Origin of the sequence: Bradyrhizobium sp. SZCCT0231 (genome assembly GCF_018130245.1) — a bacterium.
GTDB lineage: Bacteria > Pseudomonadota > Alphaproteobacteria > Rhizobiales > Xanthobacteraceae > Bradyrhizobium > Bradyrhizobium japonicum_F.
Genome location: NZ_JAFCKP010000007.1, coordinates 222823 through 280493, shown reverse-complemented (window position 1 = coordinate 280493; position 57671 = coordinate 222823). Strand labels below are relative to the sequence as shown.

Here is a 57671-nt window from a genome sequence, read left to right as displayed (position 1 = left end):
GGGGGCGCCCCCTGCCACGGGCAGAATGAGGGTGATCTCGATCCAGCCGAGAACGAGCGGCCCGTTAGTGTCGACGAAATCTCGCGGGAGGTGCTGATGGCCTGCTCGCAGGAGCCACAGAACGACACAGGCAACGGTCAACGGTTGTTGCACCATTTTGGCGCGGATCTCTTGCAGGTTCGTAATCTTGGGTGGCACGTGTGGGCAGGAACCCATTGGGAACGCGAAGGCGGCAATGAAATGGCGACGCGCCTCGCGCATTGCACAGCCTCGCGCATCGCGCTCGAGGCTGATGTGATGGCAGCAACGCCGAAGGAACAAGCCGCGATCGACGCAGCGGGGCAGGCCCGCGGCACGATGCTTTGGATCGAAAAGGCGAAAGGGCAGATTGACGCGCGCAAGGATCAACAATGGCAAATGCTTTCACGCATCGTCGCGGCCGGCGCCGAGGCACAGACGGCGTTGGAAAGCCGCCAGACAACGAGACGAAAATACTCCGTGTCGAGCGGCAATGCTGGCAAGATTCGCGGAATGCTCGACCAAGCATTGCCCTATCGCACCGTGACCGTCGACGGGCTCGACGCCGACGCACTCGCCTTCAACGTCAAGAACGGTACCATCCGTTTTGTGTACGATGAAGTGCCCGATCCTGATGCGTCAGATCACTCTGGCAAAATGCTCAAGCGATGGCGCGCGGTTCTGACGCCGCACAATCGGAAGGACAACATCACGAAGGTGGCACCCGTCGAGTACATCAAGGAGGCGCACGCGCCGCATTTCGAGGAGGCCGTCAAGCGGTTCCTGCCGATCAAGCCGGTGCGTGACTTCGTTCAGCGCTTCCATGGCTACGCTTTGACCGGAATGGTGGGCGAGCAGTGTTTCGTTTTCAGCTACGGTACCGGCGCGAATTGGAAATCGACATTTGTCGAGATCGTCTCACGAATTATGGGACCGTACTGCGCAACCATCAACTTTGAGTCGCTGTCGGGCGATCAGCAAAGGTCGGGATCGGGGCCATCGCCCGATCTTGCGCGCTTGCCGGGTGCACGCCTCGTGCGAGCGTCCGAACCCGAGCGTGGCGTGCAGTTCAAGGAGGCGTTGATTAAGTCGCTCACAGGTGGCGAGCCGATGCTCGTGCGGTCGCTCAACAAAGAATTCTTTGAGATGAGGCCGACGTTCAAGATGGTGTTGTCAGGCAACCATAAGCCCGAGATCGGCGGAGTTGATCATGGAATTTGGAGACGAGTTAAATTTGTGCCGTGGCCAGTGACAATTACGGATCACGAACGACGGCCAATGGACGAGGTGATGGATGAAATTTGGCCCGAACGCTCGGGTATCCTCAATTGGCTGATCGCTGGCGCACTCGACTATCTCAACGGCGGCTTGCGAACGCCGGCCGAGGTTGCCGACGCTACGGCACAATACCGTGACGAAATGGACCCAGTTGGGACGTTTGTCGGAGCGTGTGTCGAAAGCGTGCCGTCAAAGCCCAACGGCTCGCCGGCAGCCGTCGTGACCGCACGTGCAATGTATGACGCGTTTGCATCATGGGCAGTCGCAAACGCCGTGCGACCGTGGAAGGAGAAGAGCTTCGCAACAGCCATGTCGCAGAAAGGATTCATCAAGAATCGCGTCGCGGCTGGCGTTCGCTACCTGCATGTTGCGCTCAAGAATGTGCCCGAGGCACCGCGCCGGCGTTCCGAAGAGTCCCCGCACTCCGACGACGACATCGCGCCGGTGTGAAGGATGCTCGATCATCATAGCTCGATGCAGAGCCAATTACATCCTTGCATCGAGCGAATATTGAAGACGTTTCAATGGACTAAGTCGGGCACAGGATGAGCGATGCACGGTTTCGGCGGGCGCCGCCTCTCTCTGACTCTTAGGGAGAGCAGGCGAGGCCAATGAACCTCTCTCATGTGTGCGTATAGGTTTCTCCCTACATCTCTACACACGACAGACTAAAGCAATGAAATAGCTTAAGAAAAACCAGATGCAGTATCGAAACCAACCCAACAAAGTAGCCACAACTCAACATCTCTCGATGAACGCGGGCGCGGTCGGGATTGGTCTAGCGACCCGGCACCTCGGACGCACGGCCGCCAGCCAAGCGCGGGTCCCTCCTGGGCCCTCCCCCATACGGCACAAGCGCGCCCCAAGAAGTCTCTAGCCAGATTGTCCGAAAGCTGGGTTGACATGGTTGACATGGTTGACACGTTGACAGGCCGGAGGAGATCTCTAGTCGGTCAGTATCAACCTCCTTCAATGCCGAGCGCGGATTTGCACGAATTACTTATCAGTGACTACCCGCCTTAGCTTCCACGCTCGATGATCGTTCACCGGCGCAGCGCCCCATTCGACACAAGGGGTGTCGCGGCGTCATAGATCCGCTCCGAGCGCACGGTAGTCGAGGCCAGATAACCGGCTGCATCATGGGACTTTCTTCAACCCATGGATCAAGCGATGGGTCGCGGCCCAATGGTGCAGCGGAACGCCTTGCCCCCCTTTGACCGGCCAGCCGGTCCAGAACGTGGTGTTGAAGGGCATGATTCTCGGCGATTGCACCAGCGGAATGAACGGCATCTCCTCGTCGAGGATCTTGTAGGCCTGCTTCACCAAGTCAGGCACGGTGCCATGGCCGACAGGCCGCTTGCCGATCTCGTTGAAGATAACAGCGGCGTAGGCGTCGTATTTCGGCCCATCCCAGCGGCCGGTGTTGTCGAATCCCGGGCTGCGTTTGCCCAACGGCGCCGCGGGCGTCGCATATCGGGCCATTGACGCATAGGGTTCAGCGACCGAACCGCAGGACAACCAGCCATATACGATCTCATAGCCACCCTCGGGAATGGCTTTGCCCGCATAGTCGTCATTTCTCATTGACACTGCCTTGGCATCAACGCCGGCATTCTTGAGCTGCTTTACCAACTCGTCGCCCGCCTCGACGTCTTTCGCGATATCGGCATTGACTAGAATTGTCGCCGCGATGGCTTTCGAATCCTTCTTGAAGAGCCCGTCGGCAGTGTCCTTGGCGTAGCCGGCGTCGGTCAGCACCTTTTGTCCCGCGGTAATATCGGCTTTCGGCGGCAGTCCAAAATTCGCCGCCACCACAGCGTCAATGAACGGCTTCATGGCGCCGTATTCGGGGAACATGGTCCGCGACGGCACTACCGCATCGCCATAGACCTTGTTTGCGAGCGTGCTGCGGTCGATCAGCAGCGACAGCGCCTTGCGAAATTTCGGATCACTCCACGGCGTTGGCTTGCCGTCGACAACATATTTGGTGTTGATGTCAAGCTGGCGCCCGCAGGGATCGTTCCAAGCGAGCGGGCTTGCCGGGTCCCAGCCGATTACTTTCGGGTTCTGGGTCTTGGCATCGGCGAAATCGGCCGGCGTGAATTCACGAGCAGCATCAATATTGTTGGCGATCAGCCCGGCCTTGCTCTTGGTCTCACTGTCGAATACCTGCCATTCGAGCTGTTGGGGGTCCGGCAGCTTCTTCTTGAACGCATCGCTGCCGAAGCCGGGGGGCTTCTTGATCCCCCACCAATTCGGATCGCGAACCCATGTCATCTTGTTCTTGGACGCGTCCTTTAGCTTGTAAGGACCAGTCCCAATCGGATTAGAGAACTTGAAGTCGGCCGGATCCTTCTTCTTGCCAACGGCGTCGACGCCGATGGCGTCCTTCCAGATATGCTGGGGCATGATCAAAAACGAGCCGAACAGACCGGCACCGAAATTATCGATCGCAAAGCGCGGGTTGGCCTTGTGCAGCTTGAAGACTACTTTCAGATTGTTGGGATCGGCCGGAGTCGGCTTTGCCACGCTCTCCACCTGCGACCGCAGGGTCGCAGCCTCCGATGCATTCAAGCTGAGATTATCGAGCACCATGTTGACGGTGAAAATGACATCGTCGGCGTCGAACGGCTGCTTGTTCGCCATCGTGCTGTCGGACCATTCAATGCCCCTGCGCAGGGTCAGCGTCCACTCAACGGGATTGTTCGCATCCTTGGGCGTCAGGCTGAGGCCGAGCCAGGGCTCCAGCTTGCCGGTGTCGTAATCGAGCAGAAACAGCGGCTCCCACATCGCCTGATGGCCGCCGCTGACGGCGTCGTCGCCCCTGGTGCGACGCGTGTACCAATTGAAGTTCTTGAAGTCGTGGACGGGCTTGACGAGATCGAAGATGACGGTGTCGGCGCGGGCCGGCGGCGCCTGGGCGACGGCAGGCGATTGATACACAGTTGCGGCAATCAGTACTCCAGATATCAGCCACGCAACGCCGATTGCCCCCTGCCGATCTCTAGGCCTCCGTCCGGCATCTTTCATGAGATAGTTGCTCCCCAATAGCATTAGCTCATTCTGATAGAAGCACCGACCAACAGTAGCTGGCATTTATAGAATGTAGTTTGGAGATCACTTCCGCCGAGAGTTCTCCATTGATCTGTTGATGGCGCTCCAACAAAGCCCAAATCTCAGTCTGCTCAATATTTAGATGGTCTTTTCCAATCGTCAGGTTCTCGATCGAGACCAGAAAATCGAGCAGGTTGTCATCGTTCGCGTCGAACTCAACAAATGAGCACTCAAATCCTTCCTTGGAGCTCCTTCTCTTTCTTATTTGCCCCTCTAGTTCAAACTCTGCACTACCCTTCCGCTGAATGCTGCGGACCTTGAATGAAGTGAATAGCTTCAACAGGCCTTCCACTTCGAGGTCAACCCCAACGAACTTTGCTGAGTATTGATCCATGTCTATTTTTCTCCGAAGGATGAGAGAGGGACTTCCGTTGACAGAATTACTTTCTTTGTTCGAGGATCCCTAAAGATAATGTTCCCAGCCTCGTTCACCCCGATGTCGGGGTTCGTTACGCCCGTCTTGCGAAGCTCGGGGCCGAAATCGGTGAGAATTTCTTTCTTCGTTCCATGAAAAGCCTTCTCCTCTATGCCTAGCGCGTCAAGAAGCTTCCTAAGGTTGAAACAATCATTGTGTACCCAAATCAGCGGAGAAGAGGCGCTGCCAGCGACAAAGTAAGTACTGAACTCCTCAACGCTAAGATTATAGGCAACAAGCGGCACTTGCTCGATTGCAACCGACGTGACCTCGACCCGTTTCCCACCAGCAGCAAGCAACTGATTTCCGGGTTCTAGGTGCTGCGCCTCCACCCATTTTCCGTCCGCTGCTTGATTGGAGTCATGCAAAGGAGGCACTTGAACGAAGAACGGATGGATGCGATTTGAGACGATGCTTTGTTCTAGCCCGGTCTCGGCATCGCGAATCCTGATTGTCACCCTCTCGTCGTATGTGTTGCGATAGTGATCAAGCACACGCTTCCAGCCAACTTCACCCGTATCCTCACTTCGAGCTAAGACTTTCTGTCCCGATACCAGCGCGCTTATCGGTTGAGGTCCTTGTTCGGTTGCCACCAAGGTATTCGCATCGAATGAACATGTGCCGTGAAAGCGCTTGATAGCCTTCCCAGCCAGATCGGTAACCTTTCCAGCGGCGGCACCGATGAGATGTCCTCCTGCTACGTTCAATGCAGCACTGGTGACACTGATTTCCTCTCCCTTAAGTGCTTGTTCGCCTACTCCGATTGCGGTTTCGCCAATAAACGTAGCTCCGAATGCCATCAACTTGGAAGCACCATAACGTGCAGCGCTCTTCGTAATCACGGACGAGAGACCAACCCCAGTTGCTCCGGCTGCGGCGGAAACTACCACACTTGTCCAACTAATGCTTTGCTGGTGACCGGTATAGACAAGGAGACCTTGCACAGCCAGATCCACGCCGGCGCCAACGAGTGCGCCTGCAACGCCAAACTCGCCGTTTGGATCCTGGATTGCGATGGGGTTTTGATGCACGAATGCGTAGCCTGACAGGTGCGCCGGACTGAACACACCTCCGTTCGGCACACCATTCAGGTAAGTGGGCATAGCAGGATCAGGCTTCAGCCAAATCCCCAGATCTCGACTGTAGTATCGCGCGCCGAACGAGGAGAATTTCGTGTGGCGATCAAGCTCCTTACCATGGAACACTGACACCGGCGGGGCGTCTTCGCGTCCGGTTTGCGCCAGCCCGTCCACGGTGAGTTCGAGCCCGTAGGGGCTGTATTCGCGCCGTGCGATCAGGGTGGCGTTGGCGTCGGTCGCCTCGCCGTAGGTCGTGACGGCAGCGGTCATCGAGCCGACCGGCAGGTCGGAATACAGGAAGGTGGCGCGCGGGTACTCGCTCGGGTCCGCCGGCGCCGCAAGGCTCACGGCCGGCAAGGTGCCGAGCGACAGCTGCACCATGCCGCGGCCATCATACGGCCGCGCATAATAAGGCGTCATGTAGATGGTCACGGCTTCGCGATTGCCGGGCGGCGCGTTCTCGGTCTGTGGGTCCGGATGGATGGCCAGCGTGCGGTTGCCGCCGGCATCATAGACATAATCCTCACGCATCAGCTCCGCATTCGACGGCAGCGCAGGATCCTTCACCCCACGCACGCGGATCAGTCGGCCCTCGGCGTCCCAGGTCATCGCACGGTTGGACAGCAATCCGGCTCGCTGATCCCCGCCGGCGTCGCCCACCGAACAGATTCGACTATCGTTGTCGTCGGTGTTGGGGCGGGTACAAATCCGCGTCATACGACCGACGTCGTCATAGTCGAAAGATGTCACGCGCGTGAAATCGTCAAGATTGAAGTCGATCTTGCGCGGTGCGTGCAGCGGACCGGTGGTCGGATCGCTGCGGTAGTGATAGGTCCATTGCCGCTCGAGCAGTCTGCCTGGCTCGCCAATGATCTTCAGGCTTCGCGACTTGAATCGATGACCAGTGTCGTACTTGTAAGTGCCGCTGCTGGTAAGGCTCCCGGCAAACTTGTTGTCATGGTTGTCCTTGTCGTTGCTCACTCTGGCGTCAAACCCGGTCAGGCGGTTGACCGCGTCATATCCGAACACAAAGGCGCTGGTGTACTTCTGGATCGGGTCGGCATTGTTTGAATAGGCTACGATGTTGCCACCGCCGTCGTACTGATAGCCGTTTATCTGCACCGGCATGAAGCTGCCGTTACCACCGGGCTGCGCCGCGGTCAGCGTCGACATCTGATTTAGCCGCAGGTCTCGCGGGTCGTAACGATAGCCGGTCGCGATTCCGTTCGAGGTCCAGCGCACGGCCGGGCGTCCCAGCGCATCCTGCGCCGCATTGACCACCGCTTTGCCGTTGAACAGAAGCTGGGCAACTGCGCCGTCGGGCGCGTATTTGCGGCCGATCGTGAATCGCGCCAGACAAGTGTTGACGCCCGCACTGATGCACGCCGTCGCGGGGTTCATCGGCGCACTCTCGGTGAACTTCTCCTGAACGGAATCGCCGAATGCGGTGTAGCCGTTTTCAACCTCGTAGAAGGCGATCTCGGGCAGGAAGGTCTCGCTTCCCCCCGCGCTCGGCGCGACCTTGCTGACCGGCGCAACGATCGAGCGTACCTCGCGGCGCGCCAATCCAAGCTCGTTGAAGGAGAAACTGCGCGCGCCCGAGCGATCGCTCACCACAGCGGCCTGTCCGATGCAGTTGTCGCATTTGCGGCCCGCGACGTCGACAAAACGCTGATTGGCCTGGTCGTTGGGCACGAAACGCGTCGTCTCGAGGGCGTGCCCGAACCGGATCGCATAGGGCGATCGATCATAGAAGATTTGCACGGCGTCGCGCTCATCGGGCGCGCCGCCCTGATCTTCGAGCGAGCGGTATGACATGCGGACCAGCCGGCCGGCCGCATATTCATACGCCTTTTCGTTCCTGACCTTCGAGCGGCTGCCGCAGGGCTTCCCGATGTCGGCAAACCGGTAGCCTTTTTCGCTGATCAGCGAGTTGAGCCCATCATAGCTTTAGCTCGTGCAGCCTGAATTGGGCTCTTGCAGCTCGAGGGTGCGCCCGAGAAGATCGAAGCGGGTGGCGATCGCTGCGCGATCGGTGCCTTCGACGTTATCAGGATGGCCGAGCGGATAGTCGACGCCGGTCAGCTGCTGCAGCGGATCATAAGCGTAGGACACGCGCGCGGGCTGCCCGCCCAGATTCACGTCACTGGCGCCAGCCGCCCATTGTGCCACAATGGTATCTACAGGCGCACAAAACCCGCGGGTCTTTGCGTCATCGCGCTGATAAGGCGCAGGAACCGGTGCACTAAGCGCCGCCCCGGATGTCCCTCGATAGAAATGCTCCTGGTTCTCCAGCACCGTGCGCTTCAAACCGCGTGCGTCTGACCAGACAGCAGAGGCGGTACAGCGCGGCGAAAGCGCAAGGGCCTCGAAGCGCGCGAGCCGAGATCCCTGCTCCGGTACGATACGGTAATTGAATTGCGCCGTGCCTTGAACAGTGCCGGCGGCCTTCGGTTCGCTCAATCGCGATTCGACGAGCAGCGGACGCCCTGCCCCGTCGTAGCTGCTGCTGACCAGCGGCGGCAACGACGACGGTGGCGGGACCAGATCGGTGAAGCGCCGTAGCGTCTTCTCGCGGATGGTACCCGGCGGAATCGCGTAAGGCTCGAATGTCTGCAGGTCGCGCCCGAGTGCATCGATGCTGGTTGAAGGGTTGACAATGCCGCTCGCGGTGTCTTTGCAGCGCTCCTTGAGGCCGGCCGAAGGGGCCTTGTTCTGGTTGCCGTCTATGAAGTCGTCCCTGATTTCCAGACACACGTCGGCCTCGCGGATGGTCTGGATTGGACGGCCAAGCCCGTCGGCGAAAATCGCCGTCTCGCGGGTGCTCTGGTCCTGTCCGAGCAATCCGGAGTAACTGTCCGAACTTTCGAAGCGTCGCAAATTGCTGCGCAGCAGCCCGGCGGACATACTCATGTAGTCGGCGACCGCAAGTACGTGCCAGTTCTTCACCTCCGGCAGCGTTTCAGGCGTGAACGGCGCGCCGTCCGGCTTTCGTTCCCGCGTCTCGTTCTTTGCGACGGCGCGCTTGAGCCTACCCTGGAACGTCAAGTTCTCGCGCGGTGCATTACCCCAGGATCGTGCCAGCAGGTTCAACCGTCCCCAACGGTCGAGATCGTGCAAAATCCTGTTGTCATTGATATCGTTCGTCTCGACGACTACGCCGAAATGGGTGTCGATACGGCTGGTTGACGCATGCGTGATCGCCCTGCGCAGCACCGGCTGCGGCAACTCGGGGAGACCAAAAGTACAGCGTGGCTTCTCGTCGGCCTTCAAACTCGGCGTATCGGCGCCGGCACCGGGAATGTCATTCACACAACGGGTGAGCATCGTTGACGTTGCGGTGCGCCGGATCGGGTCTTTCTCATAGTTGAACCGACGCTCGATCCACTCCTTGTTGTACGATAGCGGTGAAATTGAATGCAGGAGGTTGCCGAACTTATCGTACTGGGCAAGCCGATGATGAATCACCGCATCGAAGCTGGCGCCCCCCTTCGGCAGCCCGGGGGTGTCCTCATAGGCGGCTCGGAGCGCCGACTGCATGCTGGAATAGCCGTCCGCCAGCGCTAGCCGCATGTTGTTCTTGAACCTGCTGCACATGCCGGAGAAAAAGCGGAATCCGTCTCCTCCAGGGTAAAGACAGACGTCAGTGAGGTTGACCGCTGTCCAATCTTTGGTCTGCTCTCCGCCGCTGTCGGAATAGATGGCTTCCCGCACCCGCAGCGGCGTGCCGCTTTGGTTCGGGTCCTTCCACGGACCGGAGAATATCTGGATCTCCTGCGCGAGGCCGAGCAAGGGATAGCCGACGGCGCTGCCCGATCCATAGATATTCAAGGCCTGCTTCGGCACGTATTTGATCGCGGCATTGACCGAGGACTCAGTCGAGGGATTCCACTGCGAATCGGCTTCGCCGATTCGATCGAATGCAAGGACCTGTCCCCATTGATCGTGATCGAAACCAACGGCCGAAACCAGGCGGGGTACGGCCGGATCTGCCGGCTTGGTGAACTCCTCCGCCGGGACACCACCTCCGAACGATTCTAGCGAGATTAAGCGCTGACGCACGGAGCCGCTCTGCTGGGCCCAGAACGCGCGCTGCTCGCGCACAAAGCCCGCTTCGCAAGCATCCTGGCGCAGCTGAGCGGTGCAGCCTCTGACATCGCCGCGGCAGATGCTGTCGGTGCCGAACAGGCTCTTTTCCCGATTGAACTGCGAGCCATCCGCAGTCGACGGAAGCTTCGAGCCGCCGATCGTAAAGAAATTCGCGCCCCACGAATCGGCCAAGCGGTCGAATTGCAAGGCCTGACACTGCGGCGACAAGGGCGCCGCCAGGGTCTGCAGGTCATCGATCGAATAGGCGTATTCGGTGCGCGAAACGGCCTGCAACGGCGGTTCGCCGGGGCCGTCCTGGTTAGCGGACGAGTTTGCGCCGGCGACGGTCTTGATAAGCTCCATCCCCTGGGTCAGGAAATCCCGGTTGGAAAAGGCCTGCTCGATGACCTGCAGCTTGCGATACCCCGCTGCGCTCACCGTGGCCCAATCGAGCCGCACCGGATCGTCCAGGACGTTCAGACAGGACGTGCCGGCCTTGCCGACGTCGCATCCGTAGACGGTGCTGATGCGCCTGGCAAAACCATAGAACTGCCGCTCCGCCCGATCGAAATAGCCTTGCGCGTAGTCGAACACCGTCAACTGCACGTCGTGACCATCGGGAGCAAGATTGGGCAAATCTGCCCGTTGGTTTGGATCGAAACCGTCGTAGCGGGCGGTTGCCGTCAGCGCCCAAACCGGGCGTCCATTTTCCGGACCCGAGTTGCCAAACAGGCCATGCTGAAGCGCCCATTTGGATCCCGAGGGATTGGTAATGCCGACAAGGAGATGTGTTTTTGCGTCCGGATTGTAATGGACCTGAGTGGTCAAGTTTGATGCACCCAGCATGGCGTTTCCGCCCGCGAGCGGCGGGAGGAAGCCGCCGCTCACTGCGACCACGTCCGGCATCCCGTCGCCGTTGACGTCGCGGATCTGCAGCAACTCACGCGTTTGATTGCGCGCCCACTTGACGCCGGGCGTAAAGACCATCCTGCAGCACGGCGGTATGTTGAATCCGAAAGTGAACAAGACGCCGGCATCCAGCAAAGTCGTCTCCGAAAGGGATGTTCCGGACCTCTCCTTGGCCTGCGGGCTTGTCTGCCAATCCTTCAGCTTGTGAATCTTGCCGGGGCCGAACCCGTTGCCAAGGTTTGGAAACACCAGCAGGCGGCCGTCTTCCTGTGGCAGCACCACGTCGGGCCGGCCGTCGCCCGTGAAGTCCAGCAAGGCGGCCTGCGATCCGGAGTCGCGGTGTGCGAGGCCCAGACCAGCCAGAAAACTTCCGGCCCCATAGGAGTAGCCAAGCCTGACGCCGAAGCCGGCTGAATGGCTCGTATTGAACGGCACTCCTTTCAGGCGCTCCGAGAAGACCTTGGTCTCATTCCGCCGCAGACTGCTGCCCGCGTTCAGGTACAGACTGAGGTTGTCACTTTTGATGTCGGCAGTGAACTTGTCGGCGAGGCCGTCACCGTTGAAATCCTGCAGCTGGGTGAACAACTCGTCCCTCCCCTTCTCCAGGCTGAAGCTGAAGCCCGGATCGACGTTGGCGTCGGGAGAGCCGGTCTTGTCATTCTTTTTCGTTCCGTTGGCGCGGAACAGCGCCGCCGTTGAAGCCGACAGCCCGATACCTGTGCCCTCGCTGTTCGACGTGGCGTTCTGCTCCATGCCTGACGCCCTCAGTTCGGAATTGAGGTCCGGCGTATTGTCGGTAGCGCGGAAATAGGTCCACCAGTCGCGGCGGGTGAGCCCGACCGGCGACGTCAATTCGACGGAGCCGCCGCTCACCACGTCCGGATAGCCATCGCCGTTAACATCGCGAAACTGACGTATCGTATCGACGACGGTATGGATGTGATCCTTATTCACGTAGGACGTTCCGCCATTGATCGAGACCGAGCGCGAACTCCTGCTTTGCACCGGCGCGAACACTTCGATGGTGCGGTTTTCGGCCGGCGGCACTGGCCGGTTCGGCAGCGCTGCCGACCCGGGGGCCGGTGTGGTGCCGAAGCCCGGGCAGTTGACTGCGGGGCTTTGCGGATCGATGCACGCGAGCTTCTTGTAGGACTCAAACAGGAACAGAAACTGGACGATCGGCGGACGTTCGAATCCTGTGAGGGCCGAGACCGAGTGGACCGCCGGAACCGGTCCGGTCGACGGCGATACGGCACTCTCCAGGAAGACCGTGTCGTCCGCACCCATCCAGCAGCTCGCAACGAAGCTTGGATGCTCCGCCGCGCAGACCGAAGTTGCCGGCCGGTTCTGTTCGTCCTGTTGCGGCAGCGCTGCGCTGACCGGTCCGACAAAGCGGTGCAGCAGCGCGAAGTAGTCGACCTGCTTAAGGCTGAGGTTGTCGTCAGGACGCGAGCCGAGGTGATTTTCGCAGCCGTCCGGATTGGCGTGCGTCTCGTCGCCGCAGGCATCCTGCGCGTCCTTTAGCGCAGTGTTGCCGAGCGGCGGAGTCGCCGGCAAAATGCGCGTACTAAAGCGCAGCGACCCGTCGGACAGTTGGTTGGTGGTCGGTGGAGCCACGAACGGCAACGGGACCTGCAGTTTCCCGTCGGCTGCGGTCTTGCCGGCAAACAGTGACCAATCGCCGCCAGTCTTCGTGACGTTGGGGTCGCGGCTGAAAAAGGCCCGGGACTGACCGGCGGCCGCAATCGGCTGGCTCGGCTGCGGTTGAGGCTCAAGCATGAACTTGTCAGCCTCGATCTCGATCTCCGGATGCAGGCGCAGAATTTCCCGGCGCCGCAGCACCGAGAATCGGTTGTCGTCGTTGCCCAGTCGCTGCGCATCGCTGTAGGTGCGGTATTGTGCGCCGAGCAGGACCTCGGTCCAGCCGAGCCGGGTCCAGGGTCTGCAGCTCGGCGGCAGCGCATTCACCGCCGGCGGGTTGGGAGCCGCAGGGAGTTGCGGACACGACAGCGCGACATTGCCTTCGTCCGGCTTTTCCGTGCGCGACAGAATCTGCGACGGGGAACGCGGGATCAAATATCGACCCGGACTGATCCCGACCAAACCGCCATCAAAGATCGAGAAGTTGCCGGTGACCTTGTCATTCGGAGTGGCCGGCTGGATCGCGACCGTCTGCTCGGCGGGAGCGAGGCGGAAGTGCAGCTCCAGAACATCAAGCGGACTGGCCCTGAACTCCAGAACCCGGTTGCGTCCGACAAACTCGTTGTTTTCTCCGATTGTGAAGGAGATCTCGTAGGACTCCGGTCCTTCATATTTCTGCGCGTCGGGCAGTTCGCAGTCCTGCTTCGCTTCCATCGCGGCAGAATTGTTGAACACCGGGAATCCGCGCTCGCAAACGGGCTTAAAACCCGGAATCATGATGCTGTTGGTGAACGCCGCAGCGCGTCCCGCGCGCTTGTTCACGGTGATGCGCTGGAGGACGTCACCGTGCGGGCCACCCGCAGTTTTGCGCCTCGGATAGAAATGGTCGTCGATCGGCTGGCCCGGTATTTCCCGCGTGCCGTATTGTCCCATGCAGGTATTCGGCGCCAGCGGATTGCACGGATCGTTGCCAGTGCGTTGGCCCGACAACTGACGAAAGCTGATCGGCTTGCCGTTCACCGTCGCGGAGAGCTTGATGGTAAAGGCGGCGTTTGAGCTGCTTTCGAACCGCTCCAGGACCTTACGCATGTTTTTCGCGACCGGATCGGGGACCAACTCCTCGAATTCCTGCATGGAGAAATTGGCCGACAGGCGATAGACGCAATCGTCTTCGAGAACCACGATCGGCTTCGCGACCGGCTTGCCGGCAGCGACGATCTTGCAGCCGAGCGGATTGACATTGACGGGCAACCGGTACCCGCGCCGGGTCAGGCGCGGCGCGTCCGTCAGCAGCGCCTCGCCGAGGGCAAGATTCGCCAGCACACGCTGTAGCAGCGTCTCGGCGCTGGTGATTTGCTCGGCAACGGACAGATAGCGCAGGAAGAAGGGCAGGCGCAGAGTGTCGGGCGCGGAAGCTTCGGGTTTTGCGGTGAACGACTTGGCGTCGAAGCGCAACTTCGCCTCGGCGCAGCGCTTATTGTAACGATCGATCTTGACCTGCCAGTAATTCAGGTAGTCGTCCTGGTAGGGTTGTCCGTACGCTGGATACACTGCCCGCAGGAAGTCGAGGATCTCGGTGCGGTAGCCACAGAGTACCAGCGTCTGCCGGGTACGTGCGAGCGCAACGTTGACGGGCTCCGCCTTCAGGGTTTCGGCGAAGTCGATCTCTGCCGGCTCCGGATCGCCATCGTCGAGGCCGGTGTCGGGGTTGGCAAATGTACCCTGTTCAACCCGTGCATATTCCAGGTCCGGTTCGCCCATGCCGACCGGAAGGTAAACCACCATGGTCCTGTTGAGGCCGTCGGTGGCCTTCAAGACGATGCCCGGCGTCACGTTCGCAGGCGGCTTTTCCGTGAAGATCGACTTCACCTGCGGCGCGACGCGCCAGACCAGATCGCTCATCCGCGCGCTAATGTTGCGCACCGGCAGCACGGCACCCGCGACCTTGTGTAGTACGGTCAGGCGTGCCGCCAGCACATACGCCATGTTCGGATCGGCAAGAAACGCGTCGCAGTCCGCCTGCGGCCGTGAGGCATCGCACGCGGGGGCGATGTTGACCGTACAAGTCCCGCTCACTGCGGCGCACTGCGCCGAAACGTCCTGGCGGAACATGCGCCGCAACAACGATACCGGCGGAGTTGGCGGGGTGGGCGGCGGCGCGGCGATACCGGGGTCAGGCTCTGGTCGGGGCTCGGCGATGACGTCGAAAAAGACCTGATAATCCCTCGTCAGTTCGGCCGGAACCTCAAAGCGGCCGTCGAATGCCCGGCCAGTTCCGGCTGGAAGCTGCACCGTCGTGCCTGGAGCCGACGCGATGGTGCCGGTGCGCAGATCGAACTCGTACCGTGTCTGTTTCGACAGAAGACACTCGCTCGGGCCGCCGTCTGCGATCTCATCCTTCCATCGACACGGTAGAGCCTCGGTCGTCTTGTCCGGATCACCCGACTTGAAGAGGTTGAACACGGCATCGCCCTCGACGCGTGCATAGGCAATCTTCGCTTTCGGCTTCAGCCATGCCCGCAGATGCGGATGAACGCTATATCCGAGGTAGATGACGTCGCCGGTCCTGACGTCGATCTGCTGTCCTGACCCGCCGTTCGGCCGACATGCCGTCGCAAAATTCAGCGCCGACAAATCGAAGGTGGCAGAACCAAGCGTCGTGTCGGCGCAGGGCGTGATTGTCCGGGTGTCGCGCTTGTACAGCCAGATACCCAGGCGTGGATCCGGCGGTTTGATGAATTCGATGTTTGCCGGAACAGGCACAGCGTGTGGTCCCAGCGGATCGGAATAGACGGCGTGACAGCTCTCATCGGTTTGCCAAATCTCGCAACTGGCTCGCCTGTTGATGTATTTCTGATACTCCGCAACTTCCGGGCCGAGGTCATCAAATTGCTTCGGACCGAACTTCACACCGTATGCGCCGGGATTGACCGGGTCCGGCGCAGATTCACCACGCTCCAGCTGCCCAGCCAGGGTGATCACGCCGGTGAGGGGCGCCTCCCAGGCAATCATCGTCTGACTGAATTCGAGTTCGCGCAGACGGCGGGACGTTGCCTCCAGGCGGCGTTCGATGCTTTGTATTTCGTCCCGCATGTCGAGCGGGAAGCGGGTCGCCAGCGTGTTGTCCGCGACCTTGCCGGGAATCGGCGGCGTCAGCGCGCTGCCGCGGTTGAACCTGACGACGTTTTTCCCCGCAACCTGCGTCTCGCCCTGGTTGTAGAAGATCTGGCCGTAGCTCACAAGGTCGACGAGACCGTCGGCATCGCGATCCGTGAAATAAACGAAAGAGTCGCTGCTTGAGCTATTGAAGGCCACGCCAAGAAAACTGGTGGCCGGGCCATAGCCCTCGATGCCGATGCTGCGGGTCGACGAGCTGGAGACCGACAGATCGGAGATGCCCTCGATGGTCCCGCAACGACCCATTGGATAGGTGATCGTATAGGAGCCATTGACGGGATACTGGGAGCGCTGGCCCGCGCAATAGGTCAACGTATCGCCGTCCCGATAGACAATGTCGTCGATGCCATCGCCGGTGATGTCGAGGAAAGTGGAATTGCCCTCGGACTTGGAGAATTGCAGGCCGCCCTTCACGCCAACGGTGAATTCCTTCAGCGAGGTATTTCCGATTACTCCGAAACCGACAAAAAGCGAGCCGCCAGTTTCTTCCGTACGCCCGGTCCCAAGCAGGGAACGCTCGGACATCAGGCCAAACCCCAGCCCTTCCAGCATCGCGCGTGGGAATTCCAGCCTACCGTCTACCTTTTGCCAGTTGCCGAGGTCGGTGATCGGCTGTGGGTCGGGCCAGACGGCCCTGCAGGAGTCAGCGTCGAGCCCGGCGTCGTGCGATTTCTGTGCCTCAAGCTTTTCGCCCTCGTACGAAAACGAGAACGTCTGCGTCGTCAGCGGTATCGGCGCGTCTTCGCCCGGCACAGCGATCGGTCCGCGGTCGTAGAACGGATTTGGCTCGACCTCGTAGGTCTTCAGCACCCGGTCGAAGTTCATGCATGCGTCGTTGGCTGCATTGGGCAGGAACCGATGTTGGGCGAAGTAGGCCCATCCCGGCGGCGGCGCGGCATCGTTGATGGAAGCGGTGGTGAGCCAGGCGTTGTTTGGATCCGGCTGGTACAGCACGTCTATCTTGAGCAGCCAATATTCGTGCGCGCGGAACAAACCCAGCCGCCCATCGCTGTTGTGCCGGTTGCTATCGCGGGGCCCCCAGGTGAATGCCACCCGCGTAACGCCCGTACCGAGGATAGGTTGGGCTGTCTGGCCAAAGGCACGATTGTACTCGACCGCCTCGAGGCGCAATGCGGCAGAGCACTCGCTGCCCCAATATGGGAGGCAGTCACCGCCCCCTCGCCGCCCTTGCGCATAGAAATAGATCGCGCCATTGCGAGCTGGCTGGCGATCATATTCCTGCGTCAATCCCCATTGCGCGATGACGTTCCTTCGCACACCATCGCCGAAAGGCACCGTCCCGCGCAGCAGACCATTGTTGTCTCCCGCGATGCCAGGTGCGGCGCCGTTCTCCTTGAACGTGCCGCCATATAGCTTGGTGACATGTGAGTTCGGATCCCACACTTCCCAGAAATAACTGTTGGGTCGATCGCCGTAACGACGAACGATCAGCCCGCTCGAATTGTTGCGCAAGCGGAAGAAACGCGTTCCCTCCACGCGGGGCAGGATGGGACCGCCCTTGTAAAGTGACGGAATGTCCTTTCCCTTGGAATCGAGCGCGATCAGGTCCATGCCGTCGAGCAGATAGTCCTCGGTTTCATAACCTGGATGGAAAATTGGCGCCGGCCCGCGAACCTCGATTGTGCTGATGAACAGGTCCCAACCTCTTCCGAGCACGCCTGGAGTGCCTTGCGGACTGTATCGGATGGCAAAGCTTGGTCCCGGGCCGCGCGACGGACGCAGCAACATCGGCAGGTTGACCCCATAACCTCCCTTGCTGTCGGGCTCAATGCGATCGACTGCGAGGAAGCCGCTGGCCGGGCTCACCTGATCGACAGGCTTGGCAAGGGCCGATGGCCCGTTTATCGCGGGGTCGGATTGCGCCGCATCCGGCAACACGATCACGCCGCCGATGATGCGCTGCTGCTGCTCCGAAAGCGTGGCATAGAGTCGTTGAGGCTCCGGCGTTGCCGGCGCGAACGATTTGGCCTCGGTCCAATTGCCATGGACGGAGTTGAACACAAATACCGAAGGCTCCTTGGTTTGAGCGTCGGCCGGGATCGGTCCCGAATAATGCACGCCGACAGCTATCCCTTCTGGAATTGCTGCCTGTCCCGCCGCGATTACACCTCCCCCTACTTGCGCTACCCGAAGGGGCACCACGCTGACCTGATATGAACTACACCCAAGTTCTGGTCGCTGCGTCAAGTTCAGCAGACGAGCATCAGCGCCGTATGTAGCTGCATCGATGGCGAGCGAGGGCGTTTCGGAACCGCTAAGACAGCTTGCCCGCACCGCAACCGGCAACGGCCCAATGTAGTTGTCAGAGAGAAAGATATCGAGCCCAGCTAGTGACGTTCGGCGATCGCCCGCATCGAGTATGGCCATCTTTTCAACTAGCGGCGTCGCAATACTTCCGCTTGTCGATCTTGATTGCCGGACCGGGATCACCTCCGACCTAGCAGGAAAAGTCGAAATGATCGTTTGAAGGACGACGAGAGCTGCCGTCGCCGCCGAAAACGATTTCCGAAGCATTCTTCCCCCCAAAACACAACGGCGCAGCGTCGGTTAGTCGAACGACGTTCGCGGGGGGCGCGGCGCATGCGGATATAACGAGCTGGTATCAGCTCCGCTTGCGGCCAAATAGACTAATAAAATAGCGTGCCCCCTGAACGCTCGGAAGCGATCTAGGATAAAATATGTGTGGCATGATAGTGCATGAGATTGGCGGTTGTCCACTTCAAAAACGCAATCTCAGTCTGCAACGACTTGGAGTGTCAATTGGCCCAATCGAACACGCTACTCCCAACCGCATGCTCTTCGGCCGACACTAATTCGGTCCTATTTCCCAATGGGTATGACGCACTGCAAAACAACAAGGTGGCATCGCCGAAGCGAACGCATGTCGTAGAACGCTTGAACTAACCGCCCAGCGTTGCTCGTGCTGACCGCGTGCGTTCGAAAAGTTCACGTAGTTGTTCATATGCGGTGTCGGAGTTGCCTAGATCCATCAGCATGGCGCCACTTCCGAAAGTACTCGAACCGCCGACAGTCGCCGAAGTACTCCACCAAAATCCTTGACCCGTAGCCGCGGTGGCGAGGTAGACGGATCCGAGTCCAATCAATCGCTGGAGGATTCCGCGCCTAAGATTGATTTCCCGAACGGACACTAGAGGGATCTCCTTACGGTGAAGCGTAAGAAAACCCTCCTCAATTTCGATCCTATCGGAATAGACGCGATAAACAGTGTTCCTGTAGTTCAGCCATTTCGCCGCCAACGTCACTGTTGGGAACAAAAACAATACGACGATTCCGATTATCAGAAATTGGCTTCCGATGTAAGCTCTTGCGATAGCGACGCCGGACGGAAACAGCATGCTTAACAGACCGCCGAAGAACCCCCCGGCCCAAACTGCAAAGAAAAGCTGCAGCGGAAGTTGCGCCAAGAAAGACGTCCAAAGCACAAAGGTGGGCCGATATTCCGCTAACATCGTAGCTCGACCGCAATTGGGGTTCACTGACTGAGTTTACAGCAACACTACTGTCGCGTCCAAATCGAATCAGCGCAGTAGTGACCTCCTCGTCAAAGGCGCGGCATCTTTCAATCCCCCGTTCAAATCTGATCATGGGGACACTCGGATTCACGCTACATCCGCTCCGGTCCTGAACGACCAGCCGATCATGTCGCTCAGCGACGATTTGAGTGAAGCATTTGTGGATTTAGCAAGACGTCTAATGCAAGCCACAAGGCATGCTATGGCCGAGCGCCAAGCGGTAAAGCAAGACCGAGTCTCGCATCCGACGATACGCTGCGGCCTCGCGCGAAAATGGATGACAAAAACTCCACCGATGAATCCGCGCGAATTCTCCGTGTCGTTGCGTTGAGGTTTTCTCTCTCAGCCCTGTAGCACTGCCCGCTATGCCAATCGACGCCAAGATTGCGACCACACTTCTTGATTGAGACTTCTTGGCTGATAGCTCGGCAATAGTCTTTGTGAAAAAGTCTTTGAAAATGTGGTTGACCGCCTAACAGGCAACACTCCGGTGCTCAATGCTATGGTCCTCTGAACCCAGCAGGCTTTCTCCATTTCATACCAGACTTCGCGACCCTCCCCGGAAATGTCCCAGGGCCTACTTCAATGTAACCGAGGTGGCGCATCAAGGCGGCTGTTATTACGCCTGCGTTGATCGTCCCAGCATTGTGAGGGTGGTAGCGTTCGCCCAAAGAGGCATGGATCAGTGGATCGACACCGGCTAACGCAGGGAGGCCCTCCTCGACAGCCCTTATGGCTGCCTCGCGTCCCTGAGGACTCCAGATTATTCGCTCCATTTCCATATAGTCAGGGTCCGACGAAAGCATATCGCCGTCGCTGAGCGACAGTCCACTTGCGTTAATGAAATCGATGATCTCCTGACCGCCTTCGTCGGCGCGACGCTTAGCGTTCTCATAAAGGACGGCGCGCTGCTGGGACGTCATCGCCCGGATCTGATCCTGTGTAGGGGCCTTGTAAGCCATATCATCTACTCCTTTCGTTCACTCATCTTTTATCTTGCCGCGGGCGCGAGCTCTCGTGCGATGGCTCACGAGGCGACGGTGATGCTCGACAGTCAGAGAGAGTGGTGATTCCCACCGCAATTCGGCGCGCGCGCGCTCGCTAATGCTATCTGAAAATTCCGGCCTTCCTTCTTCATCAAAGGTCACGAGCGCGCGGTCAAACGCAGCGTCCCACAAGGCCGACAACAGCAAACCGTTGTGCACGTCGAGCCGCTCTGCGTCACTTTCACATTCGCTCCAAGGGATGATGTGCGAGGCTCGCAGCAGAGCTGGATCCGAGATGCCGGTGAGTGGACACCGGCCTTGCCAATAGTCCATCAAGCGCGCGCGAAAGATGTCCTGACCAATCCGCTGTACAACTAACCGCTCGGCCTCGGTAGAATTAGGCAAAGCCGCCGTGCGAGCCTCGAACTCGCGTAGCGGTGCATCCGGAAGACTGACGCCAAGTTGGTAGACACGGTGCAGCACCGTATAGAGCTCGCCTAGGTTATCGAAGGCGTAGCGACTTCGTCCCGCGCCAAGTATATTGGTTGCGGGCAGCCCCATTTCAGCGATCACCCCTGGGTGATCCAATGCAAGAAACCAGGGTCCCTGCGGACTGGCCGCGGCAATATAGATCGTACCGAGCGCGGTAGTTGAGCCAAAAGCCAACCATCCTTCCTGTTCGCCCAAAACGCGGCGAAAGCCATGCTGCCAAGCCGCCTTTTCGCATTCCTGCCGAACGACGAAAGATTGAGGCGCTTCTAGCACAATAGCATCCCCTTAAAGATCGCGGCTTAATAAACGCGCCGCGCCAGGAGCACCGCGCAGAGTCAATCGCAGCCACGGGTCACGACGAACATCATCAGGAGGACGAGTCGTCGTTGTGATGATGTACTGGAAAGCTGCCGTCTCTGTGAGAGACTCGAGCTCATACATCAAGCGAAACAGCTCGTCGTAGATACTCAGGCCGAGATCCGCTTCACGGGGGCTGTCATGAACTAGGAATGCGGGAACACGCGTTGAACCCTCGACGCTCAGGCAAAGACAAGCGACATCGAAAGCCAGAACCTTTAGGGATTCGATGGCGGCCGTGCGACGGTCGCCGTCAACATCGACAACGATTTCCACTCCCCTGCCGGTCAGCGTAACCGCTCCTTTTGCATTCTCATCAACTAGGCAACGAATGATAGCGGAGAACTTCTGCGATATCCTGCCGAATGTCAGCCCCTGCTTATCGCGGAAAGAATCAAGTCTCTCTCGTTCGCTGGACAGCCTGTCCTCGAGGCTCCGCAGCCGTATTCTCGCCTCGTCGAGCTCGGTCGAAATCTCGGCAAACCGCTCGACCTCTTCTTTGAGTTGTATTGCTGCCTGCCAAGCCAATGCACGCGTGTCCCGGACGCTCTCGATGGCCTGAACCCGTTTCTCGGCCCGTTGGACTTGCTGCCGTCCAAGAGCGATGGTGGGTTGAAGGGCTCTGAACCGCGCATTCAAACCGTCGATCTTTTGCCTTTGATCGTCGATTGCTTGGCGCTTCGAAGTGAGCCTGGCCCGGCATTCCGCTTCATCGTGGAGCTTGTGGGATAGACTGCACTTCTCGGCCAGCGCCTTATCGATCGGCACCTCACAAATCGGGCATACCTGACTGGCCGCGTTTTCTGCAGCGAATGACAGCGCCGGTATCTCGCTGGAGAGCAGTGTGAGAACCTGATTCTCAACTGGGGTTTGAGCCTCTATTGCGATGCGCTCTTCGTCGGCACGTCGCAGTTCTTCGCGGACCTCCTGCAACGCCTTCCGCGCCTGCCCCAGTTCGGCCATGTCCCCGGTTGGGAGCTGGGCCACGGCGGCGAGCTGCTCGTCGGCAGCTTTCCGAAACAGCTCCAGGAGCAGAGGCATTTCCGGCAACGTCTTCGCGGCAAGGCCGAGGTGATCCACCAGTCGTTTGTGGCGCCGGTCACGGTCCCAATTCAGATAGGATATTTCGCGCTCCGCGTTTGCGACGTCGGTCCGCAGAGCCTCTTCAGTACGTCGGGTTTGCTGCTCCGCCTCGGTGATGGCTGTCAGGAACGCCCGAAGCGCTTCGCGCCTCGGCCCCGTTTCGCGTCCGCTGGCCGGCAGCGGCGCATCAGAGCCGGATGCAGGAGAGCGCCAGTCGAGAACATCGTCGAACCGGCACTCCTGATCGCGCGTCAACCAGGCGAGTGCAATCGGCCATGCCTTTTGGCCAGACTGAAGGCGGGCCAAACCCGCGACGCCCGGCGTCACAATGCTGTGTTCAATGGCCTCGATCAGCGGATCGATGCTCGTTGTTCCGCCGTCCCCCGCGGCAATCTCATCGAGATTGCCGTCGGCGATCGCGACATGCCGGCGCCGGATACCCAGTGGCCGCACGATGGCCCAGCAGAGGCCGTCGAGCATCACTTCGGCGCCGACGATGCCATTCGGAAATGCGAATGCGATACGCTCTCGCTGGGTTTCGTCGGCGAAGCGCTGCTCGCCGAGACAGTACCGCAGCAGGCGACAAAACAGAGTCTTGCCGCTTCCGTGACCGATGGCGCGTAAACCCTCGGCGCCCCTGTCGTCATCCAAACCGTCAGGCGACCAGACAATGTTGAGCCCTGGTCGAAGCGGGATGTCGCGGATCTTCTGGCCACCCGGCGCTTCCGAGCGCGGCCGAGACCAGAAGGGTCGTAGCTGAGCTGCGCCCCTCACCCGACAGCCCCGCAAGCTTGGTGCGTTCCCGCATGCCGGGGTGCGGCTGGTTGAGGCAGTAGGGGCAGAATCCAAACTTGCCGGGAATAAACCAACAGCTCTTACCCGTTGAACCGTAGCGCCCGTCCGGTGCCACAGTGACCATCTGGGGCACCCTGGGTTTCCTGTTGGCCCGGAGCCGCTCGATACCACCGCGCTCCTCACGCCAATCTTCCGGATAGCTTTCAATGTCGCCAGTGAAGGCATATTCGGGATCGCCGTCATCCGTCGGAGTCAGATAGCCCGCTTTGTCTCCTTCCTGATCATCGAGCGGCGCATCATCGATATCTCTGGGAATAAACCTGGTACCGTCCGCATCCTCGACCTTGGTGACGACGTGGACCTCATGTCCACATTCCCGGCAGAAGCGGGTGGGATAGAGACGATGGCCGGGTGCACTGGGATCTTCGAGCTGTCCCTCAAACAGCACATTCCTGGGCTTCTCGGTCAGCGTGGTGAAAACTTCGCCTGCGCCGGAGATAAACTGATGGAGCTTGAACGCAAGGAATGCTCCATCTCCTGTGCCTCCTCGTTCCTTTTCCGGAAGGCTGATGCGGGTCAGGAACGTCTCAAAGGCACTCCGACAGGTTTTCGGTCCGACCCCACTGTCCTTCGAAAGCAGCTCGATGGCCGCTTCGAACGGGATGGGCTTCTTGCGTTTGAGCTCCTGGGCATCATCCAGCCCGATCGCCAGTTCGGCCCAGACCGCCAAGGGATGTTGCTTCAGTGCCTCGTCGGTCAGCACATCCGGAATCGGTGCGTTCAGCACCGCGTCGAGCTTCGGCTTTACATCCCCGAGTTTCAGCCGGTCATCGGTCGCTCGCTGGAGCGATTCGTCGATGACGGATTCTGTTCCGATGGCAGTTCCAAAAAGTCGCGATGCGACATCGGCTACTGCCTTAGCACGACCAACGTCTGACCCCTCGCTCGCCATCGTCGCCGAGGTGCCGATGCAGATAGGTGCTTTGTCCGGAGCACAGCGGTTTCGAAGTCGGCGCACGAGAATGGCAACGTCGGCACCCTGCCGACCGCGATAAGTGTGCAATTCGTCGAGAACGATGAAGTTCAGGCCCTTTGCATTCTCAATGACCTTGGTATCGAGCTCATCCTGTCGGGTGAGCAGCAACTCGGCCATCATGAAGTTGGTCAATAGGATATCCGGCGGATTGCTAGCAATCCGCTGTCTCTCTTCCTGGCTCTCCTGTCCGGTATATCGACGAACGATTGGCCGGAGGTCATTCGGCAGATCGGATTGCGAGATGAACTTATCGATTTCCTTGATCTGGCTGTTAGCCAGAGCATTCATCGGATAAACAATGATCGCGCTTGTCTTACGGAGCTTTCCTGCCTTTCGCGCCCGGACGATCGCGTCAACAACGGGGACGAAGAAGCACATGGACTTGCCGGATCCCGTTCCAGTCGTGACCACATAACTCTGCCCGGCACGCGCCTTCGCGATGGATTGCGCTTGGTGACGATGAAACTGCAACGGGTTAGATCCGAAGCGGAAGATCTTGCCGGTCGCCTCGTCTAAATCACCAGAGGCCACCAGTTCATCGACGGCCGGACCCTTCAGGTACCGCGGATTCAGGGACAGCAATGCATCCGGCCAGAAGCGTCGCTTGTCGTATTCCCGCTTTATCGCCGAGTCCAGATCTTCCGAGCGGATCTTGCTGAACGAGCGCGAGAAGCGCGCATAGGAATCGATGAGCCGGTGTTCGAACTCAAATGCCTTCATTGGCCTCTCGCTGACATTTTTAATCCTGACGGGCCGTCTTGCCGCTCTTCACAACCAACAAATCCGCCCGATTCCGCTGACGCCCTCACACGTAGGCGCAGTGATAGGCCAATTCTGGCGCGTCCACCTCAAAAGCATCAAAACTGGAGCAGCGCATGTATTGCTCTTGCGGTCTTATCGATGAAGGCGACATCACGAATCTGTTGCTCGGTACTCGTAAACAGGTTCTTTCCCTCCGTGAAGCCGTTCTGGGCATACCACTGCCGCTTCCATTCCCAGCCCTCACGGTATTTCGGCTGATCCAGCCGACCGAGGTGCTCCCAAATGAAGACTTCGCCGGCATCATCAATGAAGGAGAAGTCCGGTCGCAGTCGCCCCGACCTAGTCGTTCCTTCCAAAGGACGTTCATATTGATAATGGATGCCAAGCGATTTCAGCTTCTCCGCTATTAAGAGCTCCGATTTGCTTCGCACCAGCTCGCCGCGACTCGTTCGATATATAAGATGTGCGGCGTACCGGTCCTTTGAGGACTTGCCGGTTTTTTCCTCTCGAGGGTCTTCAGAACGGATGCCCACCGTAAAAAGATTGGTGCTTCGCCGCGCGGTTTCAGATGTTCGTATTAACTCATATAGAAAGCTTGGATTGTCGCCTTCCATGAGCAACACCAAGCGATCCTTGGATCGAGTGAGAGCAGTGTAGATCAGCTCGCGGGTCAATAGACGCGACCGCTGTGGAATGACGACGAACACCTTTCTAAAGTCGCTGCCCTGCGCTTTGTGCACGGTCAACGCGTAGGCAAGCTCAAGAGGCGCGCTTTCGGGACCAAAGCTCTCGGGACCAAATCCGAACTGGACATCCGGGCGTCCCACTAAGGCAACATTGAGGAGCTTGTTCCTTGCAGCTCCATGTCCCAAACCTGCCATGCCGATCTCGCCATTCGCGAGGTATTCTTTTATTTTTTTCTTATCCTTACCATTCCAGCCGCCTCGGCTACCGTTCCGCGTTAGAATGACCTTATCGCCCCAAACAATTTCCTCGTCGCCAAGACTAAGCCCCCAAGGCTGTCGCGAAGCCTTCAATTGAGGTGCACGAAACCTGCGCTGGATCCAGCGATTGAGCTCATACACACCATGAACATTCTTCCGCACCGGGCAGAGCAGCTGAAAGTTTTCCGCACCATCATGATCATTGAAGGGAACCCAACCTTCCTCAGTGAGGCCAAGTGCCAGATTGAATCCTTTGATGTCGTCACCGCTCTCTAAGTTAAGATGTTTTTGGAACAGGTCGGAAAGCTGGTGATGCAAGTCTTTAGGAGATCTCCAATAATGCACCTCGAGATCGTTGAAGGCTTCTCCCGCCTCTAGGTCATTAAGCACCCGATCTGCGTCGACCGGCTGGGGCTCCCTCGTGAACCACGAAGCGAGGCGCAGGCTATCCGACGGGGCGCCGGCACTGGTCCTCACCTCCACCGAGAGGCGGGCAAGCGCCTTGCCCGCCTCGTTCTGCTTTTCAGACGCTTCATTAAGGTAGGCAACCAGGTCTGCAAACGGCCGCCCCATCCCAATAGGTGGAAGCTGATTTGGGTCACCCACAAGTATGATGCGCTGGACGTGCCCGAGATCGAGGCCGAGCAGAACGGCAAGCAGATCATCCATCGTGAGCATCGAGCATTCGTCGATGACAATGGTTTTTTCTTTCGCGTAGGCTGGGTCGCCTTCGAACAATGGCCGTTGTCTCAACGCATCGTACCTGCCGCGCTGGTACAGAAACTGCGCGACCGTCATGGAAGCGTCGCCCGTCTTCTGCCCAAGTCTGACGCGAGCCTTGCCGGTCGGCGCAAGGAACAAGATGCCCTGCTTGGAAAGAACCTTCGATTTCTTGAGAGCTCCCAAAACAGTCGTTTTACCGGTTCCGGCGCCGCCGACCAGGACGCTAAGTTTTCGGGTCGTGACCGTTTCAAGCATTTGGCTCTGTTCGGAGAGAGCGTCAGCGTACCGCTTCTCTTTGAAATCAACCTTCACGCCCTGTTCGTCGATGCTTTCGCGGAGAAGACCTGCCCAGTCCTCGCCCAAGCTTTCCAGTTTCGATTCGGCTCGCTTCAGCAAAAGTCTGGATAGCCGCTGCTCTCGCTTCATGACATCGGCGAGTTGGATGCACTTAACTGGTCCCGAGTCCTTGTCCCGAACAAGCTCGAAGCGCGCGATCTCGCCTTCCATTTGCTTGAGGTTTCCGTTGATCCAGTCCGAAGTGACATTGCAGGGCTGGCTCAAATCCAGCGAGGCAAGAGCTTCGAGTGCTTCGTCCTCGGACAAAAGCGAATCGCCTTGCTGACCTACATTCCGAAGGACAGACACAAATGCAGCGCGCACTCGCCTCCAGTCCAATGGCGACTCGATTACTGAAGGCGCAGGAACAGGATGCGCGGCCGCGACTGTGGCATTAGGCAGCATCCCACGATCAATCATCCCAAGCGCGACGGGGCGCTCCTCCGAGTCTCCGAGGTCGGATTCCACAATGCGATAGGGATTGGCGAGAATTGCGGCATCATCGACCTCACCGCGCGTCGCCTTATTTCGTTCATTCTGGACGAACCATCGTCGTGCTTGTGCGGGACTAAGCTCGAATCTCGACAAAAGCTTGAGCAACGCCCGCCGCTCCTCGGACAGGGCATTCCATGTGGCGGCGATCGCATCGACATCGCCTCTGTAGGCTCTTTGCGGCGGCGGACGCTTCCCTCGCAATATGGCATCGAGAACAGGCCAGGGATCTTCGCTTGGCTTGATGTCTCCTCGTCCGCTCAATTCCAGCACCATGCTCGTACCTAGGCGCATGCCGAGCGCCTCAAGAGCGGCCCCCGCGCCGGGGAACGCCCCACGGTCCTGCCATACGCAGTGGATTTGCTCGTTGAGCCACTCCTCCCGCTGCTCCCACGGCCCCATGGCTACACCGTGCGCGCGGATCTTGCGGACGGCCTCGAGGCTCCGAACCAGCGAGGAAAGCGCCACATCGTTCGCAGCATGCTCGCCGACATGCGTAAACGATCTGAGCTGACTACGTTCTGGAACGACAGCAATGTCTTCGAGGAGCTCCCGCCGGCGCTGATTTTCATCAGCATCGCCTGTGTCCTCGAGATAGTCGTGGTACGGCAGCAACATTCCATTCGCTCCGTCGAGACGAATTGAATGCGTCAGCAGCCGATCCCAAAGCGGGTAACGAGGACCATCCGACGACTCGTAGCGTTGCAACCCACTGATCCAATCGATCTTGCCGACTCCGACAATCAGCCGGTTGATCGATTCATCCAGGGGATGCCCGCTTTTGGTGTAGAAAAAGATCAATGAGCGTTTGGCGACGATACGATTGAAAAAAAGCTCGCAAAGAGCTTCCTGTCGCTCCCTCGAGAACACCCAGGCGCTGGCGAATGGTGGCTCCTCGTCCGGCGGCAACCCAGACGGAAGGCGTTCTTCGATCTCCTCCTGGTTTTGGCGAAGCATCCAGAAGAAGGGTACCGCAAACGTCGAATAGGGCGGGACCCTTATAGGCGTGCGAACGAGTTTGCCGTGCGTTTTCTGCGCCTTCTCAATATTTTGATACGGATGATTGAAGAATCGCCACCACGGCTTGTCGTTCATGAAGGCGCCGGAGTCTGCCTGGCAGGGCGGGAACTCGTCCTCCTTCAGCGCCGAAAAGTCTCGTCCGCTGAGCTCTTCTTCCTTCGCGTCATTCCTCTCCGCCCGAACGCGATCGAGGTCGATACAAAATGCATTCTTCGAGGGCGCGCTGCAAACCTTCCCGTTCCAGCGACTATCGTGCCAAGCAACGCGTAAATTGAGGTGACTAACAACCTTGGAATCCATTTTGCCCCCAAAATGCTTATAGTTTTTTTAGATGAGAACTAGGCTCGCGACGGGCCAAACCATGTGACGCACTCGCTCTGCAATATCGGCATCAGAGGGCCGCTTTAGCTGGAGACTCAGCTCCCGCTCGAGCCGGATCATCACGTCCTCGAGTTCAGACATGATAGGATTTTGAACCCGACTTGCGTCGACCAGCCGCCTCAGCAAGTCCGCTTGTTCTCTTGGGTTAAGCTCAACCGTGTCAGTCAGCCGCACCACGTAGGAAGTCAACGACAATCTCTCCTCGGCCGCTCGATCGCTCTCGTAGCGGACGGTCTGACGAAGAAAGCTTAGCACTCCAAAAGGATCTGTCCCGTACTGATCAAGGCCGCTAGGTCGATTCAAATACCCCGCACCACAAATCCGCTCAGCATGGAACAGGCGCCTGATGTTGGTTGCAACCTCTGGCAAATTTAGACCGAGTTGTCGGACTCTCTGCCCCTCAACCGGATCAGGCGCCAGCCCACCGGCGTCGCCACAAAGAAACAGCTCTCCATTCAGCCGCAATGTCGGAAGCTGTTCGTCTACATCGATGATTTCGTCCTCGACGAACGTAAAGCTGGTCAGATTCGCTCCCGGTCCGTGCTCTGCTCCGCAATAGCGACGGAGGAAATTGTCCACGTCGCTCCAATCGGCCTCGCCGGCCGAGGCGGACTGTATTCGATCGGCGTTGGCCTTATATTCTTCGTCAAACGTTCGCCAGGTCTCGTAACCTCTTTTGACCAAAATGCCGATCTCATCCGAGACGGACGGCGGCACGAGGCCAGCTCGCATGCTGTCCATGACCCCTTCGAGTTCTTCGGGCGCGACCAATGACATCACGCGACTGAACAACTGTTCGAATTGGTCAGGATCAATTTGCCTAGCAATCAGACGCAGCTTCTCACGAGCGATGCGATACATGTCGACCTCGCGGCTGCCACCCGCAACGACGGTATCTACGATGATGGTCTTACGAGATCCAAACCGATGCACTCGCCCAATGCGTTGTTCAAGCTCCATCGGGTTCCAAGGTACATCGAGGTGCACGAGACGACGTGCGCGCTGCATGTTAAGCCCTTCGCCACCGGCGCGAGACGAAACTAAAAACCTGGGGCCGCCATCCGCCTGGAAGCGATCGACCTGCGCCCGACGTTCATGCTCACTCTGATTTCCAATGATGATGCTCGGACGCTGTCCATACCTCCGTTCCAGAAAATCAGCCACGACACCGACGGTTTCGACAGGCTGTGCGAAAAAGACGATGCGCTCACCTTCAGAGGCGTCAATAATCGATGAGAGTGCCTCCCACTTGGCGTTGGCCGCAGGACTTTGAAGAAGGGAAATGCCTTGGCGTAATAGCTCAGTGAGTGCATCCGGATCGGGCACCCACTCGTCCTCCTCCGCATCTTCGTCATCCCCGAGAGAGCTTTCATACTGCAGGTGTGCACCGATCTGGCGTCGCAAGCGCTCGTATAGCTCGGGGATCGGCTCTGCGACGGCCCCGCCCCGGTACGGACGGAGCGCCGCCAGCGCCGCAGTCAAGGCCTCGTTCTGAGGCGTCCAGGCCAGCCGGCGAATAGCTAAGCGCGTAAGAAATCCTAAACCGGCCTGTACACTAGAGGCGGCCCATTGCAGAGCCTGCCCTTTGGCCCAGCCACTTGCTCTGCCCTTGGCACTCTCGTTGACAGAACCATCATAAAGGTCACCGACGCGATTGTACCAAGCCTCGTAAGCAGCACCCAGCTGAACAATCGTAGGCGATCGTACATCGCGGCGAGGAAAGAGCGGACGCCCCCCCCAATCTCGTACACGATCTTTCGTCCTAAAGATCACTCGACCTGCAGCAGTGTCTAGCCGATTACCGTCGCTGACAAGACGGAGCAGATTTTTGAACCTGGTCTCGCTCCCCTGGTGGGGCGTGCCGCTCATCAAGATCAGACGACCGTCCGGTGCGAGGCTTTGCGCAAGCTGATTCACCAGTCGATAGGACTGGTTTGGCTTAGCCGATCCTTCGCCCCAATCCGAGAGGTGATGACACTCGTCGACGACTAAGACGTCCCAGGGCCCACTCTCGACGATCTCCTCCGCGTTCTTACCGAAGACTGCTTTGTGTATGCTCGCAATAATAATCCTATCGGAGGCAATCCGAGCGTCCTTTGAGGGGCCCGCGACCCAGGTCCGCGCGTCCAAATCGAGCTTCTCACGGAACTCGTACGCGACGTTGCTCACCAACCGCGCTGGCGCAAGGTAGAGAACCCTGAGCGAGGGATTGTCGTCGGTGAGCCTCTTGATGATGAACCCAGCTTCGAGTGTTTTGCCCAGCCCGACCTCATCCGCAATGAGAAGTCGACGCAAGTTGCCGCTTTGCAGAACATGCTGAACCAAGCTTGCCTGATGGCTCAGTGTTGCTGCTTTCCGTGCATCGAGCCGCCGTTGCGGATCTTCAGCGATTAAGAAAGTGCCATATAGACGCGCCAAGCTCCGCTGCGTCAGCCCAATCCAGCTTTCATCTTGCGGACCCGATTTAAGCAGAGAAGCGGGGGTTGGCACCGGCTCGACACGTCGAAAATCGACACTCGCTTCAACTAATGGCGTGACACTTTCTGAAGCTGAAAGTCGGCGGGGCGGCGCGATGAGATCGTAAGTCATCATTCCGAAGTCGTCGACCGCGCGAAGCACCCCGCGGAATGAACCATTGTAGCTGACCAACAGCGGTGTGGATCTATCCATGAGCTTGCATCGGTTCGGCACCCTTCACCACGCCCGCGTCTAACAGTTGCTTTATGGCGGTGAGAATTCCTTCACGCTCGGCTTCCGATCGATTTTCGATCTCATGCAAATTTTGCTGGAGTATCACTCCAGCCGTGCGCTCGAGCGGATCTCCCCATTGCTCGTAAACAACTTTTATCTCGGATCGGACAACGTCGAACTTGCCCTCTAGAATCCTGGTCGCCGGAGCCTGTGCCGCCTTGGTTGACTGACGGGCCAGATCTCCGAACAGCTCGAGGATGCGCTGCTTAGTGCCGGGCCCGGAATGGCCTCCTTTGGCAACGAACTCATCGCAAGCTCTGCGAATCGGTTTCTTGATCGACTCCGAAATCTTTGTTTTGACAGTCTGACGCAACTCGCCGACGGCCTCTTTGCCGACTTGCTTCATTTGCTCAGCCAGGCGCTTTATTCGCTTACGCTCTTCTTCGATGAGATCCGATTGCGAATTGCTGTGGGTCTTGTCGCGTGCCCAGTCACACAGCTCCTCGACCATAGCGATGTGATCCGAGGCGAATTCACCGGTGCGCTTTCGCACATCTACGAGCAGCTTTGTGCTCCAGATGCTCGCCATCGGCTCCTGAAAACGCGTCGCAACATCATCGGGAATATTGATCTGCCGTTTGCCGTAATAAGATCCTCCACGGGTAACGGCTGCCTTGAGCGTCGCCCAATGGGCGCCCTGAAGGTCCGTGAGATACTCTCTCACTTCGTCTTCAGCGATCTCGCGAGCTTCGCTCACGAGCAGCTTTATTCTGTCTTGCGCGGTCGAGTCGAGAAATTCGCGAAAGGCTCCCCTCCGTGAATCTCGTTCCACTCTCTTCTCGGAGATAAATAGATCGAGCTCACGTTTGAGAGCTTCTTCAATTTCCTTCTCGCGAGCCCGAGTGCGCCAAAGAGTCTCAAGCCGCCTCAGTTCAGAACTAGCAGCTTCCCTAAGGCGGCCAGATACTTCAACGAGATCTCTCTCGAGCTTTGCGAGCTCCGCTTCAGCGATGTTCGCAAGTGCAATTGAAAGCTGCGGAATTCCCGTCTCGGCGTCGTCCCGCAAGAACGGCTGATCATCGTCGTCGTCGAGCAATATCTTGCGGTACTCCGGCGCAGAGACTGGATGGACCTGCAGATCCTGAAGAATTGTTTCGCGTGCCTTGGCCCTCGAACTGACCAGTTCAGCGTTGGTGGATACGCCAATACTGCCAAGCTGATCCGCAATTTGCGACCGCATACGGGCTTTAAAGGCTGCCCGTGTATCGGCAAAAAAGTCGCGGCGTTTGGGCCTGCCCTCAGGAGGTAGGTTGCGCCACTCTTCGCTTGCGACATCATCAACCTTCGTAATCGCAACGAAGAGGCTGCATGGATCGCTGCTCGGATCATCGACAGCCCCCACGAGACGGTCCCAATAGCCACTATTGCGCAATAGCTCGATGGTTTCGCTCGTCAGCCCCGCGCGATCTACCGTGAGAATGACGGCCCGCGCGGCGCCGCGGATATAGGCTTGCGTCGCGCTGCGATACGCATCGCCAGCAACACCGACCCCAGGAAGATCCACCAAATCAAGCCCAGCCTCGAGCAATGTTGAGGGCCAGCCGACGTGTATCTTGCGGATGATAGGGGCGAGGAACCCGGTTGTGTGGGCCTTCAGCTCAGTCGCGAACCAAGCCTGCCCGTCGCTTTCGAGCTCGAAATGAGCCTCCCTTTCAGCGAGCCCGAGCGCTTGCCGAACCCGCTCTAGGCGGGCCCGGTCCTCGGGCAGAATGTCGCTTCGGCTTTCGTAGCCGCAGGCGAAGCGGAGCGCATCCACGAGGTAGCCCAGCGCGCGCTCGCCAAATTGATCGCCGGTTACAATCTGCTGGGCCTGCTTCCGATAGGAGGCGATGGGTGAATTTTGCTCACCGGCTTCGGAAGATCCTGCCGAAATCTCAGTCTCTACTTTCCGCACGCTGCTCGGCGTCCAACTCTTGGAAAGATGCCTCGATCTCGTGGGCCTGCCCGGCCCTCTTTGCGGCTTGTTCCAACGCAAAGCCAACTCTCCAGAGGAGGGACCGCTTGTGGTAGGAAGCGCGGAACCATGGTTTTTCACGATATGAGACCTCTGTCGCGAGAGCCGTCAGCGGCCCCATCCCTCCCGCCGGCAGAACGTGATCCCTACCACCGGCGAGGGCATTCAACAGTGTACTCTTGCCGACCCCGGAATGGCCGAGAAAGCAAACGGTGACGCGCTCGGGCCGAGTGAGAACACGCTCAAGACGTTCGGCGTCGTTATCGAGCGGTGGAAGAACGTCGGGCGCGTTTGCTTGCAAAAACGGTCTTGCTTGATCTTTAAACCATCGAACCAACGAATTGGCTTCTGACCGGGCCTCCGCGAGCGGTGCGACAGGCGTCCGCCGAAGTGATCTTTGTTCCATTCTTTATATGCCCCCCGCGACTGCCACCAATGCGCGATTGTGCGCGCAGCGCGGGCAGACACAATAATTTTCTCGAATTTGTCCTTTGGAGAAAAGTAGAAGCGCGTGGCGATTCTGGACAAACAAAAAGCCGTTCTGACGAGCGGATTTCTTAATTTATGGCGATATCACAGCACCTTATTGCGGGATTGGATTTGAACCTCTGACCCTCAGGTTAGGAGCTATCCCTCCATCTGAGTTTTTTAAAAATGGGCTAAACATCACCGTCCATTTGAGCTTTGCTCAAATGAGGAGATTCCCTTGCCAACCCCAGCCGATATCATCGACGTTATTTCTACGAGATTGTCCTTCCCGAAAAAGACGGTCGCGCAGCACGATCGGCTGTTGGTGGTCAATGGACAGCGCAGGATCTCAGGGCGTGGCCGATCGGCGACGGCCTCGCCCTGCGACGCGGCTGCCCTGCTTGTTGCCGTTGCTGCCACTCCGATCGCTGGACCGGCAATCAATATCGCTAACTACCGATCGTACGCGAATTTGCGCGCCGTACATGTGCCGCCGGGGAAGTTCGGCAGTTGGGAGCAAATAGATTCGCTCCGCGAGCTCGCTGATGGACACACTCTGGTGGAAGCTCTCGCGCGGATAATCGGGCGCCTGGCAAATGGTACGCTGCTGCCGGGCAACAACGAAGTGACGCATCAGAAAAACGCATTTCCTCATCACATCGGCATCAGTGTTGCTCTCTACGCGCCTATGGCGAGAGCAACTGTAAGAATTGAGCGAACTCCTGAAGGTTTATTCGAGCCAGATTTATCAGAGTCGCTCCACTACTATCGGCCCGCCGAGGATGAGCCTATAGCTCACCGCGAGGGTCAAATCGACTTCGCGCAAGAGAGAATATTTGGGATGCTGACGCTCTGGTCTTTAGCGAAGCTCTTCGCTGTAGGCATCCAATCAAGCTGAACAGTTTGCCTATGCAAACCGACGGGACACAACAATTACTGACCGCTTCGCTAGAACAGGCGAGTGAGTCAGTTGCGGACTTTTCCGGGACCAACAATGACCGAAACGAGTCATCAGCGCCAACGCCACAGTGAGTTGCCAGTGTCATTGCCGCCGCGAGGGTTATCACGCGTGCAGGCCGCAGAATATATCGGCGTTAGCGCATCGACATTCGACAAAATGGTCACCGAAGGTCAGATGCCAGCGCCAAAGCGAATTAGAGGTCGCGTTATCTGGGATCCAAAAGGGGTCGATCGCGCCTTTGAAGCCCTCAGCGACGCCGACGGAAATCCTTGGGATTAAACTGATGCGCATCCGCCTCAAATTCCTTTGCGAAGATCGCGATCGTCACGGGAACGTCCGCTGTTACGTTCGAATGCCAGGAAAACCTAAAGTGCGCATTCGGACACTGCCGGGTACGCCGGAATTTATGGAAGAGTATCACGCCGCTGTTTCTGCTGCGGTTCCTGACACAGTTCGACAGGCTAGTGAAGCCAAGAAGGGATCGTTTCGCTATCTCTGCACTCGATACTATGCGAGCGCGGCGTACAGGGCTCTGGACGGCAGCACGCAGAGCTGGCAGCGGCGCGCGCTCGACGAGATCGCGCAGGATCACGGGGCCAAGCCGGTCGCGATGATGCAAGCTCGCCACGTTCGTAGGATGCGTGACGCGAAGTCTGCGACACCGGCGGCGGCCAATCAACTTTTGAAGGCGCTTCGGGCGTTATTTTCCTGGGCCAACGAAGCCGAGGAAACGACCGTTAATCCCACAACTGGTGTGAAAAAGCTGAAATACCGATCCGACGGACACCACACGTGGACCAACGACGAAATTCAACAATTTTACAAGCAGCACCAGATCGGTTCACAAGCGCGACTCGCTTTGGACTTGCTGCGCTATACAACAGGCCGGCGCGAAGACGCCCCCCGTCTTGGTCGTCAGCACATTCGCGACGGTCGGATTCGCTTCCGGCAGGCAAAAAACGAACATCGCAATCCAATCGACATTGATATTCCGCTGCATCCGGAACTGGCGACGAGCATCGCTGCCGCGAAAGTTGGCGCGCAATTGACGTTCTTGCTTACCCAGTTTGGAAGGCCGTTCACGGCTAACGGCTTTGGAAACAAGTTTAAGGACTGGTGTCGCCAAGCGGATCTTCCGCACTGCTCGGCCCACGGAGTCCGCAAAGCAACGTCGACGGCCCTCGCCGAGTCCGGAGCTACGCCGCATGAGATCATGGCGATCACGGGACACCAAACTTTGGAGGAGGTCGAGCGCTACACGAAGGCGGCAAGCCGCAAGAAAACCGCCGATGCCGCTATGTCGAAATTGAAATGAGGAGCACAACGCGCGACAGCTGATGTGAACACAACACGCACACACAGTGTCCCACCGGAAATCGGAGTGGGACGAAACTCAAAAATTTGGCAGAGATTACAAGGATGAAACTAGCTAGTGGCGCTCCCTAGGGGAATCGAACCCCTGTTTCAGCCTTGAGAGGGCCGCGTCCTAACCGCTAGACGAAGGGAGCGTGAGGCGTACGACATAGCCGCGAATTCCGCCGGCGGCAAGCCTCGATCGGGGGCGAAATCGGCTGATATGCACGGTAACCGGGTCGAAGCTTAACCGCATGATGCCTGTCAGGCTCCGCTAGGCTCCCCACACGCGCGGAACGCTTACGGCGTCGCGGACTGGAGTACGATCAGCCCGGGCCGGCCTCAGGGCTCATTGGCAAATTTCAACTTGCCGGCCGGCTTCAGGGTGTGGGCGTCGAAGGTGCGGATCTCAATGATCCCACCGACCTCCAGCGTAACCAGGAGGCGGTCGCCGGCGACCCCGGTCGCGACGATCTTGGCGCCCTTGGGCAGGGTGGCGGTGACGTCGCCCACCGCCTCGGGCGCCCTTCCCTCGGACTTGAAAAGGCGGTAGCCCACCGCGATCAGTACGGCGCAGATCGCCAGCGCCGTGGTCAATCCCGCGATCAGCATCATCCGCCGCACCCGCGCGAACAGCGCGGCCTGCTCGGGGGTCGGTTCGGGAACAGCGGTATCAGACGTCGTCATGGAAAGCTCTGGGTCAGCGCAAAGGTTGGAAGTTGTCGTCGCCGGCGACGAGGGCTCGGCGCGGCTCGACCGCGTGCTGGCGGCGCGCCTGCCGGAGCTGTCGCGATCGAGGCTGAAAGCCCTGATCCTGGCGGGCGCAGTGCACCTGAAGGCCTCCGCGGTCCGCGACCCCGCTTATCACGTCGCATCCGGCGATACGATCACAATCGACGTGCCGGAGGCGGCGCCGGCCGAGCCCAAGGGGGAGGATATCGTCCTCGATATCGTGTTCGAGGACGGCGACATCGTCGTCCTCAACAAGCCCAAGGGGCTGGTGGTGCACCCCGCGGCCGGCCACGAGACCGGCACCTTGGTGAACGCGCTGATCGCCCATTGCGGCTCGTCGCTGTCGGGCATCGGCGGGGTGCGCCGGCCCGGCATCGTGCATCGGCTCGACAAGGACACGACGGGGCTGATGGTGGTGGCCAAGAACGACCTCGCCCATGCCTCGCTGACCGCCCAATTCGCCGACCACGGCCGCACCGGCGCGATGCGGCGCGGCTACATGGCCTTCGCCTGGGGCGTGCCGAACCGGCATCGCGGCACCGTCGATGCGCCGATCGATCGCCACCCGCATGCGCGGGAGAAGATGGCGGTGCGCCAGGGCGGCCGCGAGGCGGTGACGCATTGGGAGATCCTGGAGAGTTTTTCGGGACGCGACGGCAAGGGCGTCGCCGCCCTGCTCGCCTGCGAGCTCGAGACCGGCCGCACCCATCAGATCCGCGTCCACCTCGCCCATATCGGCCACCCGCTGATGGGCGACGCCGTCTATGGCCCGCATTTCAAGACCAAGGCCAACCAGCTTGGCCTTGAGTCGCAAGCCGCTTTGGCGGCGCTTGGGCGACAGGCCTTACATGCTTACCTGCTGGTATTGGAGCACCCGAGGACGGGAGAACTTCTGCACTGGGAAGCGGCTCTGCCGGAGGATTTGCTTCTCCTCGAACGCGCCCTCAAAGCGGCGCTATGACGCAGGCCGCTTAAGAAAATCGTTACATTACAAAAAGTTATAGCTGCCACACGGGGACGTGACGTCAGCAATCCTTCCCTTTTTGACCCGCGATAGGGTATATTGCGCCTGCGTTGAAATGATCAACGCGGAACATCGCAGCTACGGCCGGCTTTAACACAGCGGTCGTCTGCCTGGCCCGCCGCTATCGGGGGCCTGAACCTTTTGGAGGGCGCACTATGGCCCGTACCGCTGCTTTGCCGGTCCTCAATGGAGAATCCGGCCTTTCTCGCTACCTCGCCGAGATCCGCAAGTTTCCGATGCTGGAACCCCAGCAGGAATACATGCTTGCGAAGCGTTGGCGCGAGCATGACGATCGCGACGCGGCACACCAACTCGTTACCAGCCACCTCCGCCTCGTGGCCAAGATCGCCATGGGCTATCGCGGCTACGGCCTGCCGATCTCCGAGGTCGTCTCGGAAGGCAATGTCGGCCTGATGCAGGCGGTGAAGCGTTTCGAACCCGAGAAGGGGTTCCGTCTCGCCACCTACGCCATGTGGTGGATCAAGGCGTCGATTCAAGAGTACATCCTGCGTTCCTGGTCGCTCGTGAAGATGGGCACCACCGCGAACCAGAAGAAGCTGTTCTTCAACCTGCGCAAGGCGAAGAGCAAGATCAACGCGCTGGACGAAGGCGATCTCCGCCCCGACCAGGTGAAGATGATTGCCAAGCGCCTCGGCGTCACCGATCAGGACGTGATCGACATGAACCGCCGCCTCGGTGGCGACGCGTCGCTCAACGCGCCGATCCGCGACGACGGCGAAGCCGGCGAATGGCAGGACTGGCTGGTCGACAACACGCCCAACCAGGAAGCCCTGATGGCGGAGCACGAGGAGTATGATCACCGCCGTGACGCCCTGAACGGCGCCATGGGCGTGCTCAACCCGCGCGAACGCCGCATCTTCGAGGCCCGCCGCCTCGCCGATGAGCCGATGACGCTGGAAGACCTTGCCGCCGAGTTCGGCGTGTCGCGCGAGCGCGTCCGCCAGATCGAGGTCCGCGCCTTCGAGAAGGTGCAGTCCGCGGTCAAGGGCACGATTGCAAGGCAGGAACAGGCTGCACTGGAAGCCGCGCAGTAAGCGGGGCGGTTCAGCACAACAGATTGGCGGATCGAAAGACAGAAAGCCGGCGGCAACGCCGGCTTTTTGCTTGTGTGATGCGAGGTGCACTCCATAGCGGGGCGGGGGCGCGCCTCACTCCCCCCACTCCCTTGCCATCGTCGCGAGCGTGCAGCCTTCGCAATAGCGCGCGTCCTTGTAATCGATCCAGTTGTGCGCATAGACGCGGCCAGGCGGGATGTCGTAGCGCGCACGCAGCACCCTGACGAGGATCTTCCACGCCGCGATCTGGGCTTCGGTCGGGCCCGTCGTCACGTCGGGATAGTTGCCGGCGAATTCGACTCCGATCGAATTGTCGCGCACCACCTGGCGGTAGGTCGGCCTGTTGTCGATGTATTTGTTGTCGTTGCGGTTGGCACCGTCGCCGTGGGTCGGCACCAGGTTTTCGGCGACCGCCCAATAGACCGTGCCGTCGGTCTCGACCCAGACCGTGACGCCGCGCCGCGTCGGGTTCTTCGCCTGCGCTTGCGCGCCGCCGCGGGCCGAGCCCGCAGGTCCCTCGGTCTGGTGCACGATGATGTTGCGCCAGGGTCTTGCGTTGCGGACGTCGCCCCATGGCGCCAGCCAGACGATCTTCAAGCCGGGGATATCGGGCGTTCCGGAGGCGCGCGCGAGCTCGGCGTCCGTTGCGGCGGCGGGACTGATCAGAAGAGCGGCGAGAATGGCCGCGAGCAGGCGAAACATCATCATGCAAGGCCCAATGCGACCCAAGCCTAGCAGGCTTTACGCGAATTTCCTCATCGCCTCGACCGTTTCGGGCGAAAGCGGCGGGGCGGGATCATAGATCGCAAAATCGTTCTTGCCGTTCTTCTTGGCGGCATAGAGAGCATGGTCGGCATTGGCCATCAGGCGGTCGGGGAATTCCCCGATGTCGCGGTCCCACTGCGCCACCCCGATCGAGATCGCGATCGGAATGTCGCTGCCGCTGCAGCTGGCGGCATCCTGACGGCAGACCTCGAGCACGCGGCGGGCGATCGCGGCAGCCTCGCGCAGCGACGAGGACGGCAGTACGACGCAGAACTCGTCGCCGCCGGTGCGGGCGAGCATGTCGCCGGGCCGGAGGCGCGTCTGCGCCATCAGGGTGAAGTGCTGCAGGCACGCATCGCCGGCGGCATGGCCATGGGTGTCGTTGATGGTCTTGAAACCGTCGAGATCGATCAGCAGCAGCGAGAACGGCGCGCCGCTGCGCCCCGAACGGGCGCACTCTTCGGTCAGGCGCTGCAGCAGATGCCGCCGGTTGGCAACACCGGTGAGATCGTCGAGCAACGCAAGGTCGGCAACCTCGTTGCGCAGCCGCTCGATCGCCATCAGCAGACAGGCGAAATTCCAAGCCATGGCCAGGAACACCAGGAGCAGGATCATCAACGCCTGCAGACCGTTGAAGTTGATCGCGGTGATGGCGCCGCCATAGCCGAGCAGCGCCGCACCGGAGCGGACCACGTGAATGGACAGGAGCAGCAATCCCACGATCGCAGCGAGGCGAGCGCCGGGATTTTCCCGTCCGTTCTGCTGGCCGAGGAGCAGCGGCAGCGTCAGCAGGATCGGAGTCGATTGTGCCAGCGAGTAGATCACGACCCGCATCGGCATGTTGTCGGTGACGACCAGGAAGAAGGCGAGGCCGGCGCTGCAGAGCAGCGAGACGGCGATCGCGGTCGGCCAGGACACCGGCCGGTGATAGAACCGGGTCACGCCCATGCAGGCGAGCCACGACGAGAAGATCATCAGGCCGCCGCCGCCGATCAGCGGAAAGCCCGGATCCATCACGTCGCGCAGCATCGAGATCGCCGCGCCGGCTGCAGCCAGCACCGCCGCCGCCGTCCAGTACCGCGCCGCCTCGAATTTGGGATAAGCGCGCGCCACATAGGCCCAGATCAGGCCCAGCGCCAGGAAGTTGATGACGATGACGGTCCAGAGTGTCGGCACGCTCAGCATGGCGACTGCGGGACGCGCATGGTCCCGCCCTCTTCGTTTGGCAACTGCCCGTACATACCCGCCCCCGTGTTCTTGCGGTCGATCATGTGGGCGACGCGCTTAATGGAGTCTCACCGCAATCGCGCAAAATCGGGCATTGGTTTTGGATTGATGAATCCGCCGAGCGGATTCCGGAATCGTTAAGCAAGCCGTGCTGCGGACGAGCGGGCCATGCCGCGGGCGCGCGCGAAGCGGATTCGCGAACCAAAATCACCCGAAAACGCATCTGAGCTGTGGATAACGCGATGACGGAGATATGACAGCGCGGGGCAGCCGGCTCCGAATCTGCTGAGTTTGTCCTCGAGGATGTTGCGAGGCTGGCCCTCCGCCGAGCATCCCTCGTGTCGCGTTCCACCATTAACCCTTGAGAGGATACTATGGCTAAGAAAGCGAAGAAGGCGGCGAAGAAGAAGGCGAAAAAGGCCAAGAAGGCGAAGAAGAAGTAACGAGGCTTCTGTTTCTTTGCCCGGGTGGGGTCTCGCTCCGCCCGGGCGTCGGGTAGGTCGCACGGGTTTGAAGATGGCGGGCAACGGGCCCGCTTTTTTGTTGGATGAGTGTTTGAGGCGTAGATGCTCCGACGGCGTCATGGCCGGGCTTGTACCGGGCACGATCTCTCAGGAGCTGAAGAGAACCTACCGCTCCGCGAACGCCAGCTTGGCGCCGAGTGCGGCAAAGCCTGCCGCAAAGCTGCGGCGTAGCCAGGCCATGACGCCCGGGCGGGAGATGACGCGCTCGCGCACCGCGGCGGCGGAGAAGCCGTAGAGGACGAACACCGCAAAGGTCATCGCCATGAAGGCGCCGCTCAATTCCAGCATGCGCGCCAGCACGTGGGCCTCGTCCGCCGCGATGAACTGCGGCAGGAAGGCGAGGAAGAAGATCGACAGTTTTGGGTTGAGGATGTTGATCAGAAAGCCCGTGACAATGACGCGGCCACTCGATCGCTCCTTGATCTCGCCGCCAACCGCGAGCGCCCCCGTCTCGCGCAGCGCCTGCCAGGACATGTAGAGCAGATAGGCGACCCCGCACCATTTCAGCACGGCGAAGGCAAGTGCGCTGGTGTGGAGCACGGCGGCAAGGCCGAGCATCGCCGCCACCATGTGCGGCACGATTCCGAGCGTGCAGCCGAAGGCTGCAGCTATGCTGGCCCGCGAGCCGCGGGTCAGCGCCGCGGCCAGCGTGTAAAGCACGCCGGTGCCGGGCGAAGCGACGACGATGAGCGAGGTGAGCAGGAAGGACCAGGTCATGGGCGGACCTTATCACCGCGACTCGCGGCGAGAAAGCGGGCCAGCGGTCAGGACAGTTGCGCGATCTCGGCCTCGCGCAGCACGTCGAGCGGCGCCCAGGGCTTGGCCCAGAACTTGGCGCCGTCGGGCAAGGGCTGCTTCAAGGGACGGCCGGAGGTGACGACGACGTCGAGCTTCGGATTGCGGCGCTTGGCAACGTGCGCGAGCTCGACGCCGTTCATGCTGCCGGCAAGCTGGACGTCGGTCAGCATCAGACAGAGCGCGTCGGCGCTGTTGTCGAGGACGCGCTCGGCCGCCTCGGCGCTTTCGCACTGGATGACCTGGTAGCCGCTCTCTTCCAGGAGGACGCAAAGCATCTCCCGCTGCATGGCGTCGTCTTCAACGATCAGCGCTGTCGCACGAAATGGCTTTGTCTGTGCCATCGGCGGCTCCCAATGCATGCCTCCATAACACATGTTAAAAACCGAGGCCGGCAACGGTTCGGCTTCATTTCAAAAAAAGTAATCCAGGTTCCACGATTGGGGACTTGACCAACCGGTCATTCCCCGCGACCCGGCTACGCCGGGCCCAAAAGGGTGCTCGGCCGGCGAAGCTTGGCGAAGACGGCAAGCCGGGCGATGACACCGTGTATGTGGATCCTCACTGCCCCATCAGCCGATCGGCGAAATACCCGATGGTCTTGCGATAGACCACCGCCCTGTTCCACTCGCGCATCGCCTCGAAATTGGTGGTGCCTTCGCCATAGGGCTGGCCCATCTTGAAGCCGTTGGTGTGGAGCAAGTTCGCGGTCGAGGCGAGCACGTCGGGGACGCTGTGGCGGAGGTCGACATGGCCGTCGCCGTCGAAATCGACGCCGTACTTGATGTAGGACGACGGCAGGAACTGGGTCTGGCCGATCTCGCCGGCATAGGCGCCGATGAGGTCGCGCAGCGGCAGGTCGCCGCGCTGCATGATCTTGAGGGCGGCGAGCAGCTCGCCCTGGAACAGATCGGTGCGGCGGCAATCATGCGCGAGCGTCGCCAGCGTGCGCATCACCGGCAGCTTGCCGGTGTCGCCTTTGCCGAAGTCGCTTTCCAACCCCCAGATCGCGACCAGGATGTAGCGCGGCACGCCGAATTGCTGCTCGATCCGCGACAGCAGCGCGGCATGGCGCTGCAGCAGAGCCCGTCCGCCATTGATGCGGCCGGGGCCGACGCGGGTCGAGACATACTGCTCGAAGCTCTTGTTGAAGGTGTAGCGCTGGCGCCGGTCGAAGGCGAGCACGGCGCCATCAGGCGTCACGCCGCTGAGCGCCGCGCTGGTCACGCCCGCGGAGACGCCGGCCGCCTGCGCTTCCTGGGCCATGCTGGCAATGAAGCTGTTGAAGTCGCCGCCGCAGCGGGCGGCCTGCGCCGACCCGCCGGCCAGAGACACGACCAACGCGGCGGCGGGAAGCAGTCTCAGCATGTGGAGCAATCCCCCAAGATACCAGCGCGAAGCAGCGCGCGATCATGCCCGGGAACGCTGCGAGCGTCAAAGCGCAAGGTTTGAAGCGCAAGGCTTGAGGCACAAGGCTTGATCCGCATCAAACTGTCCCACGCCCTGCTTTCTAGACTGAGCCAAACAGGAGAGCCGCACATGACCGGAATTACCTTGAGCACCGAGCAGATCCGCAATGCCCCTGCCCTGGTGCGGCAGTGGATCGAGCAGGAGGTGATCGCCGCGCTCGGCCTCGCGCCGCCGACGCCGGCGGCTACGCCGGCGCAGGCTGCCCATCTCGTCCCCTGCAGCGTGGAAGACATGGCCGGCGTGCTGGAGCACATCCGCGGCGTGCTTCCTGCGGTGAACGTGCTGTTCGAGCTCGGCCGCCCCGGCATCAGCTTCGGCCGTCCCGCGGTGATGACGTTCCGCCTGATGGACATCCTGCATCACACCCGCCTGCAGGACGTCGGCCAGGTGATGATGTGTCTCGAGATGATCAACCAGGCGCTGACCGAGGTGAAGAAGGATCCGTCGGCGCGGTTCTGCGGCTTCGACAATGAGGGCCACTGCCTGATCGCGCCGCAGACCCAAGAAAGCATCGCAACGCTGTGGCAGACCATGGTGGAACGTCAACAGGCGGCGCAGGCGAGCGAGGCGGGCAGCCGGGTGGCTCCGGCGGCGTAAAGGCGACGGACGCGGGTTTCCACACGGTTGAGTTCCAAAGGTGGCGACGCAGCTCCATGAGATGAGACGAGATGAGATGAGTGGTCGCGCCACACCCTCCTCTCGTCATTCCGGGGCGCGCGGAGCGCGAACCCGGAATCCATCGAGCAGCAGAGACGGTCGATGAATGGATTCTCAGGTGCGCAATTGCGCACCATAGCTCGCGCTTCGTGCGCCCCAGAATGACGGACGAGAGAGTTGGCACTATGATGTTGTTACTTGCGCCGCGCAGTCGGTCGATGCGTTGAGCCAGCACGAGGCCATCAGCTATGCAGATCCCCTCCCTCCTCCGCATTCCCCTGTTCCGCCTGCTCGCGATCAACCTCGCGATCGGCGCCTGCGCGGCTGCACTGCTGGTCGGCGGCCTGCTCTGGCTCAATCCCGGACATCTGCGCGAGATGATCTTCGCCGACCGCGCACCAGGCATTGCACTTCTCCTGCTGCTCGCCTCCTTCCTCATCACCTTCGGCTCGGCTGCGATGGGCAGCGCGATCATGGCGCAGGGGCGCAAGACGGACAGCGGCAAAGGCGGCGGACACGGATCGCGGCTCGCCGTGCAGGAAGTGGCGCAGCGCACGCGCGCGCAGTGATGCGCACGCCGGGAAGCGCGAGCCCGATTAACTTATGTCAGCATCAGATCGCCTGCGCGCAGACAGGAAGGCGTGCAGCTTGGTGCGCCTTCCGACAAAGTGCGCCACGCGCGCCGCGTTGCGAGAGCCGCACAGATGAACAAAGTGGTTTGACAATCCAAGCAATTGTTTCGATGTTCCGCGGCATCCGACATCGCAACCAACGCATATCTGATGCGCCCGCTGCGACATCGAGGCCGCCACGATTTGCCTTGCCATCGCAGGGCACCTTCTATAGCATTCTATTTTAGGTTGTCGCCCTGCCAGCCCCGGGCGACGCTGAAAAAAATAAACGGCGGGCTTCGGCCCGCCGTTTATTGAGCAAGGGCCGCGTGCACTGGGGTCCCGCGGCAACGGCTTGGTGTTACCTCCCGGCGGCGCGCAAAGTCATTTGGCGCAAAGTCATTTGACTATGACGCGGCTATCGACGACAAGCCGCCATGGCCAAAAAACCCGGAACCAATCCCAAGGGCGAATTCGCCTTCTTCAATGTCGTCTACGAAGACGATTCCCAACGCTCGAACCGCCGCGTCCCCGCCGAGCTGCTCGGCGGCCTCGACGGCGACGAACCCGCGCGCGCCTTCATCATGGAGCAGGACCGCGAGATCGCGGAAAAGAGCGGCCGGCCGGTGCTGGAGATCAAGCGGATCGAGCGGGTCGGGGCGAAGAAGAAGTAGACATTCAGCCTCTCCACGTCATTGCGAGCGGAGCGAAGCAATCCAGACTGCCTCTGCGGAAAGACTCTGGATTGCTTCGCTCCGCTCGCAATGACGACAAGAAAAACGGCGGGCCAGGCCCGCCGTTTTGCTTTGGATCGCTGACTACGATCAGTTATCCAAGAAGCTCCGCAGCTTCCTCGACCGCGACGGATGCTTCAGCTTCCTTAGCGCTTTCGCTTCGATCTGGCGGATGCGCTCGCGCGTCACCGAGAACTGCTGTCCCACTTCCTCCAGCGTGTGGTCGGTGTTCATGCCGATGCCGAAGCGCATGCGCAGGACGCGCTCTTCGCGCGGCGTCAGGGACGCCAGCACGCGCGTGGTGGTCTCGCGCAGGTTGGACTGGATCGCGGCGTCGATGGGGAGGATCGCGTTCTTGTCCTCGATGAAATCGCCGAGATGCGAATCCTCTTCGTCACCGACCGGCGTCTCCAGCGACAGCGGCTCCTTGGCGATCTTGAGGACTTTTCGCACTTTCTCCAGGGGCATGCCGAGCTTTTCGGCGAGCTCTTCCGGGGTCGGCTCGCGGCCGATCTCGTTGAGCATCTGGCGCGAGGTGCGCACGATCTTGTTGATCGTCTCGATCATGTGCACGGGGATGCGGATGGTGCGCGCCTGGTCCGCAATGCTGCGGGTGATCGCCTGCCGGATCCACCACGTGGCGTAGGTCGAGAACTTGTAGCCGCGGCGGTACTCGAACTTGTCGACCGCCTTCATCAGGCCGATGTTGCCTTCCTGGATCAGGTCGAGGAACTGCAGGCCGCGGTTGGTGTACTTCTTGGCGATCGAGATCACCAGACGGAGGTTGGCTTCCACCATCTCCTTCTTGGCCTGGCGCGCCTCGCGCTCGCCCTTCTGCACGGAGTGCACGATCTTGCGGAACTCGACGATCTCGAGGCCGGTCAGCGCGGCGAGCTGGTGCACCTCGTGGCGAAGGTCCTTGATGCGGTCCTTCTCGTGGTGGACGAAGTTCTTCCAGCCCTTGGCCGAGAGTTTTGACACCCGGTTGAGCCAGCGCGGGTCCAGTTCAGAACCGGTATAGTTGCGCAAAAAGTCTTCGCGCGCGACGCCGTGGCTGTCGGCAAGGCGCATCAGGCGGCCCTCATGCGAGACGAGGCGCTTGTTGATGTCGTAGAGCTGCTCGACGAGCGAATCGATGCGCGCCTGGTTCAGGCGCAGCGACTTCACCTCGACGATGATCTCGTCCTTGAGCTTCTTGTACTTGCGCTCCTGGTGCGGCGAGAGCGACTCGTTCTGGAGCTGGTTCTGGATGTCCTGCTCCTGAAGCTTGCGCAGCTTCTTGTAGCTGTCGGCGATCTTGTCGAAGATCTCGACCACTTTCGGCTTGAGCTCGGCCTCGATCGCCGCGAGCGACATCTGGTTCTCGAACTCGTCGTCGTCCATGTCGGCTTCGGCCGCGGCCTCGCCCGGATCCTTGTCCTCGCCGGCCTCAGCGCCACCGGCGGGCGGCGCGGCACGGAACGGGGTCGGCGCCGGCGGCGCAGCGGGCGGAGCGACATGCGCGGGCGCAGCGGCGGATGCCGTGGCTTCGCCGCCCTCGGCCGGGGCTTCGCCGTTCTCGCCGCTCGGGCCGGCAATCATCGCGGTGTTCATGCCGCCCTTGGCGTCCGGGCCGGCATAGGTCGCTTCGAGATCGATGATGTCGCGGAGGAAGATCTTGCCTTCGTTGAGCTCGTCGCGCCAGATGATGATGGCCTGGAAGGTCAGCGGGCTTTCGCAGAGGCCCGCGATCATCGCCTCGCGGCCGGCCTCGATGCGCTTGGCGATGGCGATTTCGCCTTCGCGGGAGAGCAGCTCGACGGTGCCCATCTCGCGCAGATACATGCGCACGGGATCGTCGGTGCGCTCGCCCGGCTCGCTCTTCTTGACCTCGGTGACGGCCTTCTGGGTGACCTCGACGAGCTCGTTGTCGGTCTCGTCCTCGCCGCCCTCGTCCTTGTCCTCCTCGCCTTCGGTGTCGTCGGCCTCGGTGACGTTGATGCCCATGTCCGAGAGCATCGACATGATGTCCTCGATCTGTTCGGGCGAGGTCTGGTCGGACGGCAAGACTTCGTTGAGCTGATCGAAGGTCACGAAGCCGCGCTTCTTGGCCTGCTTGATCATCTTCTTCACTGCCGCATCGGACAGGTCGAGCAAGGGCGAGGGCGCGTCCTGGGAATCCTTCTCGGGAGCATCCGCTGCCTTGTCGTCTTTTTCCTTGTCCTTCGCCTGCAGCGTCTTTGCCTTGGTGGCCATCCATTGCTCCTAAACGCGCTTCATGCGAGACGATCGCCGCGCCCGCGTGAATTCACTTGAACCTGTTGCTCGACGCTCTCGCTTCGGCAGCTCTCGACACGGAAAGGGCGGCGCGCATGTCTCTCGCCACCCCCAACTCTCTCTCGCCGGATTTGCCTAACGCTTCGTGAGCCTCTTTGTCGCGGCGGATGCAGGTGTAGTGCCAACAGCTATTGCGCGGATTCATTCCTGACGCGTCTGTTCTGCCTGCGGCCGCCTCTGGGCCAAAGTGCTACAAGACCGTTAAGCCTCGATTAACCCTGTTTTTGCCGCCAAACCTTGGATTTGGCGAGTCTTTTAGCGGTCCCGGCCCCGGCCGTCCGCATGATTCTTTCATCATACGCTCTTCTGGAACCGACCCGACAGTTCGCCAAAACCCTCGATCAGGGCCTCGGTACCGTCGACTTCGGCCATCCGGGCCTTGACGTCACGCAGCCATGCCAAATTGGCCTCGCTGGGGTCCTCCCCCAAGGCCAGCTCGGCGTCTTTCAGCTCTCTAAGTAGTGAATGCCATTGCCGATGCAAGGCAACCAGCTGATGCCAGGTGGCAAGAACGTCGTCCCGTGCCGCGCCCTCGCGGGCGCCCCACACCGCCGCGGTGGTGATGCCTCGCTCAACCCTTTGAAGTAGCGGGGTAAATCCACCCTTCTCGAGGTCGGCGCGCATCTTCTCGGCCTGCTCCTCGGGGTCCGGAGAATGATGATGATCGTTGGCGAAGGCGGCGATGATGCCGGCCCGGAGCTTGTGGGCCTCGGGATGGGCGAGCTCCAGGGCCGCGACCTCCTCCAGGTGCTCATGCAGCAGCCAGGGGTGGTTGATCAGGGATTGCAGAATCAGGGCCTCGCGGCGGGAGATGGCGCTGCGCTGGCCCTTCATGATCGGGCTGGCTGCAAGCTGGGGGCTCGCCGCCTGGTAGGGGCCGGACGGTAGCAGGGTGGGACCCGGGGCGCCACGGCGGCCGCCGCCAAATCCCTGGCCCCCGAATCGATTCGCACCGCCCCTCGGCTGGAACGGCCGGCCGCCGCCGGGGCGGAAATTGCCGCGGCTGCCGAAGCCGCCGCGCCCGCCTTCGGGTGCGAAGGTGCGCTGCAGCCGCTCGACGAATTCGTCGCGATAATAGCGCCGCACCACCTCGTCGCGGATGCCGTTCGTGAGCTCCTTGATGCGCGCCTCCAGCGCGGCGCGGCGTTCGGGCGTGGCGAAATTGCCGCCTTCGAGCTCGCGCGACCAGACCATGTCGGCGAGCGGCCGCGCCGCCGCGATCACCTCCTCGATCGCGCCGCGCCCGCCCGAGCGAACGAGATCGTCGGGGTCCTGCCCTTCCGGCAGCAGCGCAAAGCGCAGGCTCTTGCCGGGGCTAAGGAAGGGCAGCGCGAGATCGGCGGCGCGATAGGCCGCCTTCTGCCCGGCGCGGTCGCCGTCGAAGCAGAGGATCGGCTCGTCCGCCATCTTCCAGAGCAGCGCGAGCTGGCTCTCGGTGAGCGCGGTGCCGAGCGGCGCCACGCTGCCCGCAAAGCCCGCGGTGACCATGGCGATGACGTCGACATAGCCTTCGACCACGATCAGCGCGCTGCCGTCATGCGTGGCTTTGCGCGCGGTCTGGTGATTGTAGAGATTGTCGCCCTTGTGGAAGAGCGGCGTCTCCGGCGAGTTCAGGTATTTTGCCGGAACGTCCTTCTCCAGCGCGCGCCCGCCGAAGGCGATGACACGGCCGCGCAGATCCGTGATCGGGAACATCACGCGATCGCGGAAGCGGTCATAGGGCACTGGAATGTCGTTGCCGGCGACGAGCAGCCCGGTCTCGATCATGTCGTCGACGGAGATTCCGAGCTTGCCGAGATGCTCCTTCAGCGCGAAGCGATCGGGCGGGGCGTAGCCGAGGCGGAACTGCAATTGCGTCGCCGGCGAGATGGCGCGGTCGGCGAGATAGCCGCGCGCTTTCGCACCGACGCGTGAGGCCAGCGTCTCCGCGAAGAATTTTGCGGCGAGATCCATGACGTCATGCAGCGACTTACGCCGCTGCTCGTGCCGCGCCGCATCCGGCGTCACCGCCGGCAGCGGCAGGCCCGCCATGCCCGCGAGCCGCTCGACGGCCTCCGCGAACGGCAGGCCGTCGGTCTCCATCACGAAGGTGATGATGTCGCCATGCTTGCCGGAGGAGAAGTCGTGGTAAAAGCCCTTCTGGTCGTTGACGTAGAAGGACGGCGTCTTCTCCTGCTGGAACGGCGACAGCCCCTTCCACTCCCGCCCTGCCTTCTTCAGCCTGACGCGCTTGCCCACGACTTCGGAGACCGAAAGCCGGGCACGAAGCTCGTCGAGGAATTGGGGCGTGAAGCGCATGGGATCTGTGTAGCGCGAACCGGGGTGAGTCGGGCGAAGGATCAGGGATATAGGTGCGGGCCGGCTAGAAGTCAGGTTTAAGCGCGTTATCCGGCTTATTCGACCTATTCACAGGGCCTCTTATCCGTCACCCAGGCAAACGCTTTCCCACCGTCGCCCTGAGGCGCTCGCCCCTTCGGCGAGCCTCGAAGGATGACGGAACAACTGGCCAAAGTGATCGGACAGAGCCACTTGAACCGCGCCCGGTTCCACGCTTCCATACCCCCATGTTCAGGACCTTTCGAGGCGGCCACAGCGGGGGCTGGCGCGTCACCTCGATTTCGCCAGTGACGGGCGAGCCCCTGCCCTTCGTGCCGGCGTTGTCGGTGACCGACAGCGAGGCCGTCTCGTTGCCGCTGGTGCCCTCGCGCAATGCCTGGCGGCTGGCGGGGGTCGCGAGCAGCTTGCGCTACACCGAGCGGCCCGAGAAGCAGCAGCTCGTCGCCGTGCAGGCCGGTCTCGGCCGCATCGAGGCAACCAGCGCGGCGCTGATCCCGATCCGCAAGTCGCAAGCCTGGTGGGAGCTGACGCAGGAGGAGCGCCGCAAGATCTTCGAGGACAAGTCGCACCACATTGCGAGCAGCCTGCGCTTCCTGCCGGCGATTGCGCGCCAGCTCTATCACTGCCGCGACCTCGGCGAGCCCTTCGATTTCCTGACCTGGTTCGAATTCGCGCCCGCGCACGCCGCGCTGTTCGAGGAGCTGGTGGCGATGCTGAGGCAGACCGAAGAATGGAGCTATGTCGAGCGCGAGGTCGACGTGCGCCTGGTGAAGGAAGTGCTGTCGGCTTAGAAGGTCTGCTCCCTCGCCCCGCTTACGGGGAGAGGCCGCATGCACTTTCAACGCTCCAGAAACCGCCCGGACTCGATGCACGGCAGACCGGTGACGGGCCAGTTGTAGACGTAGGTCCAGGCCTTCTCGGTGGCGCCGTCGGAGCGCGTCACATCGACCAACTGGCGCAGATATTCGGTCGGCTCGGGAAAGCCCTCGCCGCAGGCCTCGTACATGTCGAGCTCGCGCAAGAGCTCGTCCGCCACGCGCAGGTGAAAGAGCTCGCCATGGACGATGTCGGTCGGCGCCTCGGAGCGCAGCAATCCCGGATAGTGCTTCACCAGAACGAGCCGGCCGCGGCAGGTCGCTTCACCCAGAAATTCCGCATGGCCCGCGAGCAGCCGCGCCATCGGATGGTCGAAGCCGCGCATCAGGGTGCCGTAAACGAAAAGTCGATCGGAGCTCATGGTGTTCCAACGTTGCGGCTTCGGTGCAATACCGTTACTCCGTTTACACACGTTGTTATTCCATAGGCAAATCAGCATGGATTTGGGCATAGCCGAGGCAACCGATCAACTGCTCGGCGAGGGCGACATTCCGCCCGTGCATGAGGTGAATGCAGCAGGGAAGTCGTCCTTCCTGCTCACCGCCGATCACTACGGACGGGTGCTGCCGCGCGCGCTCGGCGATCTCGGCGTCGCGGAAAGCGAGCTCGTCAGGCACATCGCCTGGGACATCGGCATCGCCGGCGTCGCCGAGCGGCTTGCCAAGATGCTGGACGCGCATCTGATCGCGCAGCGCTATTCGCGGCTCGTCATCGACTGCAATCGTCCACCGGGCGTCGCGAGCTCGATCCCTGTGATCTCCGAGGCGACCGCCATCCCCGGCAATGAGAACCTGGCGGCCGCGGCCGAGGAGATGCGCCGGCGCGAGATTTTCGATCCCTATCACGGCCGGATTGGCGCAGCGATCGATGCGCGGGTGCAGGCGGGCAAGCCGACGGTGCTGGTGGCGTTGCACAGCTTCACGCCCTTCTATTGCGGCGATCCGCGGCCCTGGCACATCGGCACGCTCTATCACCGCGACACGGTGCTGCCGCGGCTGATGCTGCAGCACCTGCGGGGCGAGAGCGACCTCGTCGTCGGCGACAACCAGCCCTATGCGGTGAGCGACATCACCGACTACACCATCCCCGTCCACGGCGAGGCGCGCGGGCTGATCAACACCGGCATTGAAATCCGCCAGGACCTGATCGCCGACGAGAGCGGCCAGCGGCAATGGGCCGAGCGGCTGGCGCGGATCCTTTGCGCGATCGAGGCAACGCTGCACAAGGAAGGAATGGCCTGATGGTCATTTCGCCCGTGTCAGCGCCAGCCAGATGCCGCCGCCGATCATGAAGCCGCCGGAGATGCGCGACATCATGCGCGTGCGGCGGGCCGAGAAGAATTTTCGGGCGCGCCCGGCGGCGATGGCGTAGAGCGCATCCGTCATCACGGCGGTGACCATGAAGGTGGCGCCCAGCAGCGCGACTTGCGGAAAGTGCGGCTGGTTCAAATCCATGAACTGCGGGATGAAAGCGCCGAAGAACACCAGCACCTTCGGGTTCGACAGCAGCACCAGGAATCCCTGCAGGAAGAAGCCGCCGCGCGGCGGCGGTGGCGGCGCCTCGAGATCGACGCCCGCGACCGGCGCCCAGATCAGCTTGATGCCGAGCCAGACCAGATAGGCGGCGCCGGCAAAGCGCACCCAGTCGAACCAGTAGCCCATGGTCGCCATCAGCGAGGTCAACCCGACCGCGACGATGCCGATGACGATGGCGAGACCGGCCTGCGCGCCCGCGACGTTGATGAGCGCTGCGCGGGTGCCGTGGCGCAGGCCGTTGGCGATGACGAGGGTGACGATCGGCCCTGGCAGCAGCGCCAGCGCAATGCAGGCGGCGACGAAGGCGACATAGGCTTGCATGGACATCATGGGAAGGACTCGCTGCGGTTTGTGCGTATTAATGCATGACGGAGGCGGGAACGGAAGACGCGACTGTGTGGCAGGCCGGCTCCTGAATCACAGCCGTCATCCCCCGCGAAGGCGGGGGATCCAGTACGCCGCGGCTTCTCCGTATCACGTCAGCGTCTCTGGAATACTGGGTCCCCCGCCTTCGCGGGGGATGACAGCGGAGAATGCGGAAGCAAGCGCGCCTCGCCCACTTCCATAGTTCGACGCTAACGCGTCACCCCGGAATGACGTCGCGCTTGACATGCAACCATTTGGTTGCCTATCATCGTTGCCATGGATGAGGTCTTCAAAGCGCTCGCCGACGCGTCGCGACGCTCGCTCTTGGACAGGCTTCACGCCAGGAACGGCCAAACGCTGAACGAGCTTTGCGAGGGCCTCGCGATGACGCGGCAGGCCGTCACAAAACACCTTGTCATTCTCGAAGACGCCAACCTGGTCACCACCATCAGGCATGGGCGCGAGAAGCTGCACTACCTCAACCCGGTGCCGATCCATCAGATCGGCGAACGCTGGATCAGGAAATTCGAGCGCGGCAAGCTCGCCGCGCTCAGCGAGTTGAAACGCCAGTTGGAGAAGCGCGATGAGTAAGCCGGAGTTCGTCTATGTGACCTACATCGAGACCACGCCCGAGAAGCTGTGGGAGGCGCTGACGTCGAGCGAGTTCACCAGGCAATACTGGTTCGGCGCCGAGGTGAAATCGGACTGGAAGGTCGGCTCCCCCTTCGCGCTCACGCTCGACGGCGAGGTCACCGATTCCGGCGAGATCCTCGAATCCGATCCGCCGCAGCGCCTGTCCTACAGCTTCAAGCACCACAAGTACGAGGAGCTTCGCGGCGAGCCGATCTCGCGCGTCGTCTTCACGCTCGAACCGTTCGGCTCGCTGGTGCGTTTGACCGTGCTGCATGATGGCTTCGTCGAGGGCGGCAAATATCTCGGCGCCGTCTCCAACGGCTGGCCGGCGATCCTGTCCGGGCTCAAGAGTCTCTTGGAGACGGGCAAAGTCCTCGCCATCCCCCGCGCGGCCCTCAACAAGGGATTCGACGCAAAATGAACCTCGATCAGTTCAAGCCGCTCACGGTTTACACCATCTACATCGCCTCGACGCCGGACAAGGTGTGGGAGGCGCTGACCTCGGCCGAATTCAGCCGAAAGTACTTTTCCGGCTTCGCGGTGGAGATGGAGCCGAAGCTCGGCGGCAGCTTCATCGTGCGCGCGCCCGACGGCTCCGAGCACATCCGCGGCGAAGTCTTCGAATACGATCCGCCCAGGAAGCTGACGGTGACCTGGAATGTGAACTGGCCCGATCTTGTCGAAAAGCTCGGCTCCACCCTCGTCACCTATGAGATCGAACAAGCCGGTGAAGCCGTCCGCCTCACCATGAGCGAACGCCACGACCGCGAGGTCAGCGACGACATCCTCTCCGGGGGCCGCACCGGCTGGCCCGCGATCCTTTCAGGATTGAAGAGCCTCCTCGAGACCGGCGAGGCGCCACGGATCAAGATGTCGCCGCCAGTGAAGATGTTGGAAGCGTTGAAGGCGATGGGGATCAAGACGCCTTGAGCGAGGCAATCTCCGCTGTCGTCCCGGACAAGCGCGCCTCGAGCGCGCGCCGATCCGGGACCCATAATCACAGGGAGCAGTTTGGCCAAGACTCGTGGTAACGACTTCGCGCCCCAACTTCTCCCTGGGGTTATGGGCCCCCGCCTACGCGGGGGCGACGACCTACACCGGCGCCACCAACCGCCGATAGAGGTGCCAGGTCGCATGCCCAAGCACGGGCAGCGTCACGATCAGCCCGAGAAAGTACGGCAGCGCCGAGACGATCAGCAGCATCACGATGACGGCCGCCCAGCCGATCATCGGCAGCGGGCTCGCGACGACGGCGCGCACGCTCGTCACCATCGCCGTGACGAAATCAACCTCGCGATCGAGCAGCAGCGGGAACGACACCACGGTCAGCGAGAACAGGATCAGCGACAGCACGGCACCGACCGCGTTGCCGATGGCAAGGAACAGCAAGCCCTCGTTGGTCGTCAGCACCACCGTCATGAATTCCTGCAAGCTCGAGAACGAGGCCTTGAGGCCGAGCAGCAGCGCGATCAGGAGCCGCACCTGGTACATCCAGATCACGAACACGAACAGCGTCACGAAAGCCATCCATCCGATCTCGCTGCGCGAGCGTATCGCCGACCAGATCGCACCGAATGAGACCGGCTCGCCGCGCTCACGGCGACGGCTGACCTCGTAGAGGCCGATCGCCACGAACGGCCCGATCAGCGCAAAACCCGCAGCCAGGGGATAGACCAGATAGACCATGCCGAAGGCGGTGAGACAGAGCATGATGGCGATGCCGCCGGCGGCGTAGAGCGCGCCGAAGCAGAGACCGTAAAGAGGCAGCGCCTGAAAGTCGCGCAGGCCTTCGACCAGCGCCTCGGCGATGTCGGTCGCCGCCACGGGACGCACCACCGGATCGACCTTGCCCGAGATGGACATCAGCTTCCTCCCTCAAGCGATCTTCGCCGCGCTTTGGGACGGATGTTAGCTCGCTCTCATGATCCTTGCACGCAGGAGTTAGGCGGTCGGCAGATACCGCTGCGGCTCCGCTTGAAGCCACGCGCGTCAGGCGCGCGACGTTGGCAGAAGCGCCACGCCGAGATTGGCCGCGAACAGAGCCGCATCGATGACGAAGATCCGGAGCATCGGGCCTTTCAGCACCGGCCAGTACGCCACGCCGACCCGCCCTCCGCGCATCAGCACCGGAACGTTGTAGGCGAACTGGCTGAAATGGCAGGCGGCGAAGAACAGGAACAGCGCCAGCTGCGCTTCGGTCGGCTGGAAGAAGGATGGACGAGCGGCCAGAAGATAGAGCGACAGCAATCCGATCGGCAGATTCATCGCGCCCAGGAAAGCCACACTGGCCGCAAGGGTCGGCGCGATCGGATTGCTGCGCTCCTCCCGCGGCAGCAGGATCTTCAACGTGTTGGCTTGCGCGATGCTGAACTGGATGAACGCCCCGACGAACCAGAGCGTGTTGAGGAGCAGGACGATATCCGAAAATCGCATGGCTATTTCCCGTAGAAGGCTTCACTGCGCACGACGCGGCCCGCATCGTCGAAGTCCATGAACTCGCTGGCGCGGGTGTCGCCCAGCTGCCACCACACCGTCAGTCGCGCGATCGCCTCGTCCCAGCTCCAGCTCAGGATCTTGAGGTCGGCACTTTCGATGTGGCCATAGGCTTTGCGCCAATAGGCGCGGATGTTCTCGGCGCCGGTGACGGTCGGAGAACCCGTCAGGGTGAGAGCAAGAGGGCTGCGCATCTGCGCATGGTCGGCGAAATGCGCAACGACCGCGTCGATATCGACCCGACACCAATTGGCGCACCATGCCGCGACAAAGCGTTCGACGGCCGCGCGATTCATTGCCTGTGCGCTCACGACACGGATCCTCCCCCGGCTTGTGGCCGGGAAGGTGGCAAAGCCCGCGCCTCATGTCAATCATGTTGACTTGAGAATTCGGTCAATTGTTGTCGGCGATCGCCTCCATCACGCCCATCCACCCAGCCGCGCCGGTCGCCCCTGCGCGATCGAACGCCTCGCGCAGGACCTTGCGCTCGTGGTCCGAGGCCCGCTGCTCGATGCGCCGCCCCGCTTCCGTCAAGCGCAGCAGTTTCGAGCGGTGCTGCTCCGGCGAGCGCTTCGACGTCAGGAGCTTGCGCTCCAGAAGCAGATGGAGCGGCCGGTTGAGGGCCTGCTTGGAAATGCCGAGGATCTCGATCAGCGCGCCGATCGCGATGTCGGGCCGGCGCGCCACCACGTAGAGGATGCGATGGTGCGGACGCGACAAGCCCTGCTTCGCAAGATATGCGTCGGCCTCCAGCGTCATCCCGCGCCAACCGTAATACATGAGCTCCAGCGCCGCATCGAGCTCGTGCAGCTTTGCAAGCGAGGCGCGGTGAAGCCCCGCGGCTTGAGACGTCTTTGCCATTGTCGGAAGCTAGCCCTTGTAAGAAGTCAGCCTTTGGCCCGCAGCTCGCGGCGCAGCACCTTGCCCGTCGCCGTCATCGGCAGCGTCTCGGCGAATTCGACGAAGCGCGGATATTCGTGCGCGGCGAGCTGCACCTTGACGAACTCCTGGATCTCGCGCGCGAGCGCATCGCTACCGGTAAAGCCCGGTCGCAGCACGATCCAGGCCTTGATCGACTCCGTGCGGATCGGATCGGGAATGCCGACCACCGCCGCCATCGCCACCGACGGATGCTTCATCAGCGTATGCTCGATCTCCGACGGGCCGACGCGATAGCCGGCGGTGGTGATGACGTCGTCCTCGCGGCTGACATACCAGAAATAGCCGTCCTCGTCCTGCACGCCGAGATCGCCGGTGAGCAGGAATTCGCCGGCATATTTCTTCGCCGTCGCCTCGGGATTGCGCCAGTATTCGAGCATGGTGACGGGGCAT

The 57671-nt window shown here is 60.8% G+C and carries 41 protein-coding genes and 1 tRNA gene (2 of these 42 only partly in view); 13 read left to right on the top strand and 29 right to left on the bottom strand.

Translation table 11 applies throughout. The features are described from left to right. Nucleotides 1-1746 carry the 3' portion of a DNA primase family protein gene (locus tag JQ566_RS19510; protein ID WP_212374583.1) on the top strand. The gene continues 234 nt to the left of window position 1, outside the view, so 1746 of the gene's 1980 nt are visible here — the last part of the coding sequence; its start codon lies beyond the left edge, outside the window; it ends in the stop codon at nt 1744-1746. 687 nt (nt 1747-2433) lie between these two features. On the opposite strand, the gene JQ566_RS19505 is transcribed toward JQ566_RS19510, so the two are convergent. The 13 genes from JQ566_RS19505 to rsgA all read right to left on the bottom strand — a co-directional run bounded on the left by JQ566_RS19505 (nt 2434) and on the right by rsgA (nt 33792). Beyond that, nucleotides 2434-4326, bottom strand: coding sequence for an ABC transporter substrate-binding protein (locus JQ566_RS19505; RefSeq protein ID WP_212374581.1), 1893 nt, complete (start codon nt 4324-4326; stop codon nt 2434-2436). 28 nt (nt 4327-4354) lie between these two features. After that, the gene (locus tag JQ566_RS19500; RefSeq protein ID WP_212374579.1) at nt 4355-4744 is read right to left on the bottom strand and encodes a hypothetical protein; all 390 of its coding nucleotides are present in this window, start codon (nt 4742-4744) and stop codon (nt 4355-4357) included. Between the two features lie 2 nt (nt 4745-4746). Next, on the bottom strand, nt 4747-7722 hold the full coding sequence (locus tag JQ566_RS19495) for a polymorphic toxin-type HINT domain-containing protein (RefSeq protein WP_212374577.1): 2976 nt from the start codon (nt 7720-7722) through the stop codon (nt 4747-4749). A 132-nt stretch (nt 7723-7854) separates the two neighbouring features. Then, nucleotides 7855-17799, bottom strand: a complete 9945-nt coding sequence (locus tag JQ566_RS19490; RefSeq protein ID WP_212374575.1) for a hypothetical protein — start codon at nt 17797-17799, stop codon at nt 7855-7857. Nucleotides 17800-18641: 842 nt separating this feature from the next. Beyond that, the gene (locus JQ566_RS19485) at nt 18642-19166 is read right to left on the bottom strand and encodes a PH domain-containing protein (protein ID WP_212374573.1); all 525 of its coding nucleotides are present in this window, start codon (nt 19164-19166) and stop codon (nt 18642-18644) included. A gap of 608 nt (nt 19167-19774) precedes the next feature. Then, nucleotides 19775-20236, bottom strand: a complete 462-nt coding sequence (locus tag JQ566_RS19480) for a hypothetical protein (RefSeq protein ID WP_212374571.1) — start codon at nt 20234-20236, stop codon at nt 19775-19777. 18 nt (nt 20237-20254) lie between these two features. Beyond that, nucleotides 20255-21025, bottom strand: coding sequence for an HNH endonuclease (locus tag JQ566_RS34990; protein ID WP_212374569.1), 771 nt, complete (start codon nt 21023-21025; stop codon nt 20255-20257). A 12-nt stretch (nt 21026-21037) separates the two neighbouring features. Beyond that, nucleotides 21038-22843, bottom strand: a complete 1806-nt coding sequence (locus JQ566_RS19470) for a chromosome segregation protein SMC (RefSeq protein WP_212374567.1) — start codon at nt 22841-22843, stop codon at nt 21038-21040. A gap of 4 nt (nt 22844-22847) precedes the next feature. Continuing rightward, complete coding sequence (locus JQ566_RS19465; protein ID WP_249139565.1) at nt 22848-24743, bottom strand: DEAD/DEAH box helicase; 1896 nt, start codon at nt 24741-24743, stop codon at nt 22848-22850. A 137-nt stretch (nt 24744-24880) separates the two neighbouring features. Then, nucleotides 24881-28600: an ATP-dependent DNA helicase gene (locus JQ566_RS19460; RefSeq protein ID WP_212374565.1), complete on the bottom strand. Its 3720-nt coding sequence runs from the start codon at nt 28598-28600 to the stop codon at nt 24881-24883. Nucleotides 28601-28627: 27 nt separating this feature from the next. Then, nucleotides 28628-31351, bottom strand: a complete 2724-nt coding sequence (locus JQ566_RS19455) for a helicase-related protein (RefSeq protein ID WP_212374563.1) — start codon at nt 31349-31351, stop codon at nt 28628-28630. Further along, the gene (locus JQ566_RS19450) at nt 31344-33326 is read right to left on the bottom strand and encodes a coiled-coil domain-containing protein (RefSeq protein WP_212374561.1); all 1983 of its coding nucleotides are present in this window, start codon (nt 33324-33326) and stop codon (nt 31344-31346) included. Before JQ566_RS19450 ends, JQ566_RS19455 begins: the two co-directional genes overlap by 8 nt. Further along, a complete protein-coding gene (rsgA, locus tag JQ566_RS35035) occupies nt 33307-33792 on the bottom strand; it encodes a GTPase RsgA (RefSeq protein ID WP_212374559.1) in 486 nt (161 codons plus the stop codon). The genes JQ566_RS19450 and rsgA overlap by 20 nt, the downstream gene beginning before the upstream one ends. 300 nt (nt 33793-34092) lie before the next feature. Between rsgA and JQ566_RS19440 the strand changes: the two genes are divergently transcribed. Together JQ566_RS19440 and JQ566_RS19435 are read left to right on the top strand one after the other, a co-directional pair. Continuing rightward, nucleotides 34093-34752, top strand: coding sequence for a hypothetical protein (locus tag JQ566_RS19440; RefSeq protein WP_212374556.1), 660 nt, complete (start codon nt 34093-34095; stop codon nt 34750-34752). A 346-nt stretch (nt 34753-35098) separates the two neighbouring features. Then, complete coding sequence (locus JQ566_RS19435; protein WP_212374554.1) at nt 35099-36130, top strand: tyrosine-type recombinase/integrase; 1032 nt, start codon at nt 35099-35101, stop codon at nt 36128-36130. A 118-nt stretch (nt 36131-36248) separates the two neighbouring features. On the opposite strand, the gene JQ566_RS19430 is transcribed toward JQ566_RS19435, so the two are convergent. Further along, a tRNA-Glu gene (locus JQ566_RS19430) sits at nt 36249-36323 on the bottom strand. Between the two features lie 187 nt (nt 36324-36510). Beyond that, nucleotides 36511-36855 carry a hypothetical protein gene (locus tag JQ566_RS19425; protein WP_212374551.1) on the bottom strand — a complete coding sequence of 115 codons (345 nt, stop codon included), beginning with the start codon at nt 36853-36855 and terminating at the stop codon, nt 36511-36513. Between JQ566_RS19425 and JQ566_RS19420 the strand changes: the two genes are divergently transcribed. Then, nucleotides 36854-37861 carry an RluA family pseudouridine synthase gene (locus JQ566_RS19420; RefSeq protein WP_212374549.1) on the top strand — a complete coding sequence of 336 codons (1008 nt, stop codon included), beginning with the start codon at nt 36854-36856 and terminating at the stop codon, nt 37859-37861. The genes JQ566_RS19425 and JQ566_RS19420 overlap by 2 nt on opposite strands. A gap of 218 nt (nt 37862-38079) precedes the next feature. After that, nucleotides 38080-38979 (top strand): RNA polymerase sigma factor RpoH, encoded by a 900-nt coding sequence (rpoH, locus tag JQ566_RS19415; RefSeq protein WP_212374547.1) that lies wholly within the window; start codon nt 38080-38082, stop codon nt 38977-38979. Between the two features lie 114 nt (nt 38980-39093). On the opposite strand, the gene JQ566_RS19410 is transcribed toward rpoH, so the two are convergent. From JQ566_RS19410 to JQ566_RS19390, 5 genes are all read right to left on the bottom strand, one after another. Continuing rightward, entirely contained in the window at nt 39094-39708 is a 615-nt protein-coding gene (locus JQ566_RS19410) for a peptidoglycan recognition protein family protein (RefSeq protein ID WP_212374545.1), read from the bottom strand. Nucleotides 39709-39741: 33 nt separating this feature from the next. Beyond that, nucleotides 39742-40950, bottom strand: coding sequence for a GGDEF domain-containing protein (locus tag JQ566_RS19405; protein WP_212374543.1), 1209 nt, complete (start codon nt 40948-40950; stop codon nt 39742-39744). A gap of 671 nt (nt 40951-41621) precedes the next feature. Continuing rightward, nucleotides 41622-42233, bottom strand: coding sequence for a LysE family translocator (locus JQ566_RS19400; RefSeq protein WP_212374541.1), 612 nt, complete (start codon nt 42231-42233; stop codon nt 41622-41624). 47 nt (nt 42234-42280) lie between these two features. Continuing rightward, the gene (locus JQ566_RS19395) at nt 42281-42655 is read right to left on the bottom strand and encodes a response regulator (RefSeq protein ID WP_212374538.1); all 375 of its coding nucleotides are present in this window, start codon (nt 42653-42655) and stop codon (nt 42281-42283) included. Nucleotides 42656-42872: 217 nt separating this feature from the next. After that, nucleotides 42873-43679: a lytic murein transglycosylase gene (locus tag JQ566_RS19390; protein WP_212374535.1), complete on the bottom strand. Its 807-nt coding sequence runs from the start codon at nt 43677-43679 to the stop codon at nt 42873-42875. 171 nt (nt 43680-43850) lie between these two features. Here JQ566_RS19390 and JQ566_RS19385 point away from each other — a divergent pair, with 171 nt between their 5' ends. From JQ566_RS19385 to JQ566_RS19375, 3 genes are all read left to right on the top strand, one after another. Beyond that, nucleotides 43851-44378, top strand: coding sequence for a hypothetical protein (locus JQ566_RS19385; protein ID WP_212374533.1), 528 nt, complete (start codon nt 43851-43853; stop codon nt 44376-44378). 308 nt (nt 44379-44686) lie between these two features. After that, the gene (locus JQ566_RS19380; protein WP_212374531.1) at nt 44687-45007 is read left to right on the top strand and encodes a hypothetical protein; all 321 of its coding nucleotides are present in this window, start codon (nt 44687-44689) and stop codon (nt 45005-45007) included. Between the two features lie 479 nt (nt 45008-45486). Further along, the gene (locus JQ566_RS19375; protein ID WP_212374529.1) at nt 45487-45723 is read left to right on the top strand and encodes a hypothetical protein; all 237 of its coding nucleotides are present in this window, start codon (nt 45487-45489) and stop codon (nt 45721-45723) included. Nucleotides 45724-45873: 150 nt separating this feature from the next. On the opposite strand, the gene rpoD is transcribed toward JQ566_RS19375, so the two are convergent. Continuing rightward, on the bottom strand, nt 45874-48018 hold the full coding sequence (rpoD, locus tag JQ566_RS19370; RefSeq protein ID WP_212374526.1) for an RNA polymerase sigma factor RpoD: 2145 nt from the start codon (nt 48016-48018) through the stop codon (nt 45874-45876). Nucleotides 48019-48393: 375 nt separating this feature from the next. After that, the gene (dnaG, locus tag JQ566_RS19365; RefSeq protein ID WP_212374524.1) at nt 48394-50397 is read right to left on the bottom strand and encodes a DNA primase; all 2004 of its coding nucleotides are present in this window, start codon (nt 50395-50397) and stop codon (nt 48394-48396) included. A gap of 266 nt (nt 50398-50663) precedes the next feature. Here dnaG and JQ566_RS19360 point away from each other — a divergent pair, with 266 nt between their 5' ends. Next, entirely contained in the window at nt 50664-51227 is a 564-nt protein-coding gene (locus tag JQ566_RS19360; RefSeq protein ID WP_212374522.1) for a chlorite dismutase family protein, read from the top strand. A gap of 47 nt (nt 51228-51274) precedes the next feature. On the opposite strand, the gene JQ566_RS19355 is transcribed toward JQ566_RS19360, so the two are convergent. Next, a complete protein-coding gene (locus JQ566_RS19355) occupies nt 51275-51673 on the bottom strand; it encodes a gamma-glutamylcyclotransferase family protein (RefSeq protein WP_212374520.1) in 399 nt (132 codons plus the stop codon). 76 nt (nt 51674-51749) lie between these two features. On the opposite strand from JQ566_RS19355, the gene JQ566_RS19350 reads away from it, so the two are divergent. Beyond that, nucleotides 51750-52553 (top strand): N-formylglutamate amidohydrolase, encoded by an 804-nt coding sequence (locus tag JQ566_RS19350; RefSeq protein ID WP_212374518.1) that lies wholly within the window; start codon nt 51750-51752, stop codon nt 52551-52553. A gap of 3 nt (nt 52554-52556) precedes the next feature. Here JQ566_RS19350 and JQ566_RS19345 read toward each other — a convergent pair whose 3' ends face one another. Beyond that, nucleotides 52557-53177 (bottom strand): LysE family translocator, encoded by a 621-nt coding sequence (locus tag JQ566_RS19345; protein ID WP_212374516.1) that lies wholly within the window; start codon nt 53175-53177, stop codon nt 52557-52559. Nucleotides 53178-53489: 312 nt separating this feature from the next. Here JQ566_RS19345 and JQ566_RS19340 point away from each other — a divergent pair, with 312 nt between their 5' ends. From JQ566_RS19340 to JQ566_RS19330, 3 genes are read left to right on the top strand one after another with little or no spacing between them, the layout of a single operon-like run. Then, complete coding sequence (locus JQ566_RS19340) at nt 53490-53804, top strand: ArsR/SmtB family transcription factor (RefSeq protein WP_100233779.1); 315 nt, start codon at nt 53490-53492, stop codon at nt 53802-53804. After that, nucleotides 53797-54267 (top strand): SRPBCC family protein, encoded by a 471-nt coding sequence (locus JQ566_RS19335; protein ID WP_212374514.1) that lies wholly within the window; start codon nt 53797-53799, stop codon nt 54265-54267. The genes JQ566_RS19340 and JQ566_RS19335 overlap by 8 nt, the downstream gene beginning before the upstream one ends. Next, complete coding sequence (locus tag JQ566_RS19330; RefSeq protein WP_212374512.1) at nt 54264-54776, top strand: SRPBCC family protein; 513 nt, start codon at nt 54264-54266, stop codon at nt 54774-54776. The genes JQ566_RS19335 and JQ566_RS19330 overlap by 4 nt, the downstream gene beginning before the upstream one ends. Before the next feature lie 162 nt (nt 54777-54938). Here the strand turns inward: JQ566_RS19330 and JQ566_RS19325 are convergent, their stop codons facing one another. From JQ566_RS19325 to JQ566_RS19305, 5 genes are all read right to left on the bottom strand, one after another. Then, on the bottom strand, nt 54939-55709 hold the full coding sequence (locus JQ566_RS19325; RefSeq protein WP_212374510.1) for a DUF2189 domain-containing protein: 771 nt from the start codon (nt 55707-55709) through the stop codon (nt 54939-54941). A 126-nt stretch (nt 55710-55835) separates the two neighbouring features. Continuing rightward, a complete protein-coding gene (locus tag JQ566_RS19320) occupies nt 55836-56279 on the bottom strand; it encodes a hypothetical protein (protein ID WP_212374508.1) in 444 nt (147 codons plus the stop codon). Between the two features lie 2 nt (nt 56280-56281). After that, on the bottom strand, nt 56282-56635 hold the full coding sequence (locus JQ566_RS19315) for a nuclear transport factor 2 family protein (protein ID WP_212374612.1): 354 nt from the start codon (nt 56633-56635) through the stop codon (nt 56282-56284). Nucleotides 56636-56732: 97 nt separating this feature from the next. After that, complete coding sequence (locus tag JQ566_RS19310; RefSeq protein ID WP_212374506.1) at nt 56733-57200, bottom strand: MarR family transcriptional regulator; 468 nt, start codon at nt 57198-57200, stop codon at nt 56733-56735. A 26-nt stretch (nt 57201-57226) separates the two neighbouring features. After that, nucleotides 57227-57671 carry the 3' end of an acyl-CoA synthetase gene (locus JQ566_RS19305; protein ID WP_212374504.1) on the bottom strand. 1166 nt of this gene lie beyond the right edge of the window, so 445 of the gene's 1611 nt are visible here — the last part of the coding sequence; its start codon lies off the right edge, out of view; the stop codon is at nt 57227-57229.

What these genes read in the sequence shown, in the direction of transcription:
- JQ566_RS19350 (WP_212374518.1), top strand. Translation starts at nt 51,750, where the DNA reads ATGGATTTGGGCATAGCCGAGGCAACCGATCAACTGCTCGGCGAGGGC.
- JQ566_RS19405 (WP_212374543.1), bottom strand. Translation starts at nt 40,950, where the DNA reads ATGCTGAGCGTGCCGACACTCTGGACCGTCATCGTCATCAACTTCCTG.
- JQ566_RS19335 (WP_212374514.1), top strand. Translation starts at nt 53,797, where the DNA reads ATGAGTAAGCCGGAGTTCGTCTATGTGACCTACATCGAGACCACGCCC.
- JQ566_RS19375 (WP_212374529.1), top strand. Translation starts at nt 45,487, where the DNA reads ATGGCCAAAAAACCCGGAACCAATCCCAAGGGCGAATTCGCCTTCTTC.
- JQ566_RS19360 (WP_212374522.1), top strand. Translation starts at nt 50,664, where the DNA reads ATGTTCAGGACCTTTCGAGGCGGCCACAGCGGGGGCTGGCGCGTCACC.
- rpoH (WP_212374547.1), top strand. Translation starts at nt 38,080, where the DNA reads ATGGCCCGTACCGCTGCTTTGCCGGTCCTCAATGGAGAATCCGGCCTT.
- dnaG (WP_212374524.1), bottom strand. Translation starts at nt 50,397, where the DNA reads ATGCGCTTCACGCCCCAATTCCTCGACGAGCTTCGTGCCCGGCTTTCG.
- JQ566_RS19315 (WP_212374612.1), bottom strand. Translation starts at nt 56,635, where the DNA reads ATGAATCGCGCGGCCGTCGAACGCTTTGTCGCGGCATGGTGCGCCAAT.
- JQ566_RS19310 (WP_212374506.1), bottom strand. Translation starts at nt 57,200, where the DNA reads ATGGCAAAGACGTCTCAAGCCGCGGGGCTTCACCGCGCCTCGCTTGCA.
- JQ566_RS19425 (WP_212374551.1), bottom strand. Translation starts at nt 36,855, where the DNA reads ATGACGACGTCTGATACCGCTGTTCCCGAACCGACCCCCGAGCAGGCC.
- JQ566_RS19465 (WP_249139565.1), bottom strand. Translation starts at nt 24,743, where the DNA reads ATGAAGGCATTTGAGTTCGAACACCGGCTCATCGATTCCTATGCGCGC.
- JQ566_RS19455 (WP_212374563.1), bottom strand. Translation starts at nt 31,351, where the DNA reads ATGGATAGATCCACACCGCTGTTGGTCAGCTACAATGGTTCATTCCGC.
- JQ566_RS19395 (WP_212374538.1), bottom strand. Translation starts at nt 42,655, where the DNA reads ATGGCACAGACAAAGCCATTTCGTGCGACAGCGCTGATCGTTGAAGAC.
- JQ566_RS19420 (WP_212374549.1), top strand. Translation starts at nt 36,854, where the DNA reads ATGGAAAGCTCTGGGTCAGCGCAAAGGTTGGAAGTTGTCGTCGCCGGC.
- JQ566_RS19435 (WP_212374554.1), top strand. Translation starts at nt 35,099, where the DNA reads ATGCGCATCCGCCTCAAATTCCTTTGCGAAGATCGCGATCGTCACGGG.
- JQ566_RS19340 (WP_100233779.1), top strand. Translation starts at nt 53,490, where the DNA reads ATGGATGAGGTCTTCAAAGCGCTCGCCGACGCGTCGCGACGCTCGCTC.
- JQ566_RS19380 (WP_212374531.1), top strand. Translation starts at nt 44,687, where the DNA reads ATGCAGATCCCCTCCCTCCTCCGCATTCCCCTGTTCCGCCTGCTCGCG.
- JQ566_RS19495 (WP_212374577.1), bottom strand. Translation starts at nt 7,722, where the DNA reads ATGTCATACCGCTCGCTCGAAGATCAGGGCGGCGCGCCCGATGAGCGC.
- JQ566_RS19480 (WP_212374571.1), bottom strand. Translation starts at nt 20,236, where the DNA reads ATGGCTTACAAGGCCCCTACACAGGATCAGATCCGGGCGATGACGTCC.
- JQ566_RS19355 (WP_212374520.1), bottom strand. Translation starts at nt 51,673, where the DNA reads ATGAGCTCCGATCGACTTTTCGTTTACGGCACCCTGATGCGCGGCTTC.
- JQ566_RS19505 (WP_212374581.1), bottom strand. Translation starts at nt 4,326, where the DNA reads ATGAAAGATGCCGGACGGAGGCCTAGAGATCGGCAGGGGGCAATCGGC.
- JQ566_RS19320 (WP_212374508.1), bottom strand. Translation starts at nt 56,279, where the DNA reads ATGCGATTTTCGGATATCGTCCTGCTCCTCAACACGCTCTGGTTCGTC.
- JQ566_RS19460 (WP_212374565.1), bottom strand. Translation starts at nt 28,600, where the DNA reads ATGGATTCCAAGGTTGTTAGTCACCTCAATTTACGCGTTGCTTGGCAC.
- JQ566_RS19330 (WP_212374512.1), top strand. Translation starts at nt 54,264, where the DNA reads ATGAACCTCGATCAGTTCAAGCCGCTCACGGTTTACACCATCTACATC.
- rsgA (WP_212374559.1), bottom strand. Translation starts at nt 33,792, where the DNA reads ATGGAACAAAGATCACTTCGGCGGACGCCTGTCGCACCGCTCGCGGAG.
- JQ566_RS19410 (WP_212374545.1), bottom strand. Translation starts at nt 39,708, where the DNA reads ATGATGATGTTTCGCCTGCTCGCGGCCATTCTCGCCGCTCTTCTGATC.
- rpoD (WP_212374526.1), bottom strand. Translation starts at nt 48,018, where the DNA reads ATGGCCACCAAGGCAAAGACGCTGCAGGCGAAGGACAAGGAAAAAGAC.
- JQ566_RS19400 (WP_212374541.1), bottom strand. Translation starts at nt 42,233, where the DNA reads ATGACCTGGTCCTTCCTGCTCACCTCGCTCATCGTCGTCGCTTCGCCC.
- JQ566_RS19390 (WP_212374535.1), bottom strand. Translation starts at nt 43,679, where the DNA reads ATGCTGAGACTGCTTCCCGCCGCCGCGTTGGTCGTGTCTCTGGCCGGC.
- JQ566_RS19385 (WP_212374533.1), top strand. Translation starts at nt 43,851, where the DNA reads ATGACCGGAATTACCTTGAGCACCGAGCAGATCCGCAATGCCCCTGCC.
- JQ566_RS19345 (WP_212374516.1), bottom strand. Translation starts at nt 53,177, where the DNA reads ATGATGTCCATGCAAGCCTATGTCGCCTTCGTCGCCGCCTGCATTGCG.
- JQ566_RS19325 (WP_212374510.1), bottom strand. Translation starts at nt 55,709, where the DNA reads ATGTCCATCTCGGGCAAGGTCGATCCGGTGGTGCGTCCCGTGGCGGCG.
- JQ566_RS19500 (WP_212374579.1), bottom strand. Translation starts at nt 4,744, where the DNA reads ATGGATCAATACTCAGCAAAGTTCGTTGGGGTTGACCTCGAAGTGGAA.